The sequence below is a fragment of the Methylophaga sp. OBS1 genome (genome assembly GCF_026319365.1).
Window position 1 is genome coordinate 115343 of the sequence record NZ_JAPDMS010000004.1, and the last position, 57671, is coordinate 173013.

Below are 57671 nucleotides of genomic sequence, written 5' to 3' on the forward strand. Positions count from 1 at the left end.
CTGATTCCAGTTGTTCTTCGCTGGCAATCGCCCGGGTCAACAGCACATCACGTGCTCGTGAACGCAGTTCGGCAACGATATCTTCGTCAAACTCTTCGATGTCGAGCATTTCCTGCTCCGGCACATAGGCGACTTCTTCCAGAGAAGAGAAGCCTTCCTGAGCCAGAATCAGTGCGACGTCTTCATCCACATCCAGATCCGTCATGAAGGCCTGAATCAACTCACCGATTTCGCTCTCAGCTTTCTGATCAGCTTCGGATGCTGACATAACGTTCAGTTCCCAGCCGGTCAGTTGGCTGGCCAGTCTGACGTTCTGACCACTACGACCGATTGCCTGAGAAAGCTGACCGTCTTCCACCGCAATATCCATGCTGTGGGCATCTTCATCAACGACAATAGACAGTACCTCGGCAGGCGCCATGGCGTTAATGGCAAAACGCGCAGGATCTTCATCCCAGAGGATAATATCGACCCGTTCACCAGCCAGTTCATTGGTGACAGCCTGAACCCGTGAACCACGCATGCCAACACAGGCACCGACCGGATCGATACGGGATTCTTTGGCTTCAACCGCAATCTTGGCTCGCAGCCCCGGATCACGGGCAGCACCTTTAATTTCGATCATGCCATCGCTGATTTCCGGTACTTCCAGCGTGAACAGCTCAATCAACAGTTGCGGTGCAACACGACTGACAATCAGTTGTGGACCACGCCCTTCGGGACGGATTTCTTTCAGATAGCCACGGATGCGGTCACCGGCACGGAAGCTTTCGCGTGGGATCATTTCCTCACGAGGCAGGAAGGCTTCTGCATTACCACCGAGATCCAATGTCACGTTACCGCGGTCAACTCGCTTGACGGTGCCATGAATCATCTGACCGACTTTTTCACGGTACAGATCCACAACCTGCGCACGTTCGGCTTCGCGGACTTTCTGAACAATGACCTGCTTGGCAGTTTGTGCTGCGATACGGCCGAACTCAACCGATTCCATCGGTTCCTGAATGTAGCCACCGACCTCCGCTTCCGGGTCTTTTTTCCTGGCTTCTTCCAGAGTAATCTGGGTTTCTTCGGATTCCAGTTCTTCTTCGTCTTCGACAACTAACCACTGACGGAAAGTCTCATAATTGCCGGTCACGCGATCAATTTTGACAGCGGCATCCAGCGCCATCTCATAACGTTTGCGGGTCGCCATCGCCAACGCGGCTTCAATAGCCTGAAAAATGACTTCCTTGCCCACGCCCTTTTCGTTGGACATGGCATCGACCACCAATAAAATTTCTTTGTTATTCATCACGCCCCCAGTGGATTACGCAGCAAACTAATCCAACCCAGTTTTCTTTTATTAACCGACAATAATACGCTTTTTTCAGGCAACAAGTCTTGCTTTACCCAACTTTGCCAGCGGCAATGCGTAGACTTCGCCATCCACTTCAATCAATATCTCACCGTTTTCAAATCCCTGAAGCACACCTTTAAAATTTCGTCTGCCATTCACCGGCAGTTTCATGCTGATTTTGGCTTCAACACCGGCAAACCGCTCAAAATCACGGGCCTTGAATAAAGGCCGATCAAACCCGGGGGAAGAAACTTCCAGCAAATAGGCTGATCGAATCGGCTCCTCAACATCCAGGATACCGCTCACCTGATGACTGACCCGTTCGCAGTCTTCAATGCTGATACCCTGCTCGGCATCAATATAGATTCGCAGAATCGGGTCCGGCCCGCCTTGGATGTACTCCACACCAACCAGTTCGTAGCCGAGTGTCTCTATAGAAGACTCAATGAGTTGTTCAACCTGATCAGTGATGGCCATCGTTATCGCTTTACTCCAGGAGACAGAATCAAATCTCCAGAAAAACAAAAACCCCTTATAGGGGCCCGGAATCTACAAACATTGTGACGCGGGCGTTGCCAGTCCCGCTCTGCCTCGGTCAGCACGACACTAATCATCGTTAGCTGAGTTACTGACTTCCCAGAAAGCACAGAATAGTAACAAAACAAGCGCTTAACAGCAACAAAAACCGCTGGGACTCAGAGGGCTCACACTCGCACCGACAGGAATAAAACTTGGGAATTAGCAGGATTGTTTCCTTTTTGCGAGATTCAGGCAACTCTACTGATGAAACACCTGTCGTTTTTTGATCTCTGACTCGTTAAATCTGGAGAAACAACGTGATTCGACACTCTCTTATTATGCTTATGCTCGCGCTATCACCGCTGACGCTCGCTCAGGCAGACTCATTAAAAGCTGATAAATTTATCAAGTTCGTGAAAGAGGCTGATGCCGACGCCAGCAGTGACTGTAATCAACGCGGCGGATTACGCGTTTTTATCATCAATGAACATCCCGACCAGATAGTTGATATTCAGCTTGATCGCTATTTTGCAGAAGTCAGGCAACCCGGGCGTTCTATGTTCGCGCTGGAAAATGGTCACAAGCTGCCGCTGGGTTGCGATATCGTCATGGACAGCCCGCAACGCTGGGAACTACTCGATGCTGAATTTATCAGCCGAAACCAGGCTGAAGCACGCTATGGGATGATTTATTAACGCACAACAAAAAAGGCTCAAAACAAGTCAACTTGTTTTGAGCCTTCTGGTAATCAGTGTTGGTAGCGGGGGCCAGATTTGAACTGACGACCTTCGGGTTATGAGCCCGACGAGCTACCAGGCTGCTCCACCCCGCACCTGATTAGACTGCGCATTATACATAGCACCCTATGGCCATGCAAGACGATTTCTAATTTTCTTTTAATTTTCTGGTCAGCGTATTTCTACCCCATCCCAATAGCTTGGCTGCTTCCTGACGCTTACCGGCAGTTTTCTCCAGCGCAACTTCCATCAATAGCTGCTCGATCAATGGCACGACATCAGCCAGTGCGCCCTCCTGACCACTCAGGGCTTTATTCGCAGCCCATTGACGGAATAACTGCTGCCAGTCGCTGCCCTGCCTGTTACCGCTCTCTGCATGCTCAGCAGAGAGTTCCACCGGCAGGTCGTCCATTTGTACAACCTGACCTGGCGACATGACAGTTAACCAGCGGCAGGTATTCTCCAACTGACGAACATTACCGGGCCAGGGTAGTTGCGACAGATAGCTTTCTACCTCTGGTGATACGTTCTTGGTACCCATGTTTAATTCCTTGGCCGCCTTGTTAAGGAAGTAGGCCACCAGTGCCGGAATGTCTTCACGACGCTCCCTGAGAGAAGGAATATGAATTCGGATGACATTGAGACGATGGAATAAGTCCTCCCTGAAATCACCTCGTTCGACCAGTTTTTCCAGATTCTGGTGGGTGGCGGCAATGATACGGACATCGACTTTGACACCACTGTGACCACCAACCCGGAAAAATTCGCCATCTGATAACACTCGCAACAAACGGGTCTGTAGTTCTATCGGCATATCACCGATTTCATCCAGAAACAGGGTGCCACCGTTGGCTTGCTCAAAGCGACCTTTGCGCTGGACATGTGCTCCGGTAAAAGCACCTTTTTCGTGACCGAACAGTTCGGACTCCAGCAACTCCTTGGGGATGGCAGCCATATTCAGTGCAATGAATGGCGACTGGCGTCTCGGGCTATGACGATGCAATGCCTGGGCAACCAATTCTTTACCGGTACCGGATTCACCATTGATCAGCACGGTGATGTTAGAGCGGGCCAAGCGACCTATCGCTCTGAAAACTTCCTGCATGGCCGGTGCTTCACCAACAATCTCGGCACCAAGATTAAAATCCTCTGACGGGCTTTTTTCCTGCTCCCTACTATGTGCCACGGCACGCTGAACCAACTCCACAGCCTCGTCCACATCAAATGGCTTAGGCAGATACTCAAAAGCCCCTCCTTCGTAGACTGAGACGGCGCTGTCCAGGTCTGAATAAGCCGTCATAATGATCACCGGCAGTTCCGGATACCGTTGTTTGATTTCGGAGAGCAGTTGCAGACCGTCGATACCTGGCATGCGGATATCACTAATCAACACATCGGGCGCTTCTTCTCGCCCCTGTTTTAATTCATGTAAAACAACATCGGCTGTTTCAAAGGCGCGAACCGTGATATCTACCGCTTCCAGTGCTTTCTGCAAGACCCATCGTATGGACCGGTCATCGTCGACAATCCAGGCTATCGCTTTAGTGGCGTTCACGTGCTAACTCCAAAGGAAATATAACTGAGAAGATAGTCTGTCCCGGATGGCTATGACACGACACTGTGCCACCATTTCTCTGAACCAGATTCTGTACCAGATACAGTCCCAGACCGGTGCCATCAGCACGTCCGGTAACCAGTGGGTAAAATAGACTATCCTGTAAAGATTTAGGGATGCCGGGGCCGTTGTCTTCAATTTCAACTAAGACGCCCAGACGGTAATACTGTTTTTCAATTGTGATATTGCGCTGAATACGGGTACGCAGGGTAATCAGGCCAACACCGTTCATCGCCTGAACGGCATTGCGAACGATATTGAGAAATATTTGGATCAGTTGATCAAAGTCCGCATAGAGCTCGGGAATACTGGGGTCATAATCAATTTTAAACTTGAGCCGCTCGTCGACTTCGATATCCACCAATTGTCTGACATGCTGCAGAACTTCATGAATATTCGTATCACGCTTTTCAGGATGCTGATTTGGCCCCAGCATACGATTCATCAAATTCTGCAGACGGTCCGCCTCAGTAATGATGATTCTCGTGTATTCCTTCAGATCTTCTGAGTCAAGCTGTCGTTCCAAAAGTTGAGCCGCGCCTCGCAGGCCCCCCAGCGGATTCTTGATCTCGTGAGCCAACCCGCGGACAACCTGTTGCTGGGTATGCAGATTTTCGTCACGGTTGATTCTTTGCTGATAATCAAGCTGGGCCAGTTCCAGGATCAGGTAAGGTTCATCGATATCAAGCATTTTGATCGCACAATCAGCCAGAATCTCACCGCTGGCAGGCAGGAACAGGCGAACCTCACGCTCTATCAGAGCCTGGCCGGTAGAAACCACCCTTCTGAGAGAGTGAATCAGCCGTTTTTCTCCCGGCAACAGTGTTTGCAGCGGGATATGTTCAGCCTGTCGTTGGCTGATTTCGAACAGGATTTCAGTGGCAGTGTTGATATAACAGACGCGCAGAGATGTATCCAGAACCAGAACGGCAGTCGTCAGGTTTTCCAGCACATCATTACTGGCAATGGCATTGTGACTCATTGTGATGGCACTCATGTACATGGTCAGCTGTTAGCAAAAAACGCTCCATTTATGGACGTTTTGCGTAACATAGCTGGTAAGCTGTTGATTGGTGGTAAAACTCACCTGCGCTGTGTAACAGACAAGTAGCTTTACTTCTGATTGCAGAGGCAATATAACACTAAATCACCGCCTCATCGCACCAATAAGGTGCATTAGTTGTTACCCGGAGATGGGCTTGGAGAAGGTGCCGGCGATGGCCTGCCACCAGTGGGTCCCGGTGGTGATACGCCGGTATTTTGAGGTGAACCGCCTGTTGGACCAGGTGGTACCAGGTTGGAATTATTCTGTATTGAACTACGATGCAGTTGAAAACTGACACTCGCTGAGCTAGCCAGCGTATTTCCACTATCATCAACAATCAAGGCGAAAAGCGAATATGAGCCACGACTCAGATTGTTCAGCTGAAGTGTTGTGGACTGCTGCGGTTCAGATACCGCCTGACCATTGAGTTCGACAGCGATTCGGTGACCGCGCTCGACATCAAGTGCTGGCTCTACAATCATGCTAACAGTGACATCACCATTGTTAACCCAGATGCTTTCACCATCGGCAGGCGATGCGATACGAATCTGATAGTCGGGAATGTCGGCCTCGGTATCAGAGCCTGGTTGGTCATCACCCGGTGTTAACTTCAACAAATCATCTGTCTCAGCATCCTGCTGAATCGGGGTGTAGGTTGTTGTCGGCGGCAGTTCAACTTTTTCAGAACCCGGCTTAGGCTCATCAGTGAACACAACATTACCGTTATCATCCACCCAACGGTAAATCTCCGCATGAACAGGAAGCAAAAAAAACAGCAGTAGCAGCGTAGTCGCTCTCATAAATTGAAGAATAGGACGAAGCAAGCCGCGGCGCAACTGTCAGGCATAAAAAAAGCGTCCCGGGGGACGCTTTTTTTGTTGTCGAAACAGACTCGAGTGAATTAAACGCTGTAGTACAGGTCGTATTCAGCCGGGTGAGTTTCCATACGCAGACGCGTCACTTCTTCCATCTTCAGCGCGATGTAACCGTCGATCATGTCGTCGGTGAATACACCACCTTCAGTCAGGAAGGCGCGGTCGGCATCAAGCGCTTCCAGCGCCATATCCAGAGAGTGGCATACGGTTGGAATTTCTGCTGCTTCTTCGGCTGGCAGGTCGTACAAGTCTTTGTCCATGGCATCGCCAGGGTGGATCTTGTTCTTGATACCGTCAAGACCAGCCATCAGCATGGCAGAGAATGCCAGGTATGGGTTGGCAGACGGATCAGGGAAGCGAACTTCGATACGACGTGCTTTCGGATTGCTGACGTATGGAATACGGATAGAAGCTGAACGGTTACGGGCTGAGTAAGCCAGCATAACAGGAGCTTCAAAACCCGGAACCAGACGTTTGTAGCTGTTGGTAGAAGAGTTAGTGAACGCGTTCAGGGCGCGGGCATGTTTGATGATACCGCCGATATAGTACAGCGCAGTTTCAGACAGGCCACCGTATTTGTTACCGGAGAACAGGTTTTCACTACCTTTAGAAATAGATTGGTGGACGTGCATACCACTACCGTTATCACCCACCAGTGGTTTTGGCATGAAAGTCGCTGTTTTGCCATAAGCATGAGCCACGTTATGAACAACGTATTTCAGGATTTGCACTTCGTCCGCTTTTTTCACCAGGGTGTTGAATTTAACACCGATTTCGCACTGACCGGCAGTCGCGACTTCGTGGTGATGAACTTCAGTCACCAGACCCATTTCTTCCATGGTCAGACACATGGCAGAACGGATGTCTTGCAGTGAGTCAACGGGAGGAACCGGGAAGTAACCACCTTTTACTTTAGGACGGTGACCCATGTTGCCATCCGGGAAGACTTTTTCAGTGTTCCATGAAGATTCATCAGAATCCACTTTGTAGAAAGAACCTGAAATATCGCTGCCCCAGCGAACGTCATCCAGAATAAAGAATTCTGGTTCTGGACCGAAGAAAGCAGTATCAGCCAGACCGGTTGATTCCAGATACGCTTCAGCACGTTTAGCCACACTGCGTGGGTCACGTTCGTAGCCTTGCATGGTGGCAGGCTCAACGATGTCACAACGAATGATCAGCGTGTTGTCATCCATGAACGGGTCCATGACCGCAGTTTCAGGATCCGGCATCAGAATCATGTCTGATTCATTAATGCCTTTCCAACCGGCAACAGAAGAGCCGTCGAACATTGCGCCTTCTGTGAAGGTATCTTCATCAATAGAATGCGCTGGATAAGAAACGTGTTGCTCTTTACCACGCGTATCGGTGAAACGGAAGTCAACGAATTTGACGTCCTCATCTTTGATCATTTGAAGCACATTTTCGACAGACATTTAACTTCTCCAATTTTTAGAAACTGCACATTGCGTTGTGCAAAAAAACTCGCGACATAGTACAGCAGAAATCAAGCCAACTTTCACTGTTACGATAAATCAACCATTTAGGTGCAACTGCACCTTACGATAGCACTGTTATGGTGCACAAAAACAGGCTTATGGATCATTTTGGTGCTATGCACCAACACGAACCGTAATTCGAATCTCATCTTCGTCCTGAACGGTCTCGATCACACTGTGACCATTGATACGGGCCCAGGCTGGAATATCATTTAATGCGCCGGGGTCAGTGCAAATAACCTCAACTTCATCACCAACCTGCATGCCTGCCACCTGGTTCTGCGTCTTGATCACAGGCATCGGGCAGAGCATGCGTCGTGCATCCAGTTGCTGACGGCTCATACGTACCACTCCTGCAGCACTTCTTCAGCACTGAGCGGCGCCGTCTTCACCTGCTGCCTTTGCTGATCGGGTGTGGCAATATCGAGTTCCACTTCATCCGCCGTCCGACCCTTACCGAAACGCGCCACTATCGCGGCAGCGAGTGGATATTGGTCCTGTTTGAGTTCGCCGTCAACCAGTGCCATCGGTCCGTTGTGACTGAGCGCATGGATACTGGTGTATTGCTTGCGATAGCCTTCCAGAAATTTACTTTCGCCGGCATCACGCGCGATGATAAGTTTGAATTTATCATTCGGCCGGATGTGACGACCAACCTTGAGCAACATGATGTCATCAAGCTCATAGTCACGGCTGTTACGCGCCTGCCATAAATCAACCAGTTTATCGGAATAGCTCTTGTCGGTCAGGAAGCAACAGCCACCGGCCGGAGAAGCAAAATCATGAAGGCCGAACTGTTTGGCCAGCGCGATTTGTGGTTTACGGTTACGGCCATGAAAGTCATAGAGTTTTTCACGATCCACCCAGCCTTCCCGCTCGGGCTTTGTCTCAGGAAGATTTTTCGCACACAGTGGCCTGAGTAGCAAATCATCGGCACCCGATTCTTCAGAAATGATGGGCATGGTGAATTTACGCTGCGACATGGGCCGCTGACCAATTACTTCACCGGTGACGATAAAATCGAAACCGTCCTTGTGGTGCTGTTTAACCCACTCAACCGCTTTACCCACCATGAAAATTTTACAGTCAAGGCAGGGATTCATATTGGCGCCGTAACCGTGTTTAGGATTGAGCAGCACATCCTTGTATTCTTCAATCACATCGACAATATGGAGTTTGATGCCGAGTTGTTCAGCGACCCACAGTGCATTATTCCGCTTCTGTTTTTCTTTGTCGTGATTGCGAATCGCATGCGTGTGGCCCTCGACACAGAAACCGGTGTAGAAATTGATACCCTCAACTTCAATCCCCTGTTCCTGCAGTACACGGACTGCCAGCATGGAATCCAGGCCGCCGGAAATCAGGGCGACTGCTTTGTGTTGCTTTGTCATATGTTTTAAATCTAAGCTGTTCCGCCCACGGTTAGGGCATCGACTTTTAAGGTGGGCTGTCCGACACCGACCGGGACGCTCTGACCTTCTTTACCACAGTTACCGACGCCGCTGTCGAGTTCCAGATCGTCGGCAACCATCGAAATACGCTGCATGACTTCAGGGCCATTACCAATCAGCGTGGCGCCTTTCACCGGCGTCGTGATTTTGCCGTTTTCAATCAGGTAGGCTTCGCTGGTTGAAAACACAAATTTGCCGGAAGTAATGTCGACCTGACCGCCACCGAAGTTAACGGCATAAATACCCCTGTCCACCGACGCGATAACTTCTTCCGGCTTACGGTCACCGGGCAGCATATAAGTGTTAGTCATGCGCGGCATCGGCAGATGCGCATAAGATTCACGGCGGCCGTTACCGGTACTTTTGGTACCCATCAGACGTGCATTATGCTTATCCTGCATGTAGCCAACCAGACGCCCCTTCTCAATCAATGTGGTGTACTGACTGGCTTCACCTTCATCATCAATGTTCAGCGAACCACGTCTGAATTCAAGGGTGCCGTCATCAACGACAGTACACAGAGGCGAAGCGACCATTTCACCCATTTTTCCGGAGAAAGTCGAGGTGCCACGACGGTTAAAATCACCTTCCAGGCCATGACCCACCGCTTCATGCAACAGTACGCCAGGCCAGCCACTACCAAGCACCACCGGCATGGTACCCGCTGGCGCAGCCACCGCTTCCAGGTTAACCAGGGCGATCCTCACTGCTTCCCGGGCATAAGCCTGGGCCAGATTGTTGTCACGGAAATAGCGATAATCCATTCTGCGGCCGCCACCGGCACTACCGCGCTCACGGCGTCCATTGCTCTCGACGATGACGCTGACATTCATCCGGATTAATGGCCGTATATCACTACTGTAGGTCCCGTCACTGGCAGCAATCAAGACGCTGTCGAGCTCACCGGCCAGACTGACGTTAACCTGCTTGACACGGGAATCGGCTCTGCGCGCCGCGGCGTCAGCTTCATGCAGCAGCGCCAGTTTTTCTTCCACGCTCAGCGCCAGTATCGGGTCCTGACTGGCATATAACACGGGCGTGGTCTGACGTTTCCAGACCGCCACTGACTGCTCCTGCCCCTGCCGGGAAATCGCCTGAGCCGCACTCGCCGCCTGTTGCAAGGCCGGTAAGACCAGGTCATCAGAATAGGCAAAACCGGTTTTCTCACCGCTGCAGGCACGCACACCGACGCCCTGCTCCAGATGGTAGCCACCATCCTTGATGATGCCATCTTCGAGTAACCAGCTTTCCTGACGGGACTGCTGAAAATACAAATCAGCATAATCAACGCCGCCGGTCATGGTGGAAGCCAGCGCATTCTCCAGGTCCTGCTCGGTCAGGCCGGCTGGCAGTAGCAGTTGCTGTTGGACTTGTTCGGAAATAGATGCTTTCATCAACTCAAGAATTGCCGTCGCTTTAAACTTAATATGATAGCAGATTAAGGGATGGACTGGCCCGGTTCCGCCTTAGGTCCCAACACATTGAGGCGAGGGTCATTCCAGGGACCAGTCAATTGATAGCTGTAGCTGATAAGGTCAACAATTTCGCGATCAAAAACCTGTCCGGCAATTTTATCGAACAACAGGATAGCCGTTCCCACACCCAGCCCTACCGGCCCACCGGCCACGGCACCGGCGAGGGGTAAGGTAGAAGACACTTTCGGGGTAACCTTCACGGTCTGGTCATACGTTTTGGCCACCATATCGATTGGACCCGCGACTTCAATCAAGGCCGAATCCCCCTGCATAGTCAGGTTATCGGTGCGGGCAATTCCATTACTGAACTGGAATTGGCCGTTGATGGCACTGAAATCAAAGCCCTTGCCGAACAGATCACTGAAGTCCAGTGACAAGCGGCGTGGGATGGCAGCAATACTCAACAGGCCGAAAATGCGACCGGCCGCCCCCGGCTCGACTTCAATCAGACTGCCACGACCCACAGACAAATCCAGCTCACCCTGCATGCTGGCGAGTGAGAAAGCGGTAGGGTCGCCGGGCCAGTTGAGTTTGCTATTGAGCTGTACCTGTCTCGCTTCAATGACTCCCTGATAACCGTAATAGGTCAGTAAGGCTCTCAGGTCGTCACTTGAGGCGACCACCTCAAACTCACTGCGGTTATTGGCCGCCGATTGAGCCCAGCTTCCCGTCAATGAGGCCTGTAAAACCGGTGAGGTGAGACTGGCCGATTCCACTTGCCAGGTTTCGGCAATACGGTTGGCCCGCAAACTCAGTTGCCCCAGGCGCACCCCATTGAGTTCAAACTCGGTGATATCCAGCCTCACTGGTGGCCAGAGTTCAGCCGTCCCAGTCACGGCAGCAGATTCATCTGTCTCAGGCAGCAGCAGATTCAAATGATCCAAAGCCACGACCAGCGGACGCTCATTACTCACCGAAGTGGGTAAGCTGATCCTGCCTTTAATTTGCGATGAATCCAGAGAGAGCGTCCATTGTCCTCGGGTCTGACTCGCTGAAAGCTGGAGCGCAGTCAAAGTCTGCTCGGCAACCGCCAGTTCATCAATCGTAAGATCGACCGCATCGAGCATGGTATTTTCAGTATTCAGTTCTGCTCGCTCGGCTTGCCAGTCCATCCAGGCATTGAGATCCAGTTTTGTCAGACGGCCGCCTATCACCAAGCCTTCTGCCTGTGACACTGCAGAATCGCCACCCAGCATGATTTGCCCTGTCGGCTTGCCCTTGTCGACAGTCAAAGCAGTATTGAGCCAATTATCCAGACTGAAGCGGTAAACAGTCTGCCCGTCAGTCTCGATCTGCAGCTCCGCAGCCTGGCGTTGCCTGGCTCTTTTGCCCAGGGGCGCCGGGGTATCAATGCTGACACCGAGGAGATCACTTTTGATGTTAACTGCCACATCAAACTGCCCTTCCACGGGTTCTTCAATCATCAACTGAGCACGGTAATCCGTCTCACCAGTGATAAAGTCAGGGATCTGCTGCGGCCAGAGGCTACGTAAATCGTTTAGCGATGCACTGCCATTGAGTTCTACCCGGGTCTGCTCCGAAGTCGGTATCACGTCGACTGTCACCGGCTGTTTGAACGCGACCGCCGTGATCGTCTCAGCATCCACCCCTTCATTGCTGAAATTGAGCTGGCCGTTAATCTGACTGATAGTGAGTTCCGGCAATGCACTGGCTTGAAGCTCACTGTCAGCAAAGGTGACATAACCCGTTGCTTCCGTGTCATCGGGATTGACCAGCGGCACCATCAGGTTCAGCTTGATATCGCTCTTGCCTCGCACCTCGATCCAGTCAGTGACTGAGCCAAAGCGTTTTTTCAAAGGGCTGTTCTGCAGGAATGACAGCGCATTCGCCGTCGAACCGGTCAGCATGCCATCGACTCGGAGAATGGGATTAGGTCTGACCAGATTAGAGATCGTCGTGGTGACATCGCGGAAAGAAAATCCGGCAATGCTGCCCGTCTGACTCTGAATCAGCAGGTTGTTGCCCTGACCACTGATAGTGCCGTCTACAGCGATAAGGTCGGGCCAGCCCTCAGCATAATGGAGTCGGGTATTTTCGACCTGTAACTGCATATCGAAGCTGCCTTTGTCCGGGGCTTCATCAAAGGGAAATGCAGTTGGATCGCCTTTCAGTTCGACATAGCCAGAACGGATAACCCCCTCTTTAAAGGCCTCTCTGGACCATATTTCAAAATCTTCCGGTATCAGTGACGTGGGTAGGTAAGCACGCCAACGATTATTCTGTACATCCTGGAGCTCCAGTCGCAGGTCGGTATCCGTCTCGCCATTTTGATGATTGACACGGCCGTTGAGGCTGAGATTCAGATCATCATTCCACAGATTCAGCCGCTCCGCAGAGATGTGCCAGTTTTCCTGCTGGTAGTGCCAGCTGACCTCGCCGGTCATTGATTCCAGATAAACCGTTTCATCCAGCCAGCTATCGGCGTAAAGGGTGGTTTGATGGCTATTCAGGCGTAACTCGCCCTGATTCTGCTGCCAGCTCAGTGAAAAACTCAAGTCGTTGGCACCGGGATAATCCTGCCAGGGCAAAATAGCCAGTCCTTCAGCACGGAGATCCAGTGCCTGGACACCACTATCCGGTTGATAACGGGCGCTGAGTGCATGGATATCACCCGCCGGCTTGGTCTCTACCAGCCAGGCAGGCATATCCCGCATCAACAATGCCACAGCAGTGAGGTCACTCAGCCGGAGATAATCCGCACTGGCATCCAGTTGCCCCCCCTGGTGACGCTGCAGATTGAACGCCGTGACGGGCCAGGCATCACCTGCCATCCGAATCTGCACTGCTTCAGCATCAAGCATCCAGTTGGCAGCCTGTTGTGAAAAACGGAACCGGCCCTGCAATTGTTCCAGAGCGACCTGATCAAATTCTTCAGCTGTTTTTTCACTGCCCAGCGTGATGTCGCTGACAGTGGTATCCAGTCTGGCCGTTAGCTCGCCCAGATCATTCTGACTGGCACTGATAGTGCCTGAGAACAGACCTTCTACGACTTTCATGCCATTCAGTGGCATTCCTTTCATTGCCGGAGCCAATGACAAATCATCCGTCTGCAACTCAAACGCCCATGCTGTGAGCGCGTAACGGTCATCAATTTCAGCCTCGCCGTTCAGCGTGACCCCGGTCCCGAGGGATTGGGGCAGCAGGATATCGGCATTCGCCTGCCACTGACGACCGGCAAACTGTAGTTCCAGCCACTGCAATTGATAGGCACCAGACAATGTGGGCTGTTTTCTGTCCTGATAGTCTACAGCGATGCCACTGAGTTCAAGTTGCTTGAGCCAGCTGAACCAGCGAATCACTTCATCCAGACTGGTCCTCGCCTGGTTCTGACGCCCGGCCTCCAGGCCGGTGAGCCGGATCTTGCCCTCAAGGTTACGCTCTAGCTTGAGTCGTGCCTGACGGATACTGGCATCAGCCACGACCGGTTCGCCACTGGTGAGCGTTTGCAGCAGATCCAGACTCAGATAGACCTGTTCCGCAGTCAGAATCGGGGTATCACTGTCTTTCTGTCTGACTTTGACCTGCCGCACTTCCAGCTTGGGAATCAGATCAAACCAGTAAAGACCGGCCGAATCAATACTGACCGGGTAACCGGTTTTCTGACTGGCCCAGGTCGCGATTTCATCTTTTCGTTCCGCCACTTCCTCCGACAGCCACATCGCAGCTATCAGCCCCAGCAGGCCGAGAACCGTTACCACCACCAGCAGATAAAACAGCTGTCGGCTGGCTATATGAAGGCTTTTTAATAACATTCAGCGCCTACATCAAAACCACGTTGAACTGTTCACGCCCGTATTGGGCCTCGCACTGGAACAGAATCGGTTTGCCAATGAGTTGCTCCAGTTCGGCAACCTTGGTGGAATCTTCGTCATTGAGCCGATCGATAATATCCTGCGACGCCAGAATCAGAAACTGTTTGGTTTCATACTGACGGGCTTCGCGCATGATTTCACGGAAGATTTCATTACAAACTGTTTCCACATTCTTGGTGTACCCCTTGCCTTCACAACAGGGACAGGGCTCGCAAAGAATATGGCCCAGACTCTCTCTGGTCCGTTTGCGGGTCATTTCCACCAGCCCCAATTCTGAAACAGCACTGATGTTATGTCGTGCCCGATCCAGCGACATGGCCTTTTCCAGAGCTCTCAATACCTGCTCACGGTGACTGATTTCTTCCATATCGATAAAGTCGATAATGATAATACCGCCCAGATTACGCACGCGGAGTTGACGTGCGATGGCGTGAGCCGCCTCAAGATTGGTTTTGAAGATAGTTTCTTCCAGGTTTTTGTGGCCGACAAAGCCCCCGGTATTCACGTCAACCGTGGTCATCGCCTCGGTCTGGTCAAAAATCAGATAGCCTCCGGATTTCAGCAAAACCTTGCGCTGCAGCGCTTTCTGGATTTCATCCTCAACCCCGAAAAGATCAAACAGAGGTAAATCACCATCATAATGTTCCAGTCTGGCAGCGCATTCGGGCATAAAACCCTCGGCAAAATGCACCGCTTTATGGAATACATCTTCCGCGTCAATCCGGATCCGCTCGATATCGGCATTAAACAGATCACGCAAGGCCCGCATCGCCAACGGGAGATCTTCATGGAGCGGCTCGCCACAGTTGACGGTCTGTTTGCGCTCTTCCAGTTTGCCCCAGAGTCGATAAAGAAACTTGAGATCAGCCTCCAGTTCAGCTTCTGACACGCCCTCTGCCGCAGTGCGCAGGATATAACCGCCGGTGCCCGGATCCAGCAGACTGATCAGGCAGTTCTTGAGCCGCTCGCGCTCTTCCTCGGTTTCGATTTTAAGCGAGACGCCAATACCTTCGGTTTCAGGCATATATACGAGATAACGCGAAGAGACGGATAATTGCGTTGTCAGGCGTGCGCCTTTGGTCCCCATCGGATCTTTAATCACCTGCACCAGGATTTCCTGCCCCTCTCTCAGCAGACTACTGATGGTGGGCTCAACATTCGGCGCTTCTTTCAAATCACCTGTCTGGCCCTTGGGAATAGAAATATCTGAAACATGCAGAAAAGCGGCGCGTGGCAGGCCAATATCGACAAAAGCCGCCTGCATACCGGGTAACACCCGACAAACCTTGCCTTTGTAGATATTTCCCACCAGTCCCCGGTATTCACTACGCTCGATAAAAACTTCCTGTAGGACGCCGTTTTCTACGACCGCGGCACGCGTCTCACTGGGCGTAATATTGATCAGAATTTCACTGCTCATCGGCTTTCCAATGCTTTAAAAGTTGTCCAGTTTCCCTGACAGGCAGCCCCATAATGCCGGAATAACTGCCCCGAATGGTTTCAATGAAGATCGCAGCCAAGCCTTGTATCGCGTAACTACCGGCCTTATCCCGGCCTTCACCGGTCTGGATATACCAGTCAATCTCTGCCTCTGACATTGAGGCAAAGCGAACCTCACTGAGGCTGATTGCTGTTTCCAGCTTTTCCTCTGAAGCCAGTGCCACAGCGGTCATCACCTGATGGGCCTGTCCAGACAGCATTTTTAACATACGCCGGGCATCGTCGTCATTGACCGGTTTACCAAAAATTGTCTTCTGCACAACCACCGCTGTATCCGCCGCCAGCACCGGTCTGCTGGTATTCGAATCACGCATTGGGAGAGCAGCCAGCGCCTTATTGATCGCGATACGCCTAACATAAGCTTGCGCAGATTCGCCGGGCTGCACAGACTCATCAACATCGGGCACAATCACAGCGAAGTCGACTGCCATCTGACTGAGAAGTTCACGCCGCCGAGGCGATCCTGAGGCAAGGTAAATAGCAGGAAAAATCATGCGCGATGATAGGGATGATTCTGCAGGATAGTCCAGGCCCGGTAGAGTTGCTCAGCAAGCACAATACGCACCAGTGGGTGAGGCAGGGTCAACGGTGACAGAGACCACTTTTGATCAGCACGCTGCAGACAGCTGGAATCGAGTCCGTCCGGACCACCGACCAGCAGCGTCACATCACGGCCGTCACTGAGCCAGGACTGCATCTGTTGAGAAAGTGACTGGGTGCTCCAGCTTTTGCCATCGACTTCCAGTGCAATCACATAGTGATTATCCGGAATCGCTGACAAAATCCGTACCGCTTCATCTTTCTTCCACTGCTCAGCTTGTGCGGTTTTGCCACGTTTGGCCGGCGTGATTTCCTGCAATTGCAGGGTACATTCCCGCGGCAGGCGGCGACTGTATTCTTCGAATCCCTGTGTCACCCAGTCCGGCATTTTATTGCCAACCGCGACCAGGTTGATTTTCATTCCTTGTCAGCCGACAGCTTTTCGCTTTGTTCGGGCACACTCCAGAGCTTTTCCAGATTGTAGGTCAGACGGGTTTGCGGGGTCATGATATGCGTGATCACATCGCCCAGATCCACCAGCGCCCATTCCCCGACGGTTTCCCCTTCGACACCAAGAGGCTGGACACCGGCAGCTTTAGCCTGCATCACAACCTCATTGGCCAGTGCCTTAACCTGGCGGCTGGATTTACCGGTAGCAATAATCATCAAATCGGTGACATCGGTCATCTCGGTGACATCCAGAACCTGAATATCTTCCGCCTTGATATCCTCAAGTGCGTTGATAACCAGTGATTTGAGTTCTTCAGCCTGCATTGGGCTCTCCGTATTCGTCAAAGTTAATAATAGTGTAACGCAAGGTTGCCGACCGTTGCTGTCTGATTAATCCTGCTCAACCTGCTCCAAGCGAGGAGCGGGCAACCAGGCCGAGGTTTTGCCGGTTATAAAATAAGCGGTCAATCCCAGCCATTCACGCCAGGCGACTTCCAATACCTCGAGATGTGAGAATAAGGCAAAGTCCCAGTAACGCAGATCTGGTTTGTTGCTGCGGTAATCCACCGGATAGGGAATCACATTAACGCCCTGTTTTCTGGCAATGCCGACTGACCGCGGCATATGAAAAGCGGAAGTGACCAGCAGATATTGACCGTCGGCCTCGGGCAACAATGGCTTTATCATGACGAAGTTTTCGAAGGTATTGCGAGCCCGACTCTCATTGATTATCCGTGCCGGGTCAATACCGACCTGCGTCAGCAAAGTCATTGAGACCCACCCTTCACTGTCCAGATCCGGCATCTGCACCAGGTTGCTTCCGCCGCTGTATATGACTGGCAGGCTTGGATATTCCCGGCTCAATTGTGCGGCGGCAAACAGGCGTTCAGCACTGTCACCGACTTCGGCACTGTTCCAACCACTGGAAAGCTTGAGGTTTTCGGCGCCGCCCAGCACGATAATGCCGTCAATATCCTGGGGCAAAGTTGCAGGGGGTGGAAAACGGGTTTCCAGTGGCTGCATCAGCCAGTCGCCAACCGGATACGCCATCACCGCAAACCCCACAATACTTAGCAAGGTCAGTAAACGGCGCCCCGCTTTAATATAATTGAGCCACAAAAACAGGGTGGCCAGTATCAATAACCAGATCAGCAGACTGCTGGGGCTTAGTAAGCCCCAGACAAGCTTGGACAGGACAAAAAACAGATTATCCATTAGGATGCTTGCGGCCTGATTTGGTACAGCCCCATCTGCTCAATCAGTGTAATGACGGCATCCGGCAGCAGATAACGCACATCACGATTTTCATAGAGTTTCTCGCGGATACCGGTCGCTGAAATACTGAGCTGCGTGACTGGTATGGACCAGATTTTACCTGCAGCGAGGGCTTCATCACCCGGCACTGCCTGATGCGCGTGATACCATTCCGCCAGTTCACCCGGCATCTCAAGTTGTTCTTCCGGTCTTTGCATCACAACAATATGCGCCAGTTCAATAATCTGCTGCCAGCGTGACCAGCTGTTCAGACTGCGAAAAGCATCCGTGCCCATCAGCACAAACAGCGGATTGTCGGGTAATTCCTCACGCAGACTGAGCAGTGTGTCCACTGTGTAAGAAGGCCCTTCACGGTCCAGTTCACGATCATCGACCACCAGTTTGGGATGATTTTTAATCGCCAGTTCCAGCATCAGACGCCGTTCCTGCGGACTGGCCACCGGTTCCACGCGGTGTGGCGGCAAGGCACACGGAATCAGGCGCAGGTGTTCCAGATCCAGCGCTTCAACCACATCGAGCGCGGTACGCAGATGGCCAAAATGGACCGGATCGAAAGTCCCGCCCAGGATACCAACAGCAGCTTTAGTTTCTGACTTGCCCACTACCCAAGACTATCCATTTTTGTGAAGTCAGCCCTTCCAGCCCGACCGGGCCGCGGGCATGAATTTTATCCGTTGAAATGCCAATCTCGGCACCCAGACCATATTCAAAACCGTCGGCAAAACGAGTCGACGCATTGACCATCACCGAACTGGAATCCACCTCAGCCAGGAAACGACGTGCGCGCTGATAGTTCTCCGTCACAATCGATTCGGTGTGACCGGAGCTGTGATGATGAATATGCTCCATCGCCTCATCCAGCCCGTCGACAACTTTAATAGACAAAATCGGTGCCAGGTATTCGGTGTCCCAGTCAGCATCGGTCGCGGCATTGATGTCTTTCAGAATCGCGCGGGTACGGCTGCAGCCGCGTAGTTCCACGCCTTCATCACCGTAACGCACTGCGAGTCGTGGCAGGATGGTGTCAGCAACAGCCGCATCCACCAGCAGGGTTTCCATCGCATTACAGACACCGTAACGATGACACTTGGCATTGAAAGCAATCTCTTCGGCCATATCCAGATCGGCTTCACTGTCGATATAAACATGACAAATGCCATCCAGATGTTTAATCACCGGTACCCTGGCCTCGTTACTGATCCGTTCAATCAGGCTTTTGCCGCCACGGGGCACGATCACATCGACATATTCCGGCATGGTAATTAACTGACCGACGGCGGCTCTGTCAGTTGTCTGAACCACCTGTACTGCCGTTTCCGGCAAACCGGCCTGCTCCAGACCACGGCGGATACAGGCGGCAATCGCCTGGTTGGAGTGAATCGCTTCACTGCCACCACGCAGAATGGTGGCATTACCGGATTTCAGGCATAAAGCGGCTGCGTCAGCAGTCACATTCGGGCGTGATTCGTAAATAATACCGACTACACCCAGCGGTACACGCATACGACCCAGCTGAATACCGGAAGGCCGATAAGTCATATCACTGATTTCACCCACTGGGTCCGGCAGCGCGGCGATCTGTTCCAGACCTTCCGCCATGGATTCGATGCGGGCATCGGACAGGGTCAGACGATCCAGCAGCGCCGCTTCCAGACCTTTGCTTCTGCCGGCTTCCAGATCTCGTTCATTTTCCCGTTTCAGGGTTTCGGCAGCCGCACGGATCTCGGCTGCCATCGCCAGCAGGGCTTTGTTCTTGGTTTCAGTGCCGGCACGTGCCAGGGCGCGGCTCGCCTGACGGGCGTGTTGCCCCAGGCTCTGCATGTATTCATTAACGTCCAACAAAAGACTCCTTCGTTTTCTCTATCAGGCTTGTCTGACACCTGCCGCCTGCAGGCAGAGTTTTTCCAGCAAACGCCACGGGCAGGTTTTCAATATGCCTTTGGCGGCTTGGTCGATATCGGCCATCTGCGTCAGAAACTGCTGCCAGCGCTGACTATCGTAGCGCTGCAAGGCTTCCCGCATTAAGGGTTTGTTTTTATCCCAGACCGGCGGTTTCTGAGCAGCAAATACCTGCTCCAGCGGACGACCGTTCTGCAGTTCCACCGACATCGCCACAATCCGCCGCAGGCACCAGGCAACAGCAGAAAAAACCGCTAAAATATCAACACCTTCCGCGCGCAGGCGCTCTATTATACGGGGGATTCTCTGCGCTTGTCCTGCCAGCACGGTATCCATCAGGCCGAAGGCTTCAAAGCGGGCATTGTCGGCGACCGATTGCAGGATCATAGCTTCACTGAGTTCGCCATCGACGCTCAGTAACTCCAGCTTGTCGATTTCCTGTGCGGCGGCGAATAGATTGCCTTCCACCCGCTCGGCGATCAGGCTCGCCAGGCGATTGTCGCAATCGAGATCGCGTTGTTTCATCCGCTGCATCACCCAGCGTGGTAACTGCGTCGCATCCACAGGCCAGATTGCGACTGTGGCGCCGAGGCTGTCGAGTTCGGTAAACCACTTGGCTTTCTGCGAGCGATTATCAATTTTGCCGCTGATAATAATCAGCGTGGTGTCTTGCGGTGGTTCAGCACAAAAGCGTCGTAAAGCTTCACCGCCCTCTTTTCCCGGGCTGCCCGATGGCAGACGGATTTCAATCAGCCGCTGACTGGCAAACAGCGACAGGCTCTGTTCCTGCCACTTGATTTGTGACCAGTCAAAACGGCCTTCGACATGCCAGACTTCGCGATCGTTCGCCCCGGCATCGCGTACCCGTTTTCTGATTTTATCGGCGGCCTCTTCCACCAGCAGCGCTTCATCACCATGCACCAGATAGACCGGTAACAGAGACTGCTGCAAGGCCCCGTCGAGTTGTTCCGCCTTTAGCCGCATGAATTAATTAAGGGCAGACAGGCGGCGGATAATGCTCTGTACCATCTGCTTATACATATCTTCGCGCAATACCCGTTGCTGCTCGTCCATCGCCAGGATCTGATTCTGATCAAACTGGTAATCGCGTCTGGCCTCGACCCGTTGCTTATCACCGATAAGTTCACCGTTTTCATCGGTGATCTGATAAATCACCCAGGCTTCCAGTTCATATTCACGCACCTTGGCATTGCTGCCCACTGTCAGCACATTCTGCTGATAGCGGTTTTCCAGCACGGTAAACAGAGACGCCCCTTCCTGGTAATCCTCAAGCACGTTGATGCCGTTCCTTTGCAAAGCACGCTTGAGTTGCAGACCAAATGAATCCTGTCGTGTGTTGACGCCCTGAATATAGAGCGTTTTCAGTTCTTCCGGCACCGCCGCTGCGCCCCTGAGCTGAAAGCCGCAGGCAGTCAGAGTCAGAATGACCAGTGCGATAAAGCTTCTGAACACCACATGATTCATGTTTATTTCCTTTATTAGCCTGCCACCACAATATTCAACAAGCGGCCGGGGACCAGAATGACTTTACGGACTTCCTTACCCTCGGTAAACCGCTGCACGTTCTCCTCGGCAAAGGCGATTTCTTCAACCGCTTTCTGATCGGCTTCTGCCGGTACGGCGATTCTGGCTCTGAGTTTACCGTTAACCTGGACCATCAGCTCAATTTTATCCTGCTTCAGCGCGGCTTCATCAACTGCAGGCCAGCTGGCATCAACTATGGCTCCCTGGTGGCCCAGCATCTGCCACAGCGCGTGACTGATATGCGGCGTAATCGGAGACAGCATCAGTACCACCAGTTCCAGACTCTCCTGCAGCACCGCACGGCCCTGTTCGCTGTTGTCATTCAGCTTGGCAATGGCATTCATCAGTTCCATGACCGCGGCAATCGCGGTGTTGAAGGTATGACGACGACCGATATCGTCGGTGACCTTAGTCAGGGTTTGATGTGCCTGACGGCGCAGATTCTGCAGATCATCCGAAAGATTATCAGTATCAATCTCAGCGGTCTGCCCCTGAGCCACATGCTCACTAACCGCACGCCACAGACGCTTGAGAAAACGATTAGCACCCTCAACGGCTTTATCCGACCATTCCAGTGACATTTCCGGCGGCGCCGCGAACATCATAAACAGACGCGCGGTGTCAGCACCGTATTCGTCAATCAAAGCCTGCGGGTCAACCGTATTGCCCTTGGACTTGGACATTTTGGCACCGTCTTTCAGCACCATGCCCTGGGTCAGCAGGTTTTTGAACGGCTCATCGCCGGAGACCAGCCCTTCATCACGCATCAGTTTATGGAAAAAACGCGCATAGAGCAGATGCAAAACAGCGTGCTCAATACCGCCGATGTATTGATCGACCGGCAGCCAGTAATCAGCACGCTCGTCCAGCATCGCCAGCTCGTTATCCGGACAGGTGAAACGGGCGTAATACCAGGATGACTCGAAAAAAGTATCGAAGGTATCGGTTTCGCGCTCTGCTTCGCCGCCACATTCCGGACACCGGGTGTGATAGAACTCGGGCATCGATTTAATCGGTGAGCCCGAGCCATCCACCACGACATCTTCCGGCAAGGTGACTGGCAAATCCGCTTCCGGCACCGGCACAGAACCACAGGTCGGGCAGTTGATAATTGGAATCGGCGTGCCCCAGTAGCGCTGACGTGAAACGCCCCAGTCACGCAGCCGGTAATTGGTCTGACGTTCACCCAGCCCTTTTTCCACCAGGAAGTCAGCAATCGCATCAAAAGCCTGTTCACTGGTCAGGCCATCAAACTGCCGGGAGTTCAGCAAACGGCCCTTTTCAGTGAAAGCGGCTTTGCTGAGATCAATCTCTGTTGCATCAACGGCTTCAATGACCTGCTTCACTGGCAGACTGTATTTCTGTGCAAACTCGAAATCGCGCTGGTCATGGGCCGGTACTGACATAACCGCACCGGTGCCATAGCCCATCAGCACAAAGTTGGCAGCCCACACCGGGACCTGTTCGCCGGTCACTGGATGAATCGCCATCAGACCGGTCGCTACGCCCTTCTTCTCGGCGGTTTCCAGTGCTGCTTCCGAGGTCTGCATGCGGCGGCACTCTTCAATAAAGCTTTGCAGCTCCGGATTATTTTCTGCTGCTTTCAGTGCCAGCGGATGTTCTGCCGCCACCGCGACATAACTCACACCCATCAAGGTATCCGGGCGGGTCGTATAAACAGCGAGACTGTCATTCTGCTCCGCAATGTTGAACTGAATCTGTACACCCTGGGAACGCCCAATCCAGTTGGCCTGCATGGTGCGGACCTGTTCCGGCCAGCCATCAAGCTGATCCAGATCGGCCAGCAGTTGATCCGCATAATCAGTAATTTTCATAAACCACTGTGGAATATCACGCTTTTCAACCAGCGCACCACTGCGCCAACCGCGGCCATCTATCACCTGCTCATTGGCCAGCACGGTGTTATCAACCGGATCCCAATTGACCGAAGCCGTCTTTTTATAGACCAGGCCTTTTTTGTACAAACGGGTAAACAGCCACTGCTCCCAGCGGTAATAGTCAGGTTTGCAGGTGGCCAGTTCGCGCTGCCAGTCATAACCCAGTCCGAGGCGCTGCAGTTGTCCACGCATATAATCAATATTCTGATAGGTCCAGGCCGCCGGTGCGACCTTGTTTTTGATCGCCGCGTTTTCAGCCGGCAAACCAAAGGCATCCCAGCCCATCGGTTGCAGCACGTTTTTGCCCTGCATGCGTTGATAACGAGAAATCACATCACCGATGGTGTAGTTGCGCACATGCCCCATATGCAGCTGACCGCTTGGATACGGGAACATCGACAGGCAATAAAATTTTTCCCTGTCAGGATCTTCGGTGACCTGGAAGCTGTTGTTCTCCTGCCAGAATTGCTGGGCAGCGGCTTCCACTTCATCAGGGCGATATTCTTGTTGCATGGACTCTCTTCGGATAGGGGAAATTTGAAATCGCTTAGGATACCTCAGCGCGGCAAAGGCTCAAAATATAGTTGTGCTCAATAGCAACAAAAAAGCAGCCCGCAGGCTGCTTTTATTAATACGACTATGCCGGCTGCGCATCATAGCGCCGAACACTCATTTACCGGCGGCCATTAAGGTTTCATATTTGGCATAAAGCTGGTCATGCGATTCGACGTTGTCGGGGTCTTTGGGAATACAGTCGACCGGACAGACTTCGACACATTGCGGCGTATCAAAGTGACCTACGCACTCGGTGCACAGCTCCGGATCGATTTCATAAATTTCAGCACCTTGCGAGATAGCGCCATTGGGGCACTCTGGCTCGCATACATCGCAGTTGATGCATTCATCGGTGATAAACAGGGACATTTCTTACTCCACAATTCGATATTTGAGCGATCTTATCGCTGTTATTTGGGCTCAGGCAATTTGGCTTTCAATGCAGCCTGCACGCAAGGGGCAACGAACTCCGACACATCACCGCCGAGAATGGCAATTTCTTTCACCAGCGATGAAGACACGAAGCTCAGATTTTCTGCCGGGGTCAGAAACAGGGTTTCCACCTTCGACTGCATACGCCGGTTCATGGTTGCCAACTGCAATTCATATTCAAAATCCGACACCGCACGCAGCCCACGGATAATGACATTGGCACCCATGCTGATAGCTTCGTTGACCAGCAGACCCTCAAAACCACGCACTTCAACATTATTCAAATCCTGCAAGGTTTCGCGGGCCAGTGCCACCCGTTCATCGAGACTGAACATCGGTTGTTTACCGGGATTTATTGCAATCGCCACAATCACCTTGTCAAACAGCGATGCCGCGCGATTCACTAAATCAATATGGCCGTAGGTGATCGGGTCAAAAGTGCCCGGGTAAATTGCGATGGTCATCCGTCGGCGGTTCCGGCTTGAAATTCAAACAAGGCATATTTTACATCACCTGCCCGCTTTTCTCGCAAACAATGCCAGGATTCAGGCAAGGCTGGTTGCGGCTGACGTCGTGGATACTCAAGATAAATACGAGCCCCGGCATTCAGCAATTCTTTTTCTGTCAGCATCGCTGCAACCTCAGACCACAGATCATGTTGGTAAGGCGGGTCCAGAAACACCACATCAAACTTCTTGTCGATGCGGTCCAAATAAGCCTCGACTTTGGCGTGGATTAAATCGCACTGTTCAGCCTGAAGCGCAGTTTTATTCTCTTTGAGCGTATTAAATGCTTGCTGATCGGCTTCCACCATCACGACTTCAGCTGCCCCTCTTGAGGCAGCTTCAAAGCCCAATGCACCACTACCAGCGAAGCAATCAAGACAACGGCTGAACCCCAGCACCGGCTGCAGCCAGTTAAACAGGGTTTCACGCACCCGGTCTCCTGTGGGCCGCAAGCCCTCAACGTCAGGGAAAGTCAGTTGTCTGCCACGCCAGTTGCCGGCGATGATGCGTAATGAACCTGCTTTACTTTGTTTCTGTTTCGCCACCTACCAGCACCGTCAGCATTGTGTCGGCATTCACACGTCGCTCGAATGCCTGTTTAATATCCGCCAAGGTCACTGCGTTCACTTTGTCGTTAAAGTTATCCAGGTAGTCCAATGGCAAGTCGTAGAATCCTATCATAGCGAGGTAGTCTGCGATCTTGCTGTTGCTGTCCACCCGCAGTGCAAAGCCGCCGGTGATATTCTGTTTGGCAGCGGTTAACTCCGCTTCGGTAGGGCCGTTTGTGATGAACTTCTTAAGGGTATCCTGCAGCACGGTCAGCGCTTCCTGTGCCTTTTCGTTACGGGTCTGCAAGGCAAACTGATAGGGTCCTTTCTGCTGCATTGGCCGGAAATAACTATACACGCCGTAGGTTAAACCGCGTTTTTCCCGCAATTCATCGCTGAGCTGCGATACCAGTCCACTGCCGCCCAGGATATGATTGCCGACATAAAGCGGGAAATAATCCGGATCATCTCGACTCATGCCGGTCTGTCCCATCACGATAGTGGTCTGGGTTGAAGGAAAGCTTTTGTTGATTTGCTGCGCTTGATTCAATGCCGGCACTTCAGGCAGCTTTTCCGCAGGCTGACCGGTGGCAAGACCGGAAGTCAGCCGTTTGGCGATCTCCTCTGCCTGTTTGCGGTCGACCGCACCAACTATCACCACCACGGCATTACTGCTGACGTAGTAACGATCATAGAAGGCTTTCAAATCGGCTGGCTTCAGCTTTTGCACGCTGTCGGCATTACCGGCGGGCATCACACTGTAAGGATGCTGAGCGTACAGACTCTCATAAAAAGCCCGGGTAGCAATCGCCTGTGGTGACTGATTTTCTGCCTGCAGCCCGGTCAGCAAGGTTTGCTGAATACGACCAAAAGCGTCCTGCGGAAAGGCGGGAGCTGATAGTACCCTGGTGTAGGTATCCAGCGCCTGCTCAAAGGCCTGTTCTTCTGTCAGCGTGCGCAGGCTGAACACGGCCATATCGCGCTCCGAACTAGCACCGAATTTGGCACCGACATTGGCGAAGGCACTGGCGATATCATCGGCCGTCATGGTTTGCGTACCTTCGTCGATCATGGCGGCAGTCATTTTCGCTGTGCCCGGCATATCGCCGTCACGTGCCGCACCGGCATCAAATACCACGCTGATGTCCACCATCGGCAGCTCTGGTGCTGGGACAAAATAGATCCGGGCATTGTTGTCGGTAGTCCAGTGCTGGATTTCAGGTCCGGCCCAGCTCAGGCCGGCTGATAACAGAGTGAATACAAATACAAAAGCTCTAGCGAACATGCGCATCTCCAGCGTTTGAAACAGGACGGCGTCCATCCAGTGGTAATGGAACCAGCTCAGCAATAGTCAGGCTGTCGTCGACGAAATATTTCCTGGCCACCGCCTGCACTTGCTCAGCGGTCACCGCTTTGATGTTATCGACGTATTGCTCGCCGACCATCCAGTCAAGACCGATTGTTTCCAGCATGCCGATTTGCATCGCCTGATAAAACACACTGTCTTTTTCATACACTGTTTCTGCCACCACCTGGGCTTTCACCCGGTCGAGTTCTTCTGCAGTTACCGGGGTTTGTTTGAGTCGCTCAATCTGTTCACGTACCGCAGCTTGCAGATCATCCACACTTTTGCCGTTAGCCGGGGTGCCTGCGACCAGGAACAAGTCTTTTAATCTTGAAAACAGGCTGTTACCAGCGCCGACACTGGTGGCGACCTGCTGTTCTCGTACCAGCTCTCTGGCAAAACGGGCGCTGTTGCCACCATCCAGAACACCTGCAAGCACTTCCAGTGCGTAAGGCTCCCAGCTGTTGTCTTCCGTGATGGTAGTCACGGTGGGTACTTTCCACCCCATCATCAGATAAGGCAATTCAGCCGGCGCCTTGACTTTGATTTCGCGTAGTCCTTTCTGAGGCACTTCAACACGTGGCTTGAGTTCGGCGACGGTCTCAGGTTCAAGAGGACCAAAATATTTTTTCGCCAAATCCAGTACCGCTTTGGGCTCCACATCGCCAGCCACGACCACCGTAGCGTTATTAGGGGCGTACCACATCTGATACCAGGCCTTTAAGTCCTCCGCTTCATAGTTCTGAATATCGCTCATCCAGCCGATAATCGGGTGGTGGTAAGGACTACTCATAAAAGCGGCAGCATTGAAATGTTCACGTAGCAGGGACTGAGGATTGTCTTCAGTTCGCATGCGACGTTCTTCAGCCACCACATCACGCTCTTTGAGCAGCTCGGCCGGCTCAATCACGAGATTGCGCATGCGATCGGCTTCATGCTTGAAGCTAACCTCAAGGCGATCTTTATGCAGTTTCTGGAAATAGGCGGTGTAATCACGGCCGGTGAAAGCATTCTGTTCACCCCCGTTGCGGGCGATGATCTGTGAAAATTCATTCGGTTCCAGGTTTTCTGTGCCCTTGAACATCATATGCTCCAGCACGTGTGAAATACCGGTAATACCGTTGTATTCATAGCTGGAGCCGACTTTGTACCAGACTTGGGACACAACCACCGGTGCCCGGTGATCTTCCTTGACTATGAGCTTGAGTCCGTTTTCCAGCTCAAATTCGCTGACCTGTGCCTGTACAATGCCGGGCAGTAACAGGGCCAGCCAGGCTAATTTTTTTAGTTTCAGCATCTGCATCTCTTTAATGGCTGCGTGATAAGATTGACCGTCGAAGTGTAACGACAAGCAGAAAATATGTTTAGTTTCCTCAGAAAAAAAAACAAAGCAAACGAGCCGGAAGCGGCGCCAGAGCAGGTTGAAGCGCCTGCTGAAATAACGCCAGCAGCGCAACCGGAAAGCGAGGCTGATGCAACCGCAGAAGCCCCATCAAAAACCGGCCTGTTCGGTCGCCTCAAACAAGGTTTGAGCCGAACCAGTAATAAACTGACCGAAGGCTTTGCCAGTCTGGTCCTGGGCCGAAAAACCATTGATGATGACCTGCTGGAGGACCTGGAAACCCAGCTACTGACCGCGGATCTCGGTGTGGATGCCACCGCACGCATCATTGATGACCTGACACAGCGGGTTAACCGTAAACAGCTTGGCGATGTTGAAGCTTTGTTTGACGCCATGCGTGACGACATGGTCAGGATTCTTGAGCCCAGCGCCAAGCCGCTGGTGATTCCGGCCAAACAAGGTCCGTATGTCATTCTGATGGTAGGCATTAACGGTGTCGGTAAAACCACGACCATCGGTAAACTGGCCAAACAATTTCAGCAACAGGGGAAAAAAGTGATGCTCGCCGCCGGTGATACCTTCCGTGCCGCCGCGGTAGAACAACTTCAGGTCTGGGGGGAACGCAACAAAATCCCGGTGATTGCCCAGCCTACGGGTGCCGATTCAGCCTCGGTGATTTATGACGCCCTGGAAGCAGCCAAAGCCCGTGATATCGACATTTTGATTGCCGATACCGCTGGCCGTCTGCACACACAGTCCAACTTGATGGAAGAGCTGAAAAAAGTGAAACGGGTGATGGGCAAAATCGATGAGACCGCCCCGCATGAAGTGATGCTGGTCGTTGATGCCGGCACGGGTCAGAATGCATTGCAACAGGCGCAGCAATTCAACGAGGCTGTCGGTGTTACCGGTATTACCCTCACCAAACTCGATGGCACCGCCAAGGGCGGCATCATCTTTGCCATTGCAGACAAGACCGGCTTGCCTATCCGTTACATCGGTGTGGGCGAAAAAATTGATGATCTACGCCCCTTCAATGCCAATGATTTTGTTGATGCCCTGTTAGGACGGGAAGACGATTAATGATCCGCTTCAGTGAGGTATACAAACGTTATCCCAACCAGCATGAAGCGCTGTCCGGACTCAGTTTTGAGCTGGAAAAAGGCGAAATGGCTTTCCTGACCGGCCACTCCGGCGCAGGTAAAAGCACCCTGCTGAAACTCATTGCATTGATCGAGCGCAGTTCACACGGACAGGTCTGGGTCAACAATCAGAATCTCACCCGGCTGCCGAAATGGAAAATCCCCTACTACCGCCGCAAGATTGGCTTGGTATTTCAGGACCACAACCTGCTGCATGATCGTACCGTTTTCGACAATGTCGCTTTACCTCTGATTATCGCCGGTGAGAATCACCGCGAGATTGGACGTAGAGTCAGAGCCGCGCTCGACAAAGTGGGGCTGCTGGGGAAAGAGCGCAGTCTGCCCATCGCCCTGTCCGGTGGTGAACAGCAACGGGTCGGCATTGCCCGCGCGGTAGTCAACCGCCCCCCGGTACTGCTGGCAGATGAACCTACCGGTAATCTGGATCCTGACCTGTCACGCGAGATCATGACCTTGTTTGAACAGTTTAATCAGGTTGGCGTGACCGTTTTTATTGCTTCGCATGATCTGGAACTCATCAACAGCCTGTCTCATCGGCAAATCACGCTTCACCAGGGAAGGTTGGCCTGATGCTCAAACTCAATATTCATAATTACTTCCTGCGTCATCTGCAGGTGATGCTTTACAGCCTGGGACAACTATGGCGCACTCCCGCTGCCACCACCATGACCGTGCTTGTGATCGGGATTGCTCTGGCTTTGCCTGCAGGATTGTATGTGCTGCTGAAAAATGTAGAACAGGTCAGCAGCCAGTGGGATGAAGCCAGTCAGATTTCACTATTTCTGCATCACAGCACGCCGGATCATCGTGGCAAGCAACTGGCCGAGCAACTACTGACCTGGCCTGATATTGGTGCTGTACATTACCAGTCGGCTAAAGATTCGCTGGCAGAATTCCGTGACTTATCCGGTCTCGACAGTCTGCTTGATACCCTGCCCAGCAACCCCCTGCCCCCGGTGATTATCATTCAGCCTGAGGCGGGCCAGCATGAAAACGTGGCGCTGCAGAGCCTGCTCGACAGACTGCAGAACATGCAGGAAGTCGAACTGGCAAAACTGGATATGGAATGGCTTCAGCGATTACGCAGTATCAATGAAGCCGGCGAACGCGGCATCAGCATTCTGGCAATTTTGCTTTCACTCAGCGTGCTACTGGTTATCGGCAACACAATTCGACTTGCTATCTTAAACAGACAGACCGAAATCCGTGTGATTAAGCTGGTCGGTGGCACCAATGCTTTTGTCAGACGTCCATTCCTGTATACCGGCTTCTGGTACGGCCTGCTGGGCGGCGCGATTGCCTGGCTGACCCTGCTGCTGACCTTGCTGTTTGTCAGTGGACCGGTGAACCGGCTGGCTTCGCTCTATGACAGTCAGTTCACACTGAACTGGTTGGGCGGTCAGATGTTTATCGCCCTGCCGCTGTTTGGCCTGGTTTTGGGTGTCCTCGGCGCCTGGCTTGCTGTGGGTAGGCACCTTGACGACATTGAGCCCACCTAAAACACCCTCAAAACAGGAACTTTTACCTGTTTCAAGGTTCACATAGTGGCAATATAATAATTAATGCTATTATTGAGCGATGACTCTCAGGAGACTGCGCAGATGACAAACAATGTGGCCCAATACGAACTGGCACTGGCACCAATCGGTAATCTCGATGCCTATACCAGCCTGGTACACACCATTCCCGTACTGACCGCTGATGAAGAGTACGATCTTGCAAGCAAACTCCAGCGTGACGGTGACCTTGAAGCCGCACAACGGCTGGTGCTGTCACACTTGCGCTTCGTGGTTCGTATCGCCAAAGGTTACAGCGGCTATGGCTTGCCCGTCGCTGACCTGATTCAGGAAGGTAACATCGGTCTGATGAAAGCGGTCAAACGCTTTAATCCGGAGAAAGGGGTTCGACTGGTTTCCTTTGCGGTACACTGGATTCGTGCTGAAATCCATGAATATGTGATTCGCAACTGGCGCATCGTGAAAATCGCCACCACCAAAGCACAGCGAAAACTGTTCTTCAACCTCCGCAGCGCCAAACAACGTCTGGGCTGGTTAAACCAGGAAGAAGTTGAAGCTGTGGCCGAGGATCTGGGGGTGACACCGGCCAATGTCATGGACATGGAGCGCAGACTGGCTCAACCAGATGCCTCATTTGATCTCCCGGCAGATACGGATGATGAAGACAACCATTATTCTCCTGTCGCCTACCTGGCTGCACCGGACAATACGGATCCTTCCCAGCAACTGGAACAGGATGACTACAGCGATTATCAGCAACAGAAACTGGCTAATGCCCTCTCGACGCTGGATGAGCGTAGCCGCGATATCATCGCCCAGCGTTGGTTGAAAGAAGATGATAAAGCGACCTTACATACCCTGGCTGAACAATATCAGGTGTCTGCCGAGCGCATCAGGCAAATCGAAAACAACGCCATCAAAAAGCTCCAGAAACTGATGGTCTGAAACGACACTTTAAACATAAAAAAGCCCGCTTAATGCGGGCTTTTTTGTTGTTATCCTGAAAATCGGATTATCTTTCCAGCAGTGGCGTTTTGTCCGGTTTTCCATCCCACTCTTCAGCATCAGGCAGGGGATCTTTCTTCTCAGACAGAACTGGCCAGACACGTGAGAGCTCTTCATTGATTTGCAGAAACTCCATTTGCTCATCCGGCAAATCATCTTCCGAGAAAATCGCTTCTGCAGGACACTCCGGCTCACACAGGGTGCAGTCAATACACTCATCTGGATCAATAACCAGAAAATTGGGACCTTCGTGAAAACAATCTACTGGGCAGACATCAACGCAGTCAGTATATTTACACTTAATACAGTTTTCTGTGACAACAAAGGTCATGTTGAATTCTCCAAAAACACGAGTTACGCAGGCTCTAGCCTGTCTTTAATTAAACAGACATTTTACATGATTTGTACCTGTTCTGGGCAAGGATCGATTTTGCGGTATGATCAGGACTGGATAGACTTTGCTCTGATTTAAGCAATATTAAGGAACTGCGCCGTATGCGAAAATTATTTTTCCTGCTTTTGTTCGCGCTGATTTTTATCGTCAGTGCCGCATTTGCCGCATTCAACATGACCGAGGTAACAGTCAACTTTTATTTTGGTGAATTTAGTTTGCCACTGTCCGCCGTTTTGGTCATCGCTATGTTGCTGGGCGTGACCATCGGAATGGTCGTTCTAATATTGACGACACTGAAACTACGTTACGAAAACCGACGTCTGCAACACAAACTCTCGGTATCTGAGCAGGAAATCAACAGCCTGCGCATTCTGCCGATTAAAGACAGTCATTGAGCATGATGCTTCAGTGGCTATTTTTCCTGCTGCCCGTGGCCGCCCTCTCCGGCTGGCTAATGGCACGTCGGCATTACAAGCGACGTTACCGGCCACAGGACTCCACCTTCAGCCCTGAATACTTCAAAGGCCTCAACTACCTGCTGAATGAACAGCCTGACAAAGCGATTGATGTCTTCATCGGTCTGCTGGAAGTGAACAGTGAAACGGTGGAAACCCATCTTGCACTCGCTAACCTGTTCCGGCGCCGTGGCGAAACCGAGCGTGCTATTCGTATTCATCAGAACCTGATTGCACGACCTACACTGAGCAGCACCCAGCGAACCCAGGCCCTGGTCGAGCTGGGGTTAGACTACATGAGCGCCGGGGTGTTGGACCGGGCCGAACAATTATTTCTTGAGCTGTTACAGCAATCGCCAACCCCCTCTGAGGCACCGCGTCAGTTGCTAAGGATTTACCAACAGGAAAAAAAGTGGCAGCAAGCGATAGATATGGCAAAAAAACTGCCCGCGGACAAAAAAACCAACACACACACACTGATCGCCCAGTTCTACTGTGAACTGGCAGAGCCGTTGATTGAAACTGACAGGCAACAAGCAACCAACCTGTTACGCAGTGCGCATCACTTTGACCCCGATTGCGTTCGAGCCAGCCTGCTGGAAGGAAAAATGCTGATTCACGCGGGTCAATACCGCAAAGCCATCCGGGTTCTGCAGCAAATTGAACAGCAAAACCACTTTTTCCTGTCAGAAGCTTTACCGCTACTGGAACGCTGCTATGAACACACTGGTCATATGCATCTGTTTCGCGATTGGCTGCAAAGCCTGCTGCAGCGACACCCTAACCTGACCTCAGCCCGTCTCTTACTGACGCGACTTATCCGCAAGCAACAGGGCAATCAGGCGGCGCAACAGTTTCTTTATCGTGAGCTCTATCAACATCCTTCCGTGGAAGGTCTGCATCAGTTAATTATGCTGGGTGAAGACAATCATCAAGTACTCATCCCCTTGATTAAAGAGGTCACAACGGCGCTGATTCATAAGGGCGATCGCTACACCTGTAAAAACTGCGGCTTCTCCGGACGCACCATGCACTGGCAATGTCCGGGGTGCTCGAAATGGAGCACCGTCCGTCCCGTCGAAATTCATTTATCTGCATTGGAAAAATTACTGGAGCCAACTCGATGAGCAACATTCAGATTCTTCATAACCCGCGCTGCAGCAAGTCCAGACAGACGCTGGCCCTGCTGGAGGAAAAAGGCATTGAACCTGAAGTCATCAAATATATCGACACCCCGCCGACTGCGACTGAGCTAAAAGCGATTCTGCAGAAACTGGGCATTTCAGCCCGTGACCTCCTTCGCAAGGGAGAAGACGACTATAAAGCGCTGAACCTGAAAGACCGCAGCCTGAGCGAAGAGGCCTTGATTGAAGCCATGGTGGAACACCCCAAATTGATCGAACGGCCGATTGTCATTAAAGGCAACAAAGCACGCCTGGGTCGTCCACCCGAGTCTGTGCTGGACATCATTTAATGGCTGATATTCTGATTCTTTATTACAGTCGCAGCGGTCATGTTAAGCGCATGGCAGAGCAGATTGGACGCGGTGTCGAAACGGTAAAAGACTGCCATGCTGTATTGCGTACCGTGCCACCAGTATCGCCCGTCTGTGAGGCGACTGAAGACAGTATCCCGGCAGAGGGTCATCTATACGTCAGTCATGATGATCTCAAGCACTGCCAGGCACTGGTGCTGGGCAGCCCGACCCGTTTTGGTAATATGGCCGCACCGCTCAAACATTTCATCGATACCACCAGCGATATCTGGTTGTCTGGCGAGCTTGCCGGCAAGCCTGCCGCCGTATTTACCTCCACAGGCAGTCTCCATGGCGGACAGGAATCCACTTTGCTGTCAATGATGTTACCGCTGATGCACCACGGCATGTTACTGATGGGGCTGCCTTACAGTGAACCCGGCCTGATGCTCACTGACAGTGGCGGTACCCCTTATGGCCCCAGCCATGTCGCTGGTAGTCAGAACAACCGCAAACTCAGTGATGAAGAGGCCCAGCTATGCCGAGCGCTGGGTAAACGCATCGCTCAGGTAACGACGAAATTAAAATGAATAAAGTCCTTTTTTTCCGCTGGCTCACGCTACTGAGCTTTTTTGGCCTGATGGCCACCCTGCTCGCCTGGATTCTGATTGCCCCGCATTCGGAAAACTTCCCCACCGCCGCCATGCTGGTGCTGGGCGTCGTGCCCTTATTGTTTCCGATGCGTGGTTTGCTCTATGCCAAACCTTATACACATGCCTGGACCAGCTTTCTGATGCTGTTTTATTTCAGTCATGCTGTGGGTGAGCTCTACAGTGGTGACAGTCTCTTAATTTACCCTTTGCTGGCATTGATTTTCAGCACGCTCTGTTTTTGTGGCAGTATTACCTACATTAAACTGGATGCTAAAATGAGAAACGCGTCACAAAAACATAATAAATAATGTGATATAAATCTCACCTATCAGAGGAGGTCAGTCATGAACAGCATTTCAGCATTCCAATCCGGTATTGCAGGCATACAAAACGGAATTTACGGTGCCAGTCAGAACGCTAATCAAATCGCTCGCGCGGATCAACTGTCGACTGAACAATTGACCCAAGCTCTGGTTCAGCTCGATGCTAATAAGCGTCAGGTAGAGGCTGCCGCCAAAGTCGTTGAGACCAGTAATGAAATGATTGGCAGCCTGCTCGATATTAAAGTTTGAGTATCAATTCACGCTAACCCAACCCGATTCACAAGCTTGTTGCCCGCCTGCTAGACTATACCTACGCTTTAACACCAAGACTGTTCCTTTGAACTCATCCGCTTTTGCTCCTCTATCTCTGACCGAGATCAGCCGTGCTATGTCACCTTCCTCACTGTCGTTGCTGGAGGATATTCTGATCTATCCTGAAATCAATTCCACCAGCGATGCTTTGTGGACACGGTTCAGCGAAGGCAAACAAACCCCGGCCATCTGTCTGGCCGAGACTCAGACTGCCGGTCGTGGGCGACGTGGCGATCAATGGCAATCTCCTGCCGCTGGTAACCTCTATCTCTCCCTGTTCTGGCCTAATTGCGCAGATACTCCCAGAAACGGCCTCAGTATTGCGATCGGTATCAGCCTGATAAATACGCTTAAGGAAGCTGGAATCAATCAGTTACAGCTCAAATGGCCCAACGATGTGCTTTACCGTCGACAAAAACTGGCAGGAATTCTAGTAGAATCAAGGTTTAACACCAAGCAATATACGGTAGTGGGTATTGGCCTTAACTTTAAGCTTCCCTCATCCACACGTGACTTAATCCAACAACCCTCCACCAGCCTGGAACAGCTATGCGACTCTGTCCCTTGTCGAAACTGGCTGGCAGGAAAAATAATTCAGAACATGATTGAAACAATAGAACTGTTTGAACACCGAGGTCTCAGCGACTTCCTGCCGCTCTGGCCTCGCTATGATGCACTGCATGAGCAGGCCATCACCCTGATTGACGGTGAGCAGCGAATTTCGGCCCTGGCCTGTGGTATAAATGATCAGGGTGAATTACGTTATCTTCGCAATAACCAGATTCATCACCTATCCAACAGCCACATCAGCATCAGGTTTGCCTCATGAAATTACTGGTTGATATCGGCAACAGCCGCGTCAAATGGGCTACACTCGATAAAACAGGCCTCAGCGACAGCCAGAGTTTTCTCCGGGCTAAAACCGGCATCAAAGCCTCACTCAACAAAGCCTGGAAGCACCTCTCTGACATCGATGCGGTGTATGTCGCTAACGTCGGCGGCGACAAACTGGCCCAGCAACTCAGTGAATGGGTACAGAAAAGCTGGGATCTGACGCCGCAGTTTGTAACCAGTGAGAAAAAGCGCTTTGGCGTCATTAATGCCTATGATGAGCCCGAAAAACTGGGTATCGATCGCTGGCTGTCACTGATTGCCGCCCGCCAACATGCCCGTCAGGCGCAGTGCGTGATTGACTGTGGCACCGCAATGACCATCGATATTGTCAGTAAAACCGGTCAACATCAGGGTGGCATGATTCTACCCGGGCTAAGCCTGATGCGAAGTTCTCTGGCTGCCAATACTGATGCGCTGACTGAGGAACTGGGCGAGCAAGAGTTCAACACCCTGGCAACGAATACCTTCAGCGCCATTCACGCAGGCACCCTATACAGTATCAGCGCGACACTTGAACGCATCATCAATGACCTCAAACAAAGCTTTAACGATCAGGTCCGTTTCATCATCACCGGTGGCGATGCTGAACAACTACTGCCACTGCTACCCGACGATATCAACCACTACCCTGATATTGTACTGCGAGGCCTTGCCTTCTATGTCCGCCAGGATGACAAGAAGAATAGCCGCAGCAAAAAACAGCAAAAACCGGCTGAAGCTGATAACCAAACAGATGATGATGCCGTGGAAAAGGCCCCGCAATCGTCTGACATCATGGGACAAGATGCGCCCGCCAGCGACACAGAATCCAATAAAAAGCCCCGTCGTAGCCGTAGTAAAAAAGCCCCGGCAGCTGAAAAGAAGCAACAGGTAGATAAAGATAAGCCAGCTTCAGCATTGCCAGAAGAAGCGATCTAAGGTAATCTTTCGCACCCTTAGGAGAAGTGGCCGAGTGGTTGAAGGCGCACGCCTGGAAAGTGTGTATAGGTTAATAGCCTATCGAGGGTTCGAATCCCTCCTTCTCCGCCATTAATTAACGCCCCCTGCCGCATTGCACAGACTCAACCGGCCCCTTCTGGGCTATAATTTATCTTATTTCCCATAGATTCAGCCATCATGAGCAGCGGTATCGATATCAAACTGCGGATTCCCTATCAAGGCGTCTATGCGCTTGGCCCCGGCAAAGCTGATCTGCTTGAAGCTATCATCCATTTCGGCTCGATTTCGGCCGCAGCGAAAAGCATGTCGATGTCCTATAAGCGCGCCTGGGATCTGGTTAACACCATGAACAGCAGCTTCAAGCACCCTCTGGTCTCAACTGCCACGGGTGGCTCCCATGGTGGAGGCGCCACCGTGACTGAGTTTGGCAAAAAAGTACTCAGCCATTATCGCCATATCCAGCAACTGGCTACTACTGCCACGCAGCAGGAGGCTGAAGCGCTCTGCGAACTACTCCGTTAGCATAGTTGGTTTCTTACTCATCGTTGTATATGCTTGCATATAACGTTTAAGACAATAGCAAGATGACTGACGCCACATCCAACCAACAACTGCTTATCGGCATTGATGATACCGATAATCTGGAAAGCCGCGGCACCGGCTATCACGCCCGTAGCCTGGGGGCAGCCATTACAGAAAACGGCTGGGGCAGTTGTCGTGTCATTACCCGTCACCAGTTACTCAAAAGCCCGCTGGTACCTTTCACTTCACACAACAGTGCAGCTTGTGTGCGGGTTCAATCAGACGCAAGTCAGCTTGAAGCTATCACTGACTTCTGTCTGGAATACCTGGAAAAAAATAGTGCCGAAGGTTCCGATGCGGGCCTGTGTATCGCGTGGGAACGGTCAATACCGCTGGACATTTATCGGTTTGGCTTTCTCTGCAAACAGCAGTTAGTCAGCCAGAATCAGGCCTGGGCACTGGCAGAAACACATCAGATCAACCTATACGGCCTGACTGGCGACAAGGATGGTGTGATTGGTGCGCTCGCCGCTGTTGGTCTGCAAGCTTCAGGTAGTGACGGACGCATGCTCTGGTTGGCGAATATGCGCGAACAGGCTGAAAAAACAGTCAAACTGGGACATCTAATCAACCGGACAGGGATCGATCTGGTGCAAAGTATTGAAGGACAGGTATTAACTGATATCGATCTCGACATTACCATGGGCCCCTGGCCCAGAGCCATCTGGCTTGGCGGAAAAGCCACATTGATTGTCGAGCCGGATGGGGAGAAAGCATATGGCTGGCAAGTCGCCGCAAAAGACTATCTCAGACAGTTCTGACTTATTCAGCCATCGTTGGCTGCAGATTCTTCTCATTCTGTCAGCCGGGGTGCTCACTGTCTGGTTCCATGAAGCCCTGAGATGGCCTATGAATCTTCCCGGACGGCATGGCCTGGAGTTGATGGCGATTCTGATCTTTGTCCGCCTCAGCACCCCACAGACATACGCCGCCAGTCTGGCTGCAATGGGTGGGGTAACAGCCAGCCGGGTCTTCAACGATGCCGCTGGCGTAGGGGCTATCATTTTATTGGCACAGGGTTTGTTCATCGACAGCGGCTACCGACTGCTTAGGCATCACAGCCTGACAGTGTTTCTGATGATTCTGGTGACAGCGCTCGCGCACATGCTGAAACCACTGTTTAAGCTGGTCTTTCAGTCCGGGATGGGCATTGTCAGTGACTCTTTGAATCATGGCTTGTTCTATCCTCTGGTCACGCATTTCTGCTTTGGCCTTATCGGCGGTCTTGCCGGTTTGCTTGCCTGGCGCTCCATGCAAAAACTGAAAACAGATAACTAAATCCACGGAGCCTGATATGAAAAATACTTTAAGCGCACTGCTTTGCGACTATCGTTATAGTTCAGAAAATATAACGAAACCCTTGATAACCTCCGCTGTCAGTTTGCTGGCCCTGTCCGTTAGTGCAGCCATTCAGGCCGATACGCCGTCTGAGGATGTCTATCCACTGGGTCAGATCGTGGTCAGGGAAAACGTGGAAACCGCCAGCAATTATCGTATCGACAGAGCAGATATGGAACGCATCAGTGCGCGCAGTCTGGATGAGGCAATCAGCCTCGTGCCTTCTCTCAATGTCAGAAACGGCGCTGATGGGACACCGAGGATTGATATTCGCGGTCTCAGGACCCGGCAGATCAAGCTACTTGTCAACGGTGTGCCTTTTAACTCCACCTTTGATGGTCAGTTTGATCCCACCCTCATCCCCACTTTCGGCATCGGCCGGATTGATCTTAAAGCTGGGGGTTCCTCCGTGCTTTATGGTGATGGGGGTATGGGTGGTGTGATGGATATCCAGACCCGCGGCCAATTCAACGGGTTTAGAAGCGGTGTCAAAGCGGAACTGGGCAGTGATCATTTCTGGCACAGCAATGCGTTTGCTGGTTATGGCGATGAAAACAATGACCTGTTTATGGCCGCAGGCATTCGTTCCCGGGATGGCTTTCCCATATCCGATGATTTCGACTCACCTATCGGCCGTGACAATGACAATTTTCAGGATACGGACGAGCGCAATAACAGCGATTACCGGCGCGAAAACTATCTGCTGTCCTATAACCGTCAGGTGACAGAAAAATTGAATCTGGGTATTTTTCTCAGCCATCTACAAGGCGAATACGGACAGCCCCCCAGTGCCTTTCTTCCTGGTCCCGGGAATAACCGTATAGACCCTTTCGCAAACAACCCGAACTATCAGAGAACAGAAGAACAGCGCGGCACAACCATACAAATTGGTGGTGATTATGCATTCAATGATAGCTGGGGCGCCAAATTATGGTTTTTTAATAATGAACTCGAAGAAAATGAGCTTCGCTTTGATGACGCTCACTTCAACAGCTTCATCCAGAGAGGCAGTAGAAACCTGGACAATGAAACGGATATTCATGGCTTTCATGCCCAGGTTGATGGATTCATAGCATCAACTAACACTGAAATTGGGTTCAGTGTAGATAGAAGAAATGAAGCCTTCGAATCAGAAGGAATCCGCTGTGACGCCTCTGGCGGTGGCGGCGGCGGTGGCGGCGGTGGCGGTTCGTCAACCTGTGATGCTGCCTCTGACTTTGCCAGCATTGATATCGACGAGGATATTGATATCGAATCTTACGGTGTAGAAATTATTCAGCCATTCCCCTATGAATTGACCGCTATAGCTGGCATCGCGCACCACAAACTGGACAAAGCAAATGGCAATGATGAGAGCGAACAAAGCGCCCGTTTTGTATTGAGCAAGGCTTTTAATCCAGATACCTCAGTCTATGGTTCTTTCTCACGGAAGGTGGACAGCCCCACGATTCGTCAGCTTTATGATGAGGAGGGTGGTAATGAAACGCTTGGTTTCCAAAAAGCCAACCATTTGGAACTGGGTTTAAATCAACATTGGGACAAGATTGACTTGAATCTGGCTTTATACAGAACCAAAGTATTTGACTTCATTGAGAGAGATTCTGATCGCGTGTTTGAAAGCAGGCAGGAGTTAACGATAGAAGGCGTTGACCTCACCGCTGCTATTCAAGCTACCGAGAGACTGACTGTCCGTGCTGGTCTCGGCCTGCTAAATGCCAAAGATGAATCAAGCGATGCGCTCTCCAGCACGCTGCAATACCGCCCTAAAAATAAGTTCACTCTGGACGCTGATTACCTGATTAATGAGCGCTGGTCGATTGCTGCGAATTTAATCCATATCGGAAGCCAGGCTTACTTCAACCGCGATGATGAGTCTGAACACAAAGATTTAGCCTCTTATCAGCTTGTTGCAACAAAACTGAATTATCGCCTGGCTGGCGACAGTGGTCAGGTCTATGTCGGTATCGAAAACCTGTTAGATGAGGATTACCAGACCAGCTATGGCTTCCCTCAGGCTGGTCGTTTCCTGTACACCGGCATCAATTTAAACTGGCATTAACCCCTTTAGCCAGTCCGTTGGCAGTTCAGGGAGGAACTGCCCATTTTTTACCTCGATCGACAAAGCCTGGCTTCACCCTGTTAAATGCGTTTCTATAGAGTCACTATGGCTTAATGTCTTTGCTTTTATGCTTAACGCAGCAATAGCATAGAAACATCACTCAGCCTTACCATCTTCGCCGTGTTACTGCCCACCAGAAACTGACGAATACGTGAGTGACCGTAAGCCCCCATCACCAGTAGATCAATCGCATGCTGTTGCTGGTATGCAGACAACACCGGCTGCACATCACCCTGTTCCAGTGTTGTTTTGACCTGATAACCAGCCGCTTTGAGCTTGTCTCTTGCCGTATTGAGCTCTTTCAGGTGCTTATCATCCTGCTCTGCGACCATCACCAGATGACATTCCAGACCTTTCAATAAAGGGCTCTGAACGAGTTTATCCAATGCTTTTTGTGCGGTCTTACTGCCATCATAAGCAAACATGAAACGGCTGGGGGCCTTGAAACCGGGCACTACTACCATGATCGGCTTATGCATCGCCCGCACTACATTTTCCAAGTGACTGCCCAGACTATGGGCCTGATTATCATGGGCCTCGCCCTGACGCCCCATCACCAGCAGACGCATATCCTGCTCGGCTTCCTGCAGCGTCTCCAGCAGACTGCCATGACGCTGATGCGTGCTAACTACTCCTGCACCATCCGCTTCAACCCGTTTTCTGGCATCATCCAGCATATGCTTGCCGTGCTCCAGTGCCAGTTTACTGCGCTTGGCATCAAGTTCAGTCAGTTCTTCCAGAAGGTGTTCACGACTGCCGAGACCGATATTGCCCGACAAGTCACTGCGATTTTCCGCTTTTGGATATTCATCCTTATCCAACACATGCAACAGATCGAGCGGTGCTTTCATTTTAAGACTGGCCCAGGCGGCGGCATCACAGACATCCATCGCGACTTGTGAACCATCAATACAGGCTATGACTTTGCTCATTTCTCTCTCCTTAATGTCCGGCGAGTATTTTTTCGACTTCTTCCGGCTTATCATGCACCCCGAAACGGTCAACAATGGTGGCACTGGCTTCGTTCATGCCAATCAACTCAACCTCGGTGCCTTCCCGTCGGAATTTAATGACGACCTTGTCCAGCGCAGTAACCGAGGTGATATCCCAGAAATGCGCCTGGCTCAGATCAATGGTGACTTTATCCAGCGCTTCTTTGAAATCAAAAGCCGAAGTGAATTTATCTGATGAGGCGAAAAAGACCTGACCCACAATGCGATAACTGCGCTCGGTTTCCTGTTCATTGGCTTCGCTTTTGATGATCAGGAAATGGCCGACTTTATTGGCAAAGAACAGCGAAGCCAGTAACACACCGACAAAGACACCAATGGCCAGGTTATGAGTCGCCACCACCACAACGACGGTCGATACCATCACCACATTGGTGGAAAGCGGATGTTTCTTCATATCGCGCAGAGAGTCCCAGGAGAAGGTACCTATAGATACCATAATCATCACCGCGACCAGCGCCGCCATCGGGATCTGTTTGATCCAGTCATCCAGGAAGACCACCATCACAATCAGAAACAGACCGGCAACAAAGGTCGACAAGCGACCACGACCGCCGGATTTCACGTTGATGACCGACTGGCCGATCATGGCACAGCCCGCCATGCCGCCGAACAGACCGGCACCGATATTAGCAATACCCTGCCCTTTACACTCGCGGTTCTTGTCACTGCCGGTATCGGTCAGATCATCAATAATGGTGGCTGTCATCATTGATTCCAGCAGACCAACTACGGCCAGACCAACAGAGTAAGGGAAGATAATGGCCAGAGTTTCAAAATTAAGCGGTACATCCGGCCACAGGAAAATCGGCAGCGTATCCGGCAGATCGCCCATATCGCCGACTGTGCGGATATCCATTTGCAGGATCATCGCCACCAGTGTCAGCAAGACGATGGTGACCAGCGGTGACGGGATGACTTTACCGATGCGGGGCAGTAGTGGGAACAGATAGATAATGCCAAGACCGGCCGCGGTCATCGCATAGACATGCCAGGTCACATTGGTGAGTTCCGGTAACTGCGCCATAAAAATCAGGATTGCCAGCGCATTGACAAAACCGGTCACCACCGAGCGCGACACAAAGCGCATCAAGTCGCCCAGTTTGAAATATCCCGCCCCTATCTGCAGCACACCGGTCAGCAAGGTCGCTGCCAACAGATATTCCAGGCCGTGCTCCTTAACCAGGGTCACCATCAGCAGCGCCATTGCCCCGGTGGCTGCCGAAATCATGCCGGGACGCCCCCCTGTGAAGGCGATAATGACTGCGATACAGAAAGAGGCGTAAAGACCGACTTTGGGATCGACGCCGGCAATAATCGAAAAGGCAATGGCTTCGGGAATCAAAGCCAGGGCGACGACAGTACCGGCAAGCAGATCACCACGCACATTAGAGAACCAGTCATTTCTCCAATTCTGAAACATAAATTATTCCTGTTGTTTGCTAATTACTGAGGGCTTGTCGTGACGACAAACAACCTGACATGCAGGTCTTGAGGGCAAGGGGAATGCCCGGGAGAGTGGTCGCTAGGGTGGACTCAATGACATGACGGCCTGCATCCCGCAAAAGCGGGCTAGTCTAAACAATCAGCCGGACTGAGTCAAAACAATCAACAGATTCAATCACTTGCCTCACCCTGATTGCCAGGCAGGTGACTTTCAGCAATCTGTGGGTTATCGCGGACAAACTGTTCAAACTCGTCAACCGGCATGGGACGGGCAAAATAATAACCCTGCAGCCAGTGACAACCAATCTGCTGCAATATATCGCGCTGGTTTTCGGTTTCTACCCCTTCGGCAATGACCTGAATGCCCAGCCTTCTTGCCATCTCAGTGATGGCTTCGATGATCGCGCGGTCATTGTCATCTGACTCCAGATCCCGGATGAAAGAGCGATCGATTTTGAGGTAATCCACATCCAGCTCTTTCAGGTACGAGAGGGAGGAATAGCCGGTGCCAAAATCATCCACCGCAATCTGGACATCGGCTTGACGCAGTTTTTTCAGCAAATGCCTGGCTTCAGCCTGCCGCTGCATTAAGACACTTTCGGTGATTTCCAGGGTGATCTGGCTGGCATCAATGCCCTGCGCTTTGATAAAGGCCAGCCAGTCCAGGCGGCCGCGTTGATTTCCAAAATTATGTGCTGACCGGTTGACCGACACATAGACATCACCCAGACCTCGGACCTGCCAGGCTTTAATCTGACGGCAAACCTGGCTGAAAACATAATCGTCAATCTTTTCGATCATGCCCATGCGCTCGGCCTGGGGCAAAAAATCAGCCGGTGGTATCAACCCGCGCTCAGGATGTTGCCATCGCACCAGGGCTTCCGCGCTGATGACGCTGTCTTGGGTGCTGGCCGGAATCAAGGGCTGATAATACACTTCGAGTTGCCCTTTCTCGATTGCCGCTTCCAGTTCATTGAGAATAAAAGTTCTGGAGCGCCAGCTTGATTCCAGCTCCGAGGTGTAAAACTTGAAAGCACTGCCGCCCATATCTTTGGCTGCATACATCGACCGGTCTGCATTTTGTATCAGCATGCCAGTCTCCAGTGCATCATCGGGATAAAACGTGACGCCGATACTGGTGGTCACCCGTAACGTCTGTTCCTTGATGGTGAGTGGTTTTTCTATCTCGGTAATCAGCTTCCGGGCGATACTAACCGCATCACTCTTATTGTCAAAATCACTCAGAATAATCGTGAATTCATCGCCGCCAAGCCGCGCTACGGTGTCCACATCACGCACGCAATCCCGGATTCTGAGGGCCATCTGTCGCAACAGTTCATCACCAAATTCATGACCGAGCGTATCGTTGACATCCTTGAATCGATCCAGGTCCAGGAACATCAGGCACAACTTTTCATTGTCCCGATGAGCGCGGCGTATTGCCTGTTCCAGGCGGTCGGTAAACAAACGGCGGTTGGGCAACTCGGTCAATGTATCGTAGTTGGCATGACGCTCGATGGTGGCCTGTGCCTGTTTCACTTCAGAAATATCCGCGAATACAGCCACCATATTGGTCAAGTTGCGGTATTCATCATAAACCGCTGACATCGACAGATAGGCAGGGAAGGTCTGGCCACTTTTGTGCTGGCTTTTAACCTCGCCGCGCCAGATGCCCTCCGAGTACATAGCCTGCCAGAAAACCTCGGAGAACTGCTGATAGTCTTTCTCACTGAGGCCGGTCACCAGGAAGTCCGGGTACTGGCCGACGACTTCCTCTTCTGTATACCCGGTCATCTGGGTAAAGGCCGAGTTGACGGCAATCACCTGTTTCATCGCGTCGGTGATGATCATGGCCTCACTGGTGGAGTTGAAGGCAACATCGGACAGCAACAGTTTCTGCTCTGTCTGACGCATATTCTCCAAAACATCACGAATTCGCCGCTCTGATGCCTGTGCTCGCCGGGTGGCATCCGATAATTCTTCTGTGCGCTGATTAACCTCCGCAGCAACACGATAAGTGCGTCCGGTGATACTCAGAAATAACAGCGAAAACAAACCAGCCAGTAAGAAACCACCAATCAATGCCAGATTAGCCAGATTGGATTGATTACTATCCAGATAATGGGGGGTGGGATTGAAGATTAATTTCATCTCCCGGCCGGCCAGCTCAAAGGTCACATCATGTGCCATCGATAACGCCGTCTTTACCGTTTGGCGATAGTAATAATCCCCCGTCTCCACATCCAGCCATTGCAACGTGAAATCGCGATTCTCATCGTTCCGGAGTATGTCGTTGATAAAATCCTCTATGCGGATCACCATATTGACCAGCCCCGCGACCTCTCCCATACCCGGTGCAAGGGTCATCTTGCCATCTGATCGCTGATAGACCGCCCGGTAAATAATCAAGGCATCAACAGGCGATTTATCACGCAGGATTGTCAGCGGCCCCCGGGCCCGGGGAGCCCCTGTTTCAATCGCTTGCTGTATCGCTGCGTTGGAGACCGGTGAAGAAGTCGGGTCAAACCCCTGTGCCAGCGTATTGTCCCATTCCGGCTCCAGAAAGGTGATGGGGAAATAGACCTCTCGCGCTGCAGCCGGGCCCAGCACGCCACGTTCGTTGAATTCGGTGATGCTAAAGCCGGGTCCAAAATACGCCTGCTGTTCCTGCTCAAAAGCTGCACGTTCAGCATGGGTTATTTTCGGCAGCCACTCGATCACCTGGATATGCTGCTGTTCAAAGCTGTTACTCCAGCTGACAAACTCTTTGAACTCTTCGCGGGTCACCTCATCTGACGCAGCAAACAATTGCGCCACACTCTCCTGAATCAGTTCCTCTGAACGTAATGCCACCCTGAACAGGGTACCCACTTCCTGGGTGCGAATATTGAAGCGGTCATCCAGCCTGCGGTTTTCGAATTGTCTGATTTCATAGGTCAGAGCAACAATGATCAGCAAAGAAACGATGACCTGAATACTGATTAACCAGCGCCGGCTGCGCCAGATTTGGCGGGGTCGGCCGCAGAAACTCATCATTAACGGCAGCGCGATCAGAATACCCAGCGAATCTCCTGCCCACCAGCCGGCCCAGTTAGCCAGGAAGACCTCGACGCCATCACGGTGCATTGACAATGCGCTGACACTGATTGTGGCATTGATCAGACAGATCAGCGGCACCGCAGCGATAAAACGCAGAATTTCACGCTCATGACTCAGACTGAATTCAGCACTGACAAAACGTCTGATAACAACAGCACCGACAACCGCCTGCAGACTGGAAGCGACCGCAATGACCAGTGGCAAAAGATGTGCGGCCGGTGACAACACATTCTGAGTCTGGGTAAAAAACAGATTTAATAGATAGGCGCCCAGAAAAATTCCCGGTAACACCTGATGAAAGCGATAAGTCAGACAAGCCGCAAGCGCAATACCAGCCGGGAAAAAGATCACTGCAGTAAACGTATTGATCGCAGAAATCTGCAGACTGAGCCAGCCGCTTGCCAGGTAGACAAGGAAAACAACCAGGTTGACGGCTGTGGCAATGAATAACCGGCGCTTCAGAAACAACACGCTCTTCTCCACATGAAATGTTTTCCTTTCCTTTCGCTGTGCAACACTGCGCGATGGAGATTGATACAAACTAAGCCCACTATGGCTATCGGCGCCGATTAAGGCATCATCAATTTTTTTAACGATTCGCTTGATTCATAGTGCGCAAATCAATTCCCTTTAGCGCATCCTCTTACTCATCATAACCCTAAGTGCTTGTTTATGCTGCCCTGCTCACTGCAATTACAATCCGGTGATGGAAAAACTGACTTTTAACGCATAGAATAGTCGCTTCTATGGTGGCCTGCATCGGTCTCCTCGCGACGATATGTTGGTCAACCCGTCAGGCCCGGAAGGGAGCAGCGGAGCCTTCGGACTCGGGCGCCGAGATTCGGCTGGTGTGGGTCACCACCCTTATTGGACAAGGTCAACGTATAGCTGATGAGTTATCTGGTTCTGGCCCGCAAGTGGCGTCCTAAAACCTTTGCGGAAGTCGTCGGGCAACAGCATGTTCTGCGCGCCCTGATCAACGGCCTCGATCAGAACCGTCTGCATCACGCTTTTCTATTTTCCGGTACCCGCGGCGTCGGTAAAACGACCCTGGCCCGTATTCTCGCCAAATCGCTGAACTGTGAACAGGGCATCAGCTCAACTCCCTGTGGAGAGTGTCAAAGCTGTACCGAAGTGGACAACGGTCGCTTTGTTGATTTAATCGAAGTTGATGCGGCTTCACGCACTAAAGTCGATGACACCCGGGAACTGTTGGATAACGTGCAATATGCACCTAGCCGTGGTCGTTACAAGGTTTATCTCATCGACGAAGTGCACATGCTCTCCACCAGCAGTTTCAACGCCCTGCTGAAAACCCTAGAAGAGCCGCCTCCGCACGTAAAATTCCTGTTTGCTACCACCGATCCGCAGAAATTGCCGGTGACCATCCTGTCGCGCTGTCTTCAGTTTAATCTGCGGCGGCTGGATTTAACCCAAATCAGTGAGCATCTCGCCTTTATCCTGCAACAGGAACAGATTCAGTTTGAACCGGAAGCACTGACTCAGCTTGCCCGCGCAGCCGATGGTAGTATGCGTGATGCCCTGAGCCTGCTGGATCAAGCTATCGCTTTCGGCGCCGGTGAAGTCAGCAGCGATACCGTTTTCCAGATGCTCGGCAGCATCAGTCAGGATCAACTCAGCGATCTGCTTCAGGCGCTATCTCAACAGGATGGCAAGGCTTTGCTTGCTCAATCTGCCGAACTGGCCGCACTGGGTCGGGATTTTGCCGTGGTAATGGACTCATTGCTGGGCGCATTGCAGCAAATCGCCACGCTGCAACTCGTGCCCGACATGGACTTGCCCGAATCCCTGTCACCACGGCTGACAGAACTGGCCAGAGACTTCGATCCGGAAACCATACAACTGCTCTATCAGATCGCACTGAATGGCAAACGCGATCTGTCATGGGCCGCCGACCCGCAGAGCGGCTTTGATATGACGCTGCTCAGAATGCTGAGCTTCCAGCCGCAGACCACTTCAGCCCCGGATACTGGAGACCAGCCGCTAAAAAAGTCGCCCTCGCCCCGTAAACCGGCCGTGAGTTCACCGCCGGTTGCAACACCGGTGCCTCCCGAGCCCCAACCCACTTCCGCCAGGCAAGCCCTGAAACAGGCTTTATCCGGTCAGGACGATGAGACCCCGGCAGTTCAACCACAACGTCCCCAATCGCCCCCTCAAGCAGATCCGGCACCAGTGCAGGAGGCCACACCCCGGGCCACGGTGTCATCGACTGCACCGGAACCCACCCCGGCAGCAGTGAAAGAACCTCTCAGCCAGCCTGAACCGGTCACGGCGGACACACTGATTTCTGTGGACTTGTCGCCGGCGAACTGGACCCAAATCATCGCCGAATTAAAGCTCTCCGCACTCACCCGCCAGCTTGCAGAAAACAGTGCCTTGATCCGAACAGAACATCAGGCCGTGCACCTGTCATTGTCATCGGAACTGGGTCATCTGGCGACAGACAAATCCAAGCAACGCCTGCAAGCGGCCCTGTCAAAAAGACTGGGGCAGGAACTCAAAGTGGTGTTTGCTGATCCAACAAAACATGTTGAAGCTGGCCCGACGCTTGCCGTGGAGCGTGCCGAACAGGCAGCGGAAAAACAACAACGGGCGATTGATGCGATTCACAACGACCCTGCTGTGGAAATCATCAAAAATACTTTTAATGCCCGTATAATTGAGCAATCAATCAAACCTGTCGATTAACAAGAGGAATTGCCATGAAAGGTGGATTAGGCAACCTGATGAAACAGGCCCAGCAAATGCAGGCCAATATGGAAAAAGCCCAGCAGGAACTGGCCCAGATGGAAGTCGTCGGCCAGGCCGGCGGTGGCATGGTCAAAGTGACCATGACCGGTAAACATGACGTCAAACGTATCGAGATTGAAGACACACTCTACGAAGATGACAAAGAGATGCTGGAAGATTTGATCGCAGCAGCGGTCAATGATGCCAACCGCCAGGTGGAGAAAACCACTCAGGAACGGATGTCAGGCATGATGCCACCCGGCATGAAAATGCCATTTTAAGTCTGACCTATGGCGACACTCGGCCCCAGCATTGATGAACTGATACAGGCCCTGCGCTGCTTACCCGGTGTGGGGCCAAAATCTGCTCAGCGTATGACTTTTAACCTGCTTGAGCGTAACCGTGACGGCGCTGAAAGGCTCAGCAAAGCGCTGCAGGAAGCACTCGGTAATGTGCGTCATTGCCAACGCTGCCGTATTCTTTGCGAGAGTGAGCTCTGTGTCCGCTGTCGTGATGAGCGCCGTCAACAGGATACAATCTGCGTTGTCGAAATGCCCAGCGATGTACTGGCAATCGAGCAGGCAACCCACTACCAGGGACAATATTTCGTGTTATCCGGTCATTTGTCTCCATTGGATGGCATCGGCCCTGAAGCTCTGGGTATCCCGAGGCTGGTAGCGTGGTTGGATGAGGGACAGATTGGCGAGCTGATTCTGGCCACCAACCCCACCGTGGAAGGTGAAGCTACTGCCCATTATATCAGTGAATTGGCTCGTGCCCGCCAGATCAAAGTGACCCGACTGGCGCACGGTATTCCTCTGGGAGGAGAGCTTGAGTTTATTGACAGTGGTACACTGTCTCATGCGTTCTCAGGTCGCGAATCGATTTGAGGTTACCTGTTTAAAGAGAGCATCCGCCCATGGCCCAACAAGCTGCGCCTTTTGAGTTGCTTAAAGCTTATCCCGGCGTCATTCACCGCCAGCCCCTGTTTATTCCCAACCAGCTGGATGTCGACAGTTACCACCTCTCATTTCTTGGCCTGGATGGCGGCAGACTCGATGATGACGCGCCCGTCCCCGGCTTTATTGAGCAACTTCCCGGCATCCTGCAAAGCATCAGCCACCGGCAAAAAGCGCTGCTCACCATCCCCGAATCCTGGCAAAGTGCCCTGCTGGCATTACCCAACATCGGTATGTCTCTGACGCTGGATATCAATGGCGCTGATTTACCCCAGTTCAGTAACACTGCCTTTAGTTTCGCCGGTCACGCTGATAGCAACAGCGAACGCCGAACTCAAACACTGCTGATCGACATGGATCAATTCCAGCCACACACTCTCTCCGAGTTTTTGCCACAGTGGCGCCAGCGCCACCGTGTTCTGTGCGCCATGAATGTCAACGCGGGCGATCAATACCAGTTCTGCCGAAGTCATGATGTCGATTTACTGCAAGGTTTTTTCTACACGCTGCCGCAAGCCAGTGAAAAAAAGGTGATCGGCCCCTCTCAGCAAACCCTGATGGAACTACTGGTCAAATTACAGGAGCCGGATGTTGAGCCTGATGATCTGGCAGCCACCATTAACCAGGATGTGAGCCTCAGCTACAAACTGCTCCGTCTCATCAATTCAGCCTTTTTTGGATTGCCGCGTGAAGTTGGCAGCACCAAACAGGCGGTGACGATGCTGGGTATCAATAAAGTCAAAACCTGGGCGAGCCTGTTGTGTCTGTCCAGCATGGATGACAAACCCAACGAATTGCGCAGTGTGGCAATGATAAGAGCCCGGATGTGTGAACTGCTGGCCAAATATTACAAAGGTCAGTCGGATACTTTTTTTGCGGCTGGCCTTTTCTCTACACTGGATGCACTCATGGATCGTCCAATGTCGCAGATTGTTGAACGATTGCCCTTGTCCGCCGAGCTCAAAACTGCGTTAATCGAGCGAAAAGGGCCTGCCGGTTTTGCGCTTCACGATACGCTCGCGTATGAGCGCGGTCACTGGCAGGTGCTGCAACATTCCCCGATTCCAAAAGAAGTGCTGGTCAGAACCTATCTTGATTCCATAAACTGGGCTAAAGAACTGAATTTACAACTACAAGATTGATGCTATGTCTATCACATGGTTAGCGGCCACAACACAAAGTCGCTTTCCGCCAGTCGAACAGGCGACGGAGCATGGTTTACTGGCTGCAGGTGGTGATCTATCTGCCGAAAGGCTGCTGGATGCCTATCGCCACGGTATCTTCCCCTGGTTCAATAAAAATGACCCCATTCTCTGGTGGTGCCCCGATCCACGTATGGTGCTGTACACCAACCGTGTTCACATCAGTAAAAGCCTGAAAAGACAGCTGCGAAAACAGGATATCACGGTCACACTGGACACGGCTTTCGAACAGGTCATGCACGCCTGCTCGGCCCCCAGAGCCAATCAACCCCTGGATCCGGATAACCGCACCTGGATTCACGAAGAAATGATCAAAGCCTATAGCGAACTGCACTCGCTGGGTTACGCCCACAGCGTCGAATGCTGGCAACAAAATCGACTGGTCGGTGGTCTCTATGGTGTGGCAATCGGTAAGGCTTTTTTCGGAGAATCGATGTTCAGTTTTGTGACTGACAGTTCCAAAATCGCCCTGGTCGCATTGTGTCAGCAACTAAAACGTTGGGACATGCCAGTCATTGATTGTCAGATTTACTCCGACCACCTGGCCCGGATGGGGGCTGAAGAAATACCAAGAGAAGTATTTCTGGGCCAGCTTCAGCAGCTTTGTTACCAGCCCGCTGTCAGTTCGCCCTGGCACATTGATCCGGATCTGCCGTTAAGCTTATGAGTCTCGACTTTTATCAGGATCAACCTCATGCCTGCTCCTATCTGGAAGGGAGACGGGCAAGAAATATCTATCCTGATCCCAACAAGCCTGCCAGTAAGGCGCTATACAGCCATCTGATTCAGCATGGTTTCCGTCGCAGTGGTGATCATATCTATCGCCCCTTCTGCCCGGACTGTGAAGCCTGCATCCCGGTCAGGATCGATCTGGGACAATTCAAACCCAACCGCAGTCAGCGTCGCTGTCTCAAGCAAAATCAGGATATTGAAATGCGGGTGCGGCCGGCGGAATTCAATCATGAACATTTTGAACTCTATCGCCGTTACCTGTCTGGACGGCACCCGGGTGGAGGAATGGATAACCCGAGTAGTGACAGCTATATCAACTTTCTGACCAGCAGTTGGTGCGATACGGCGTTTATCGAATTCAGGCTGGCTGAGAAACTGGTTGCCGTCGCAGTCACTGATTTCATCAATGATGGCGCATCTGCTTTCTATACCTTTTTCGATCCCGATATGCCCAAGCGGGGGCTCGGGACTTTCGCCATCCTGAAACAGATCGAGCTGACAAGAAACTATGGCCTGTCATGGCTTTATCTGGGGTACTGGATCGAAGAAAGCCCTAAAATGCGCTACAAAACGCGCTTTTCGGCGCTCGAAGCCTATCAGTCCAATTGGCGTAAATTAGATAAAAGCTTTGAATAATCAGTGATATTACGGCAAAATGAGCTTTTTAACCCTAAGGTTCATGAGAGTTTATGGCAAAAGAAGATCATATTGAATTTGAAGGCACGGTGATTGATACCATGCCCAACACGACTTTCCGTGTTGAACTGGAAAACGGGCACGTGGTCACAGCCCACATCTCCGGCAAAATGCGTAAAAACTACATCCGCATTCTTACCGGCGATAAAGTGACTGTTCAGCTTACCCCTTACGACCTGAGCAAAGGCCGCATCGTTTACCGCGCACGCTGATTGACAGCCATGCTCCGCATGGCATCAATGCCTCTCCCCCGCTGCAGAGCTATTTTAACTGAGTCGAACTGACTCAGATGAAATCGGGTTGTTTGTGCTTGCCAAACAGCTGACCCAGCCCGATCAGAATCATGACTACGAACGCCACCAGCGTCCAGCCGGGAATGCTCAGGCCCAGGAATGTCCACATCACATCAGCACATTCGCCTGAGCCTCTCAGCACCATATCAATCGCCTGGCTAAGCGGGAAGTTTTCCACGATGAAATTCAAGCCAGGACCACAGGTCGGCACCTGATCGGCAGGTAATTGCTGTAACCAGACATGGCGGCCAGCTATGGCAGCGCCAATACCGGCAAAAAGAACCACAAAAAAGCCGTACACGCGACGACCTGTATTCACGGGGTTGTGCATTGCGCCCAGCAGAAAAACAACGGCGACAGCCAATACCATGACCCGCTGCAAAATGCACAGCGGACAGGGATCAAGATGTTCAATAAACTGGAAATAGCCAGCCACCAGCAACATGCTCAGACAGGCTAGAAAACCCACCAGAAAAACCCCACGAAATGTGTTCAAAATGGCCCCCTTAGATGCATCAATTTGTGCTAAGTTATCTTAAAAAGCCTGACGTTTAAAGGAGTAATGCGATGGAACAGGACAATTTTGAGAAAAAACTGGTCGACGCTTACGACAAAATGATGGCACGGGTCCATGATTTGCTTGATGATGCAGAAGAACAGACCATGCCTACACTGCAACGTAACATCGACAAAGCGCGTCAGCGGGCTGTTGAACTCCGTGAACTGACCAGCGAAGAGGCGGATAAAGTGGCAGCGTACGTCAAGCGGGATCTGCATGAAGCTGCTGATTACATCAACAAGACCGGCAAGGAACTATCCAACTGGTTCAGTTTTGACCTGCGTCTGGTAGAAGAACGCATGCTGGAACTCTTCGCCCGGGCGGCCGATAAAACCCGGCTGGAATGGAACCGCCTCGCCAGCCAGGCACGTTGGTCGCAGGAATATCATACCGGCGAAATCGCCGCCGTCGGGACACTTGTCTGTGATGATTGTGGCTGTGAAATGCACTTCAAGAAAACCAGCCGGATTCCGCCTTGCCCGAGATGTCATAAAACCGTCTTCAAGCGGGCACGTAAAGTCTGAACTGGCGTCTAGGATTCAGCTTCATCCCAGTGCCAGGCGCCAATAGCCACCAGATCGCACAGGGCGGGAACAGCTGAAGGCAGTTCACGTAAAACTTTCAGCGTATCGACTGCAATAGGCTTGTCGCCACATAACACCGGCAGTGCCTCTGCTGCCTGCTTATCCACACTAATACTCTCGCCGGCAGCATAGACGCTGAAATCCGCCTCCGTCTCCAGCCAGGCAAGGCGAATATAGCGGTTACGTACCAGCCGATGTCCTCCCAGCAACTTTTCACCCAGTTCGGCTTCGCTCACCGGCTCACTGGTGCTCAGTTCGGCCAGCCATTGCAAACTGGGCTTGGTCTCTGTCATCAAACGCCCGACCGCATCACTGATCCAGTGATCTGATTGCTCGAACAGATTCATCAGGCTTTTCTTAAAACGACTTAGTGAGGCTGCATCAATTGACATGTCATCTTCCGCGACCTGGAGACCCGGGTCACGATAGCGCTGCATACCCAGCTCCTGTTCCGTCAGGGTTTGCATAAAAGCGTCCAGCAACTCCAGCTGGGTCGGTGCCCGGAAGCCCACTGAAAATGTCATACAGTCATTCTGTGCAACACCATGATGAGCAAAGTGAGGCGGTAAATAGAGCATATCGCCCGGCTTCAGATCCCAACTTTCATCCGCTTCAAACTGTTTGAGGATTTTCAATTCCAGACCATCGATAAATTCAGCTTCCTGCAAGGGAGCATGACTGATCTGCCAGCGTCGGACTCCCATGGCCTGCAGCAAAAATACATCATAACCATCGGTATGGGGTCCCACACTGCCACCCTCTGGTGCAAAGCTCACCATCAGGTCATCACGTCGCCACGCTGGGATAAAATTAAATCGGCGCATAACGCTGGCCAGTTCCGGCACATGTTTATCGACATCCTGTACCAGCAGTGTCCAGTGAGTTGCCGGCAACGCAGCAAAGTCGATGTCAGTGAACGGGCCATGGCGTAGTTCCCAGGGACCACTATCACCCTGCTCCAGCACCAGCCGTGATTCAATTTCTTCTTCACAAGCGAGCCCGGCCAGTTCCTCAACACTCAGGATAGGGTCAAAGCCTGGCCAGGCCTGGCGGATCAGCAGTGGCTTTTTCTGCCAATACTGGGTCAAAAACTGTTGCTGGGTCAGCTCACTGTTAAAAAAAGCGCTCATAAACGTCCTGCAATATCACTTAGCTATGGCTGCGAGCTGGCCATGATCGCGGTTTCCGCCCTGCCGCCGGCCACGGTGCAAGAGATCGATAACGGTAGACCCCATTCAGCGCTCCGGCTCCACATCAAATACCACATTATTCAGTGCGATAATTCTAACTTTGGTGCCTTTGGCGCAGTCTGGCCCCGACACTTTCCAGGTCGAGTCATCCAGCCGTATTTTACCTACGCCATCGGTAATCGGCGATGTCAGTGTTACCACTCTGCCAATATACTGTTCGCCGCGACGGTTCAGATTGGGCTCATCACTCAGAATCGGATTTTTCAGATAATAGTGTCGCCACAGTATGATGCTGAAAACCGAGAGTAATGCAAACACAAGCAACTGAATCTGCCAGGCCATTTCCGGCATGAGTAATAGCGCCAGACCGGTCAAAAAAGCAGCAATAGCCATCCACAGTGCAAAAAAGCTGGGGGCCAGAATTTCAATAATCACCAAAATTACGGCGAATATCCACCAGTACCAGAAATCAATTTGCCAGGACATGCTCAGGCTCCTTTCCTGGTAAAGGCCTCTTTGGCCAGTTCAGTAATACCTGCCACCGAACCAATCACATTGCTGGCTTCCAGTGGCATCATGATGACCTTGTGATTATCTGCTGATGCCATGTCTTTCAGCGCTTCCACGTATTTTTGAGCAACAAAATAATTGACCGCCTGGATATCGCCCTTGGCAATGGCCTCCGACACCATCATCGTCGCCTTGGCTTCAGCCTCAGCCAGCCTTTCCCGAGCTTCGGCATCACGGAATGCGGCTTCACGCCGACCTTCTGCTTCCAGCACCGCAGCCTGCTTTTCCCCTTCAGCACGAAGAATTTCTGCCTGTCTGTCGCCCTCGGCATCCAGGATATTGGCGCGTTTTTCACGCTCGGCTTTCATCTGCCGGCCCATGGCTTCCACCAGGTCGGCGGGCGGTTCGATATCCTTGATTTCGATGCGGGTGACTTTGACACCCCAGGGAGTCGTGGCGTCATCAACGACGCCCAGCAAGCGGGTATTAATTTCATCCCGTTTGGAAAGTAGCTCATCCAAATCCATCGAGCCCATCACAGTCCGGATATTGGTCATCGTCAGGTTTAGAATGGCATTGTCCAGACCACTGACTTCATAAGCAGCCTTGGGGGCGTCAATCACCTGAAAAAATACCACGCCATTAACCCGTACCATGGCGTTGTCTTTGGTAATGATTTCCTGCGAAGGCACGTCGAGCACCTGCTCCATCATGTTGATTTTATGACCGATAGTGTCGATAACCGGAACAATCAGGTTCAAGCCCGGACGCAAAGTGCGGGTATAACGACCGAAACGTTCTACAGTGTATTCCATACCCTGATGGACAGATTTGACCCCCATCAGAACAATCACCACTGCCAGGACTAAAAAGAAGACGACAAAACTCGAAAATCCATCCATCTGCGTGCTCTCCAGGTTTAATCAGCATTGATCAAGCTGATAATAGCAGTAATCAGCCAGTGGGCGTATGACTTGAATCTTGTCGCTTATTCGATGGACAATAAGCCCGACCCCTAACTCCAAGGTTGCCATGAATCTCAATACATTTTTTTTACGCGTCGCTCTGCTGGCTTCACTCAGCATCTTGAGCACCAGTGCTTTCGCCCAACAGTGGTATCACGTTGAACTGGTCGTTTTCGAACGCTTGAGCGGTGCCAACGCCGAGCACTGGCCAGTGATGAACAATATCCGAAGTGGCAGCCTGAGCCCGCAAATGGCTAATAATCAGATTCAGCCAGCCGCTGTGG

59 protein-coding genes, 2 tRNA genes and 1 other RNA gene (2 of these 62 running past the window's edge) are annotated in these 57671 nt (G+C 51.9%); 28 read left to right on the top strand and 34 right to left on the bottom strand.

Annotated features, from left to right (window positions below):
• Nucleotides 1-1294, bottom strand: the 5' portion of a protein-coding gene (nusA, locus tag OMQ46_RS11930) for a transcription termination factor NusA (protein ID WP_266237209.1). Its footprint begins 218 nt before the window's first position; 1294 of the gene's 1512 nt are visible here — the first part of the coding sequence; the start codon lies at nt 1292-1294; its stop codon lies beyond the left edge, outside the window.
• 75 nt (nt 1295-1369) lie between these two features.
• Entirely contained in the window at nt 1370-1816 is a 447-nt protein-coding gene (gene rimP / locus OMQ46_RS11935; protein ID WP_266237210.1) for a ribosome maturation factor RimP, read from the bottom strand.
• Between the two features lie 359 nt (nt 1817-2175).
• Between rimP and OMQ46_RS11940 the strand changes: the two genes are divergently transcribed.
• Nucleotides 2176-2553, top strand: a complete 378-nt coding sequence (locus OMQ46_RS11940) for a hypothetical protein (protein ID WP_266237211.1) — start codon at nt 2176-2178, stop codon at nt 2551-2553.
• A 60-nt stretch (nt 2554-2613) separates the two neighbouring features.
• Here the strand turns inward: OMQ46_RS11940 and OMQ46_RS11945 are convergent.
• The 24 genes from OMQ46_RS11945 to OMQ46_RS12060 all read right to left on the bottom strand — a co-directional run bounded on the left by OMQ46_RS11945 (nt 2614) and on the right by OMQ46_RS12060 (nt 28178).
• Nucleotides 2614-2690: transfer RNA gene (locus OMQ46_RS11945), tRNA-Met, on the bottom strand.
• A 53-nt stretch (nt 2691-2743) separates the two neighbouring features.
• The gene (ntrC, locus tag OMQ46_RS11950; RefSeq protein WP_266237213.1) at nt 2744-4150 is read right to left on the bottom strand and encodes a nitrogen regulation protein NR(I); all 1407 of its coding nucleotides are present in this window, start codon (nt 4148-4150) and stop codon (nt 2744-2746) included.
• Nucleotides 4137-5213 carry a nitrogen regulation protein NR(II) gene (gene glnL, locus OMQ46_RS11955; RefSeq protein WP_266237214.1) on the bottom strand — a complete coding sequence of 359 codons (1077 nt, stop codon included), beginning with the start codon at nt 5211-5213 and terminating at the stop codon, nt 4137-4139. The genes ntrC and glnL overlap by 14 nt, the downstream gene beginning before the upstream one ends.
• A gap of 173 nt (nt 5214-5386) precedes the next feature.
• Nucleotides 5387-6055 carry a DUF4124 domain-containing protein gene (locus OMQ46_RS11960; RefSeq protein ID WP_266237215.1) on the bottom strand — a complete coding sequence of 223 codons (669 nt, stop codon included), beginning with the start codon at nt 6053-6055 and terminating at the stop codon, nt 5387-5389.
• Nucleotides 6056-6156: 101 nt separating this feature from the next.
• Complete coding sequence (glnA, locus tag OMQ46_RS11965; protein ID WP_266237216.1) at nt 6157-7566, bottom strand: glutamate--ammonia ligase; 1410 nt, start codon at nt 7564-7566, stop codon at nt 6157-6159.
• Between the two features lie 177 nt (nt 7567-7743).
• The gene (locus OMQ46_RS11970) at nt 7744-7971 is read right to left on the bottom strand and encodes a sulfurtransferase TusA family protein (RefSeq protein ID WP_266237217.1); all 228 of its coding nucleotides are present in this window, start codon (nt 7969-7971) and stop codon (nt 7744-7746) included.
• Complete coding sequence (locus OMQ46_RS11975; protein WP_266237218.1) at nt 7968-9020, bottom strand: tRNA (5-methylaminomethyl-2-thiouridylate)-methyltransferase; 1053 nt, start codon at nt 9018-9020, stop codon at nt 7968-7970. Before OMQ46_RS11975 ends, OMQ46_RS11970 begins: the two co-directional genes overlap by 4 nt.
• A gap of 11 nt (nt 9021-9031) precedes the next feature.
• Nucleotides 9032-10474 (bottom strand): metalloprotease TldD, encoded by a 1443-nt coding sequence (tldD, locus tag OMQ46_RS11980; protein ID WP_266237219.1) that lies wholly within the window; start codon nt 10472-10474, stop codon nt 9032-9034.
• 44 nt (nt 10475-10518) lie between these two features.
• Nucleotides 10519-14328 carry a YhdP family protein gene (locus tag OMQ46_RS11985; RefSeq protein WP_266237221.1) on the bottom strand — a complete coding sequence of 1270 codons (3810 nt, stop codon included), beginning with the start codon at nt 14326-14328 and terminating at the stop codon, nt 10519-10521.
• 7 nt (nt 14329-14335) lie between these two features.
• On the bottom strand, nt 14336-15808 hold the full coding sequence (gene rng, locus OMQ46_RS11990; protein ID WP_266237223.1) for a ribonuclease G: 1473 nt from the start codon (nt 15806-15808) through the stop codon (nt 14336-14338).
• Nucleotides 15798-16382 (bottom strand): Maf family protein, encoded by a 585-nt coding sequence (locus OMQ46_RS11995; protein ID WP_266237224.1) that lies wholly within the window; start codon nt 16380-16382, stop codon nt 15798-15800. Before OMQ46_RS11995 ends, rng begins: the two co-directional genes overlap by 11 nt.
• Nucleotides 16379-16849, bottom strand: coding sequence for a 23S rRNA (pseudouridine(1915)-N(3))-methyltransferase RlmH (gene rlmH, locus OMQ46_RS12000; RefSeq protein WP_266237225.1), 471 nt, complete (start codon nt 16847-16849; stop codon nt 16379-16381). The genes OMQ46_RS11995 and rlmH overlap by 4 nt, the downstream gene beginning before the upstream one ends.
• Nucleotides 16846-17202 (bottom strand): ribosome silencing factor, encoded by a 357-nt coding sequence (gene rsfS / locus OMQ46_RS12005; protein ID WP_266237226.1) that lies wholly within the window; start codon nt 17200-17202, stop codon nt 16846-16848. The genes rlmH and rsfS overlap by 4 nt, the downstream gene beginning before the upstream one ends.
• 66 nt (nt 17203-17268) lie before the next feature.
• Entirely contained in the window at nt 17269-18093 is an 825-nt protein-coding gene (locus OMQ46_RS12010) for a YdcF family protein (protein ID WP_266237227.1), read from the bottom strand.
• Entirely contained in the window at nt 18093-18755 is a 663-nt protein-coding gene (gene nadD / locus OMQ46_RS12015; RefSeq protein ID WP_266237228.1) for a nicotinate-nucleotide adenylyltransferase, read from the bottom strand. The genes OMQ46_RS12010 and nadD overlap by 1 nt, the downstream gene beginning before the upstream one ends.
• Nucleotides 18736-19974: a glutamate-5-semialdehyde dehydrogenase gene (locus OMQ46_RS12020; protein WP_416234846.1), complete on the bottom strand. Its 1239-nt coding sequence runs from the start codon at nt 19972-19974 to the stop codon at nt 18736-18738. The genes nadD and OMQ46_RS12020 overlap by 20 nt, the downstream gene beginning before the upstream one ends.
• Nucleotides 19975-20016: 42 nt before the next feature.
• Entirely contained in the window at nt 20017-21036 is a 1020-nt protein-coding gene (gene holA / locus OMQ46_RS12025; RefSeq protein WP_266237230.1) for a DNA polymerase III subunit delta, read from the bottom strand.
• Nucleotides 21037-21039: 3 nt separating this feature from the next.
• Nucleotides 21040-21537, bottom strand: coding sequence for an LPS assembly lipoprotein LptE (gene lptE / locus OMQ46_RS12030; RefSeq protein ID WP_266237231.1), 498 nt, complete (start codon nt 21535-21537; stop codon nt 21040-21042).
• 14 nt (nt 21538-21551) lie between these two features.
• The gene (gene leuS, locus OMQ46_RS12035) at nt 21552-24008 is read right to left on the bottom strand and encodes a leucine--tRNA ligase (protein WP_266237233.1); all 2457 of its coding nucleotides are present in this window, start codon (nt 24006-24008) and stop codon (nt 21552-21554) included.
• A gap of 156 nt (nt 24009-24164) precedes the next feature.
• On the bottom strand, nt 24165-24419 hold the full coding sequence (locus OMQ46_RS12040) for a YfhL family 4Fe-4S dicluster ferredoxin (RefSeq protein ID WP_266237235.1): 255 nt from the start codon (nt 24417-24419) through the stop codon (nt 24165-24167).
• Nucleotides 24420-24460: 41 nt separating this feature from the next.
• The gene (gene coaD / locus OMQ46_RS12045; RefSeq protein ID WP_266237236.1) at nt 24461-24946 is read right to left on the bottom strand and encodes a pantetheine-phosphate adenylyltransferase; all 486 of its coding nucleotides are present in this window, start codon (nt 24944-24946) and stop codon (nt 24461-24463) included.
• On the bottom strand, nt 24943-25533 hold the full coding sequence (rsmD, locus tag OMQ46_RS12050; RefSeq protein WP_266237238.1) for a 16S rRNA (guanine(966)-N(2))-methyltransferase RsmD: 591 nt from the start codon (nt 25531-25533) through the stop codon (nt 24943-24945). Before rsmD ends, coaD begins: the two co-directional genes overlap by 4 nt.
• Nucleotides 25511-26821: a M16 family metallopeptidase gene (locus tag OMQ46_RS12055; protein WP_266237239.1), complete on the bottom strand. Its 1311-nt coding sequence runs from the start codon at nt 26819-26821 to the stop codon at nt 25511-25513. The genes rsmD and OMQ46_RS12055 overlap by 23 nt, the downstream gene beginning before the upstream one ends.
• Nucleotides 26811-28178, bottom strand: a complete 1368-nt coding sequence (locus tag OMQ46_RS12060; RefSeq protein ID WP_266237240.1) for a M16 family metallopeptidase — start codon at nt 28176-28178, stop codon at nt 26811-26813. Before OMQ46_RS12060 ends, OMQ46_RS12055 begins: the two co-directional genes overlap by 11 nt.
• A gap of 63 nt (nt 28179-28241) precedes the next feature.
• Between OMQ46_RS12060 and ftsY the strand changes: the two genes are divergently transcribed.
• From ftsY to rpoH, 4 genes are all read left to right on the top strand, one after another.
• A complete protein-coding gene (gene ftsY / locus OMQ46_RS12065) occupies nt 28242-29306 on the top strand; it encodes a signal recognition particle-docking protein FtsY (protein ID WP_266237241.1) in 1065 nt (354 codons plus the stop codon).
• Nucleotides 29306-29956: a cell division ATP-binding protein FtsE gene (ftsE, locus tag OMQ46_RS12070; protein WP_266237242.1), complete on the top strand. Its 651-nt coding sequence runs from the start codon at nt 29306-29308 to the stop codon at nt 29954-29956. The genes ftsY and ftsE overlap by 1 nt, the downstream gene beginning before the upstream one ends.
• On the top strand, nt 29956-30885 hold the full coding sequence (gene ftsX, locus OMQ46_RS12075) for a permease-like cell division protein FtsX (protein ID WP_266237243.1): 930 nt from the start codon (nt 29956-29958) through the stop codon (nt 30883-30885). The genes ftsE and ftsX overlap by 1 nt, the downstream gene beginning before the upstream one ends.
• A 102-nt stretch (nt 30886-30987) precedes the next feature.
• Nucleotides 30988-31848: an RNA polymerase sigma factor RpoH gene (gene rpoH / locus OMQ46_RS12080; protein WP_266237244.1), complete on the top strand. Its 861-nt coding sequence runs from the start codon at nt 30988-30990 to the stop codon at nt 31846-31848.
• Nucleotides 31849-31915: 67 nt separating this feature from the next.
• Here the strand turns inward: rpoH and fdxA are convergent, their stop codons facing one another.
• Complete coding sequence (gene fdxA / locus OMQ46_RS12085) at nt 31916-32239, bottom strand: ferredoxin FdxA (RefSeq protein ID WP_266237245.1); 324 nt, start codon at nt 32237-32239, stop codon at nt 31916-31918.
• A gap of 164 nt (nt 32240-32403) precedes the next feature.
• Here fdxA and OMQ46_RS12090 point away from each other — a divergent pair, with 164 nt between their 5' ends.
• The 13 genes from OMQ46_RS12090 to OMQ46_RS12150 all read left to right on the top strand — a co-directional run bounded on the left by OMQ46_RS12090 (nt 32404) and on the right by OMQ46_RS12150 (nt 41331).
• A complete protein-coding gene (locus OMQ46_RS12090) occupies nt 32404-32697 on the top strand; it encodes a LapA family protein (protein WP_266237246.1) in 294 nt (97 codons plus the stop codon).
• A gap of 2 nt (nt 32698-32699) precedes the next feature.
• A complete protein-coding gene (gene lapB / locus OMQ46_RS12095) occupies nt 32700-33884 on the top strand; it encodes a lipopolysaccharide assembly protein LapB (RefSeq protein WP_266237248.1) in 1185 nt (394 codons plus the stop codon).
• The gene (arsC, locus tag OMQ46_RS12100) at nt 33881-34231 is read left to right on the top strand and encodes an arsenate reductase (glutaredoxin) (protein WP_266237250.1); all 351 of its coding nucleotides are present in this window, start codon (nt 33881-33883) and stop codon (nt 34229-34231) included. Before lapB ends, arsC begins: the two co-directional genes overlap by 4 nt.
• Nucleotides 34231-34821, top strand: coding sequence for an NAD(P)H:quinone oxidoreductase (gene wrbA / locus OMQ46_RS12105; protein ID WP_266237252.1), 591 nt, complete (start codon nt 34231-34233; stop codon nt 34819-34821). The genes arsC and wrbA overlap by 1 nt, the downstream gene beginning before the upstream one ends.
• Complete coding sequence (locus OMQ46_RS12110) at nt 34818-35192, top strand: DUF2069 domain-containing protein (RefSeq protein WP_266237255.1); 375 nt, start codon at nt 34818-34820, stop codon at nt 35190-35192. Before wrbA ends, OMQ46_RS12110 begins: the two co-directional genes overlap by 4 nt.
• A gap of 36 nt (nt 35193-35228) precedes the next feature.
• Nucleotides 35229-35456, top strand: a complete 228-nt coding sequence (locus tag OMQ46_RS12115) for a hypothetical protein (RefSeq protein WP_266237257.1) — start codon at nt 35229-35231, stop codon at nt 35454-35456.
• A gap of 139 nt (nt 35457-35595) precedes the next feature.
• Complete coding sequence (locus OMQ46_RS12120) at nt 35596-36348, top strand: biotin--[acetyl-CoA-carboxylase] ligase (RefSeq protein WP_266237259.1); 753 nt, start codon at nt 35596-35598, stop codon at nt 36346-36348.
• Nucleotides 36345-37331: a type III pantothenate kinase gene (locus tag OMQ46_RS12125; protein WP_266237260.1), complete on the top strand. Its 987-nt coding sequence runs from the start codon at nt 36345-36347 to the stop codon at nt 37329-37331. Before OMQ46_RS12120 ends, OMQ46_RS12125 begins: the two co-directional genes overlap by 4 nt.
• Before the next feature lie 20 nt (nt 37332-37351).
• A tRNA-Ser gene (locus OMQ46_RS12130) sits at nt 37352-37442 on the top strand.
• Nucleotides 37443-37529: 87 nt separating this feature from the next.
• A complete protein-coding gene (locus OMQ46_RS12135) occupies nt 37530-37874 on the top strand; it encodes a winged helix-turn-helix domain-containing protein (protein WP_266237261.1) in 345 nt (114 codons plus the stop codon).
• Between the two features lie 62 nt (nt 37875-37936).
• The gene (locus OMQ46_RS12140) at nt 37937-38695 is read left to right on the top strand and encodes a hypothetical protein (RefSeq protein ID WP_266237262.1); all 759 of its coding nucleotides are present in this window, start codon (nt 37937-37939) and stop codon (nt 38693-38695) included.
• On the top strand, nt 38652-39212 hold the full coding sequence (locus OMQ46_RS12145) for a hypothetical protein (protein ID WP_266237264.1): 561 nt from the start codon (nt 38652-38654) through the stop codon (nt 39210-39212). The genes OMQ46_RS12140 and OMQ46_RS12145 overlap by 44 nt, the downstream gene beginning before the upstream one ends.
• 16 nt (nt 39213-39228) lie before the next feature.
• Nucleotides 39229-41331, top strand: coding sequence for a TonB-dependent receptor (locus tag OMQ46_RS12150; protein WP_266237266.1), 2103 nt, complete (start codon nt 39229-39231; stop codon nt 41329-41331).
• A 131-nt stretch (nt 41332-41462) separates the two neighbouring features.
• On the opposite strand, the gene OMQ46_RS12155 is transcribed toward OMQ46_RS12150, so the two are convergent.
• From OMQ46_RS12155 to OMQ46_RS12165, 3 genes are all read right to left on the bottom strand, one after another.
• Nucleotides 41463-42323 carry a universal stress protein gene (locus tag OMQ46_RS12155; protein WP_266237267.1) on the bottom strand — a complete coding sequence of 287 codons (861 nt, stop codon included), beginning with the start codon at nt 42321-42323 and terminating at the stop codon, nt 41463-41465.
• Nucleotides 42324-42333: 10 nt separating this feature from the next.
• Complete coding sequence (locus OMQ46_RS12160; protein WP_266237268.1) at nt 42334-43824, bottom strand: SulP family inorganic anion transporter; 1491 nt, start codon at nt 43822-43824, stop codon at nt 42334-42336.
• A gap of 194 nt (nt 43825-44018) precedes the next feature.
• Nucleotides 44019-47417, bottom strand: a complete 3399-nt coding sequence (locus tag OMQ46_RS12165; RefSeq protein WP_266237269.1) for an EAL domain-containing protein — start codon at nt 47415-47417, stop codon at nt 44019-44021.
• Between the two features lie 286 nt (nt 47418-47703).
• Here OMQ46_RS12165 and ffs point away from each other — a divergent pair.
• The 8 genes from ffs (at nt 47704) to infA (ending at nt 53498) form a co-directional block, all read left to right on the top strand.
• Nucleotides 47704-47800: signal recognition particle sRNA small type (gene ffs / locus OMQ46_RS12170), an RNA gene on the top strand.
• A gap of 37 nt (nt 47801-47837) precedes the next feature.
• Nucleotides 47838-49655, top strand: a complete 1818-nt coding sequence (gene dnaX, locus OMQ46_RS12175; RefSeq protein WP_266237270.1) for a DNA polymerase III subunit gamma/tau — start codon at nt 47838-47840, stop codon at nt 49653-49655.
• Between the two features lie 14 nt (nt 49656-49669).
• Nucleotides 49670-49978, top strand: a complete 309-nt coding sequence (locus OMQ46_RS12180) for a YbaB/EbfC family nucleoid-associated protein (RefSeq protein WP_266237273.1) — start codon at nt 49670-49672, stop codon at nt 49976-49978.
• A 9-nt stretch (nt 49979-49987) separates the two neighbouring features.
• The gene (gene recR, locus OMQ46_RS12185; protein ID WP_266237274.1) at nt 49988-50587 is read left to right on the top strand and encodes a recombination mediator RecR; all 600 of its coding nucleotides are present in this window, start codon (nt 49988-49990) and stop codon (nt 50585-50587) included.
• Between the two features lie 29 nt (nt 50588-50616).
• Complete coding sequence (locus OMQ46_RS12190; RefSeq protein ID WP_266237275.1) at nt 50617-51798, top strand: EAL and HDOD domain-containing protein; 1182 nt, start codon at nt 50617-50619, stop codon at nt 51796-51798.
• Between the two features lie 4 nt (nt 51799-51802).
• Entirely contained in the window at nt 51803-52525 is a 723-nt protein-coding gene (gene aat / locus OMQ46_RS12195) for a leucyl/phenylalanyl-tRNA--protein transferase (protein WP_266237276.1), read from the top strand.
• Complete coding sequence (locus OMQ46_RS12200) at nt 52522-53226, top strand: arginyltransferase (RefSeq protein ID WP_266237277.1); 705 nt, start codon at nt 52522-52524, stop codon at nt 53224-53226. The genes aat and OMQ46_RS12200 overlap by 4 nt, the downstream gene beginning before the upstream one ends.
• Before the next feature lie 53 nt (nt 53227-53279).
• Nucleotides 53280-53498 carry a translation initiation factor IF-1 gene (gene infA / locus OMQ46_RS12205; RefSeq protein WP_009726411.1) on the top strand — a complete coding sequence of 73 codons (219 nt, stop codon included), beginning with the start codon at nt 53280-53282 and terminating at the stop codon, nt 53496-53498.
• Between the two features lie 73 nt (nt 53499-53571).
• On the opposite strand, the gene OMQ46_RS12210 is transcribed toward infA, so the two are convergent.
• On the bottom strand, nt 53572-54075 hold the full coding sequence (locus OMQ46_RS12210; RefSeq protein WP_266237281.1) for a disulfide bond formation protein B: 504 nt from the start codon (nt 54073-54075) through the stop codon (nt 53572-53574).
• A 71-nt stretch (nt 54076-54146) separates the two neighbouring features.
• On the opposite strand from OMQ46_RS12210, the gene OMQ46_RS12215 reads away from it, so the two are divergent.
• Nucleotides 54147-54662, top strand: a complete 516-nt coding sequence (locus tag OMQ46_RS12215) for a zinc ribbon-containing protein (RefSeq protein WP_266237282.1) — start codon at nt 54147-54149, stop codon at nt 54660-54662.
• An 8-nt stretch (nt 54663-54670) separates the two neighbouring features.
• Here OMQ46_RS12215 and OMQ46_RS12220 read toward each other — a convergent pair whose 3' ends face one another.
• From OMQ46_RS12220 to OMQ46_RS12230, 3 genes are all read right to left on the bottom strand, one after another.
• Entirely contained in the window at nt 54671-55852 is a 1182-nt protein-coding gene (locus tag OMQ46_RS12220; protein ID WP_266237283.1) for a cupin domain-containing protein, read from the bottom strand.
• Between the two features lie 105 nt (nt 55853-55957).
• Nucleotides 55958-56398, bottom strand: a complete 441-nt coding sequence (locus tag OMQ46_RS12225; protein ID WP_266237284.1) for an NfeD family protein — start codon at nt 56396-56398, stop codon at nt 55958-55960.
• 2 nt (nt 56399-56400) lie between these two features.
• A complete protein-coding gene (locus OMQ46_RS12230) occupies nt 56401-57324 on the bottom strand; it encodes an SPFH domain-containing protein (RefSeq protein WP_266237286.1) in 924 nt (307 codons plus the stop codon).
• A 130-nt stretch (nt 57325-57454) separates the two neighbouring features.
• On the opposite strand from OMQ46_RS12230, the gene OMQ46_RS12235 reads away from it, so the two are divergent.
• On the top strand, nt 57455-57671 hold the start of the coding sequence (locus tag OMQ46_RS12235) for a CsiV family protein (RefSeq protein WP_266237287.1). The gene runs 446 nt beyond the window's last position; 217 of the gene's 663 nt are visible here — the first part of the coding sequence; the start codon lies at nt 57455-57457; its stop codon lies beyond the right edge, outside the window.

Bases quoted from the DNA above. Each gene is read 5' to 3' on its own strand.
- OMQ46_RS12020 (WP_416234846.1), bottom strand. From the start codon at position 19,974: ATGCAGAGCCTGGGGCAACACGCCCGTCAGGCGAGCCGCGCCCTGGCA.
- OMQ46_RS12220 (WP_266237283.1), bottom strand. From the start codon at position 55,852: ATGAGCGCTTTTTTTAACAGTGAGCTGACCCAGCAACAGTTTTTGACC.
- lptE (WP_266237231.1), bottom strand. From the start codon at position 21,537: ATGAATCATGTGGTGTTCAGAAGCTTTATCGCACTGGTCATTCTGACT.
- OMQ46_RS12060 (WP_266237240.1), bottom strand. From the start codon at position 28,178: ATGCTGAAACTAAAAAAATTAGCCTGGCTGGCCCTGTTACTGCCCGGC.
- OMQ46_RS12125 (WP_266237260.1), top strand. From the start codon at position 36,345: ATGAAATTACTGGTTGATATCGGCAACAGCCGCGTCAAATGGGCTACA.
- tldD (WP_266237219.1), bottom strand. From the start codon at position 10,474: ATGAAAGCATCTATTTCCGAACAAGTCCAACAGCAACTGCTACTGCCA.
- glnA (WP_266237216.1), bottom strand. From the start codon at position 7,566: ATGTCTGTCGAAAATGTGCTTCAAATGATCAAAGATGAGGACGTCAAA.
- OMQ46_RS12150 (WP_266237266.1), top strand. From the start codon at position 39,229: ATGAAAAATACTTTAAGCGCACTGCTTTGCGACTATCGTTATAGTTCA.
- OMQ46_RS12135 (WP_266237261.1), top strand. From the start codon at position 37,530: ATGAGCAGCGGTATCGATATCAAACTGCGGATTCCCTATCAAGGCGTC.
- leuS (WP_266237233.1), bottom strand. From the start codon at position 24,008: ATGCAACAAGAATATCGCCCTGATGAAGTGGAAGCCGCTGCCCAGCAA.
- ftsX (WP_266237243.1), top strand. From the start codon at position 29,956: ATGCTCAAACTCAATATTCATAATTACTTCCTGCGTCATCTGCAGGTG.
- wrbA (WP_266237252.1), top strand. From the start codon at position 34,231: ATGGCTGATATTCTGATTCTTTATTACAGTCGCAGCGGTCATGTTAAG.
- coaD (WP_266237236.1), bottom strand. From the start codon at position 24,946: ATGACCATCGCAATTTACCCGGGCACTTTTGACCCGATCACCTACGGC.
- OMQ46_RS12145 (WP_266237264.1), top strand. From the start codon at position 38,652: ATGGCTGGCAAGTCGCCGCAAAAGACTATCTCAGACAGTTCTGACTTA.
- rpoH (WP_266237244.1), top strand. From the start codon at position 30,988: ATGACAAACAATGTGGCCCAATACGAACTGGCACTGGCACCAATCGGT.
- ftsE (WP_266237242.1), top strand. From the start codon at position 29,306: ATGATCCGCTTCAGTGAGGTATACAAACGTTATCCCAACCAGCATGAA.
- rlmH (WP_266237225.1), bottom strand. From the start codon at position 16,849: ATGAAAATCAACCTGGTCGCGGTTGGCAATAAAATGCCGGACTGGGTG.
- recR (WP_266237274.1), top strand. From the start codon at position 49,988: ATGGCGACACTCGGCCCCAGCATTGATGAACTGATACAGGCCCTGCGC.
- arsC (WP_266237250.1), top strand. From the start codon at position 33,881: ATGAGCAACATTCAGATTCTTCATAACCCGCGCTGCAGCAAGTCCAGA.
- holA (WP_266237230.1), bottom strand. From the start codon at position 21,036: ATGCGGCTAAAGGCGGAACAACTCGACGGGGCCTTGCAGCAGTCTCTG.
- OMQ46_RS11985 (WP_266237221.1), bottom strand. From the start codon at position 14,328: ATGTTATTAAAAAGCCTTCATATAGCCAGCCGACAGCTGTTTTATCTG.
- OMQ46_RS11995 (WP_266237224.1), bottom strand. From the start codon at position 16,382: ATGATTTTTCCTGCTATTTACCTTGCCTCAGGATCGCCTCGGCGGCGT.
- fdxA (WP_266237245.1), bottom strand. From the start codon at position 32,239: ATGACCTTTGTTGTCACAGAAAACTGTATTAAGTGTAAATATACTGAC.
- OMQ46_RS12215 (WP_266237282.1), top strand. From the start codon at position 54,147: ATGGAACAGGACAATTTTGAGAAAAAACTGGTCGACGCTTACGACAAA.
- OMQ46_RS11975 (WP_266237218.1), bottom strand. From the start codon at position 9,020: ATGACAAAGCAACACAAAGCAGTCGCCCTGATTTCCGGCGGCCTGGAT.
- OMQ46_RS12055 (WP_266237239.1), bottom strand. From the start codon at position 26,821: ATGTTCGCTAGAGCTTTTGTATTTGTATTCACTCTGTTATCAGCCGGC.
- rng (WP_266237223.1), bottom strand. From the start codon at position 15,808: ATGAGCAGTGAAATTCTGATCAATATTACGCCCAGTGAGACGCGTGCC.
- OMQ46_RS12230 (WP_266237286.1), bottom strand. From the start codon at position 57,324: ATGGATGGATTTTCGAGTTTTGTCGTCTTCTTTTTAGTCCTGGCAGTG.
- OMQ46_RS12010 (WP_266237227.1), bottom strand. From the start codon at position 18,093: ATGGATAATCTGTTTTTTGTCCTGTCCAAGCTTGTCTGGGGCTTACTA.
- OMQ46_RS12190 (WP_266237275.1), top strand. From the start codon at position 50,617: ATGGCCCAACAAGCTGCGCCTTTTGAGTTGCTTAAAGCTTATCCCGGC.
- ftsY (WP_266237241.1), top strand. From the start codon at position 28,242: ATGTTTAGTTTCCTCAGAAAAAAAAACAAAGCAAACGAGCCGGAAGCG.
- OMQ46_RS12040 (WP_266237235.1), bottom strand. From the start codon at position 24,419: ATGTCCCTGTTTATCACCGATGAATGCATCAACTGCGATGTATGCGAG.
- dnaX (WP_266237270.1), top strand. From the start codon at position 47,838: ATGAGTTATCTGGTTCTGGCCCGCAAGTGGCGTCCTAAAACCTTTGCG.
- OMQ46_RS11960 (WP_266237215.1), bottom strand. From the start codon at position 6,055: ATGAGAGCGACTACGCTGCTACTGCTGTTTTTTTTGCTTCCTGTTCAT.
- OMQ46_RS12115 (WP_266237257.1), top strand. From the start codon at position 35,229: ATGAACAGCATTTCAGCATTCCAATCCGGTATTGCAGGCATACAAAAC.
- OMQ46_RS12110 (WP_266237255.1), top strand. From the start codon at position 34,818: ATGAATAAAGTCCTTTTTTTCCGCTGGCTCACGCTACTGAGCTTTTTT.
- rsfS (WP_266237226.1), bottom strand. From the start codon at position 17,202: ATGCAGGCTGAAGAACTCAAATCACTGGTTATCAACGCACTTGAGGAT.
- OMQ46_RS11970 (WP_266237217.1), bottom strand. From the start codon at position 7,971: ATGAGCCGTCAGCAACTGGATGCACGACGCATGCTCTGCCCGATGCCT.
- glnL (WP_266237214.1), bottom strand. From the start codon at position 5,213: ATGTACATGAGTGCCATCACAATGAGTCACAATGCCATTGCCAGTAAT.
- aat (WP_266237276.1), top strand. From the start codon at position 51,803: ATGTCTATCACATGGTTAGCGGCCACAACACAAAGTCGCTTTCCGCCA.
- lapB (WP_266237248.1), top strand. From the start codon at position 32,700: ATGATGCTTCAGTGGCTATTTTTCCTGCTGCCCGTGGCCGCCCTCTCC.
- OMQ46_RS12180 (WP_266237273.1), top strand. From the start codon at position 49,670: ATGAAAGGTGGATTAGGCAACCTGATGAAACAGGCCCAGCAAATGCAG.
- OMQ46_RS12200 (WP_266237277.1), top strand. From the start codon at position 52,522: ATGAGTCTCGACTTTTATCAGGATCAACCTCATGCCTGCTCCTATCTG.
- infA (WP_009726411.1), top strand. From the start codon at position 53,280: ATGGCAAAAGAAGATCATATTGAATTTGAAGGCACGGTGATTGATACC.
- rimP (WP_266237210.1), bottom strand. From the start codon at position 1,816: ATGGCCATCACTGATCAGGTTGAACAACTCATTGAGTCTTCTATAGAG.
- OMQ46_RS12160 (WP_266237268.1), bottom strand. From the start codon at position 43,824: ATGTTTCAGAATTGGAGAAATGACTGGTTCTCTAATGTGCGTGGTGAT.
- OMQ46_RS12090 (WP_266237246.1), top strand. From the start codon at position 32,404: ATGCGAAAATTATTTTTCCTGCTTTTGTTCGCGCTGATTTTTATCGTC.
- OMQ46_RS12225 (WP_266237284.1), bottom strand. From the start codon at position 56,398: ATGTCCTGGCAAATTGATTTCTGGTACTGGTGGATATTCGCCGTAATT.
- OMQ46_RS12140 (WP_266237262.1), top strand. From the start codon at position 37,937: ATGACTGACGCCACATCCAACCAACAACTGCTTATCGGCATTGATGAT.
- OMQ46_RS12120 (WP_266237259.1), top strand. From the start codon at position 35,596: ATGTCACCTTCCTCACTGTCGTTGCTGGAGGATATTCTGATCTATCCT.
- OMQ46_RS12155 (WP_266237267.1), bottom strand. From the start codon at position 42,323: ATGAGCAAAGTCATAGCCTGTATTGATGGTTCACAAGTCGCGATGGAT.